Genomic DNA, 57,410 nt, shown 5'->3' on the forward strand with positions numbered 1-57,410 from the left:
ATCGAGTCTGGTGAAGCCGAAAAAATGAGCAAAAAAGAAGCGTTGTTGTTCAAACGTGAACTCGAAAAACTACAAAAATCCATCGGCGGTATCAAAGACATGAACGGCGTGCCAGACGCAATTTTCGTCGTTGACATCGGCTACCACAAAGGTGCTTTGCTCGAAGCGAAAAACCTCGGTATTCCAGTGATCTCTGTGGTTGACACGAACCACGATCCGAAAGGTGTTGACTTCGTGATTCCAGGTAACGATGACTCGGCTCGCGCTGTTCGTTTGTACGCTCGTGGTATGGCTGATGCGGTTCTCGAAGGCCGTGCGAATGCGGTGCAAGAAGTCGTTGCAGCGGTTCAAGAAGCCAAAGAAGCGGACGAATTCGTTGAAGTGGAAGACGAGACAAAAGACGCTTAATCACTTAATTTAAGTGCCGGTTCATGATTGATTCATTAATCAATCATAGAGTCACCAAACAGGGGCGTTGCAAAATGCCCCTTTTTAAAGATTAAAGGAATAAATATGACAACGATTACTGCAGCAATGGTATCTGAACTGCGCGGCAAAACTGACGCGCCAATGATGGAATGCAAAAAAGCCTTGACCGAAGCCGCTGGCGACATGGCCAAAGCCGAAGAAATTTTACGCGTTAAACTCGGTAGCAAAGCAGGCAAAGCTGCTTCACGTATTGCTGCCGAAGGTGTGGTTGCTGTGTACATCAGTGGCACCAAAGGCGCGTTGATTGAAGTGAACTCTGAAACTGACTTCGTTGCGAAAAACGATGACTTCCTCGCTTTGGCGAATGGTTCAGCGAAATTGGTCGCAGAACAAAACCCTGCTGACGTGGCCGCTTTGGGCGCGTTGGATTTGAACGGCAAATCCGTTGAACAAACCCGTGCTGACCTCATCGGTAAAATCGGTGAAAACATGAGCATCCGCCGTTTCAAACGTTTTGACTCTGACAACAGCCTCGTTCACTACTTGCACGGCGCGCGTATTGGCGTTGTGGTTGAGTACAAAGGCGACGAGCAAGCAGCCAAAGATGTCGCAATGCACATCGCTGCGATGAAGCCAGTGGCTTTGTCATCTGCCGAAGTGCCAGCAGAACTCATCGAAACTGAGCGTAACGTTGCTCGTGCAAAAGCCATCGAATCAGGCAAGCCTGCTGACATCGCTGAAAAAATGGTTGAAGGCTCTGTGCAAAAGTTCCTCAAAGAAGTGTCTTTGCTCAACCAATCATTTGTTAAAAATGACAAACAAACCGTTGAACAAATGCTCAAAGAGAAAAACACCACAGTTGCTGGTTTCACCATGTTTGTCGTTGGTGAAGGCATTGAGAAAAAAGTCGACGATTTTGCCGCAGAAGTCGCAGCCCAAGTCGCTGCAGCCACTCAAGCATAAACGTTTTCATAAAAGCGGGCATAGCCCGCTTTTATTTCGTCTATTTTTTAAAAATCACCTGATTTGGCCTTGTTTCAGTTAAGATAACCGCAAATGTTATTTTCTAACTGCTTGAAATGATTTGTTTTTTGCAGATATTTCTCAACTCAACCTGTGGCTTTGCTGAGTGATTTTTAAAAAGTAGATTATCCTCGTTTCATCACACATTCATTATAAGGAGTTGTCCATGCCCGCCTACAAACGTGTTTTACTCAAATTATCAGGTGAAGCCCTCATGGGCGACGACGCATTCGGCATCAATCGCGCCACCATCGAGCGCATGGTCGCCGAGATTAAAGAAGTTGCTGAGATGGGTGTCCAAATCGCCATCGTCATCGGCGGTGGTAATATTTTTCGCGGTATGGCAGGCGGCGCAGCTGGGATGGATCGCGCCACAGCCGACTATATGGGCATGATGGCCACCATCATGAACGCACTCGCACTGCAAGACGCCATGAAACACGCAGGCGTCGAAGCCCGTGTGCAATCCGCACTTCGTCTTGACCAAGTCGTCGAACCTTATATCCGCCCACGCGCCATGCGTCACCTTGACGAAGGCAAAATCGTCATATTCGCCGCAGGTACAGGCAATCCATTTTTCACCACCGACACTGCCGCTGCGCTGCGCGGTGTCGAAATCGGTGCGGAAATCGTCTTAAAAGCCACTAAAGTCGATGGTGTCTACAGCGCTGATCCGAAAAAAGACCCGAATGCCACCCGCTACAGCACCATCTCATTTGACGAAGCCATCAGCAAAAACCTCCAAGTTATGGACGCCACTGCATTCGCCCTGTGCCGTGACCAAAAAATGCCGATTAAAGTCTTCTCGATTGTCAAAGAAGGCTCGCTCAAACGCATGGTCATGGGTGAGGATGAGGGCACACTCGTTCATGTTTGAGCGACGAAAATGTTTTAAAGTGCTGCGAAAATACGGTGCATGATTTTAGTGTGCTTTAGGATAAATAACAAAAAGTGACTTTACGTAACCTTTTGTTTTTAAGGTTTAATTTTGTTTTTTTAAATAGGATATGCGGCGAAATGAAAACGGAATATCAGTGTGTTTTGCCGTATAACTTACGTTATGCGTCTCAATCGGAGCCCACGTGAGCGATATTTACGCAAATGCGGTTGACTCGCTTCGAATTGGAATCGAGCACTTCCTGAAGGAGCCAGGCTATTCCAGTCGGAAGCACGCAATTCTGACGCTCTTTCATGCAATCGAACTATTCCTGAAAGAGCAGTTGTATCGAACGAACCCGATTCTTATCTATCGGAACATCGACGCGAAGATCACCGATGATTCAATGACGGTCGGGATTAAAGAGGCGCTCACGCGCCTAGAAAATCTTGGATTGGGTCTGCCGAAGCAACCGCAAGAAGTCATTGAACGGATTCAAAAGCGACGGAACCGCATTGAGCACCATCGCTACGATCATAAAGAAGAAGACGAAACCATTATCTCGGAGTCGCTCGCCTTCATTTTGTTCTTCGCAGATGGTGTGCTGAAGGCCAAACTTGAAAACGACGTATCACCTGAAACACTGCGCGAGATTAAAAGCTTGGTCTATGACCACCAAGACCGACACTGGATAGCAATGCATCGGCTTGAACAATGGATGTACGAAACTTGGCCAGATTGGAACAACGAGGAGTCAAACACTCCAGATGAGTTCGGTGGAACGCTTGACTGCCCAATTTGTCGCAAGTCCTACTTGGTAATTGGGTATCACGACAAACCATTCTGTTTTCACTGCAATACCTCTATTGACGCTGTCGAGTGCAACGACTGCGGCCGTACTTATCTCGCCGGCGAAGGCTGTTGCTCGTGAGTCAGACGCATAACCGTGCGCAGCGCCGGTGACCTCCACGTTATGCTTTATCTGAATGAAATAGGTTGGTGGTTTTAATATTTCAATCCATGGGATTTAAAGCTTGACTGTTTTACTCAATTTTAATACAACCCACTCCATTCTTTGGGAATGTAGCTCCTTCATCGCACTGTCGTCATTACGAAGTTATTGATTATTTCCGGCATGCAAGGCGTTCACGGTTGTGAATGCAAGCAAGACCTTAGAACTTGTTGACCATCGGTGTGGTGGAGCGGTTCTGGGTCTTTTTTATGCCATTTTGCTTAAGGCAGAGGAGCATCTGCCTATTATTTCTGCTGCTCAAGGGCGAGGAATGCCAGTGGTTGCTGTCTTTTTTGATAAGCCACTGTCGGTTTGTTTGGCTCGTAATGCGAAAAGGCCTGAAGACGAAGTGGTTTCGGAGCAAGCCCTAAAAATGTGTTTTATAGCAACAGCTGGTGTAGCGGCCCCTATGGTTTATGAGTTACTGAGTAGATTTGCAGGTGAATGATTTAATTTCATTGTTTCCTTCGATGTAAACGATTGGGTTGTATATCACGGTGCAAGAGCTTGTGCCTGTCGGTAAAGATTTGGTCAGTATCACTCGGGTTCTTGAGTAATGGCATGCTACTTCTCGTGGCTGTGAACGTGATTTTTTGTCAAAATTCCAGCGTTGCAAATTCTTTTTTTGAACGTCAGGAATTAGGCTTGCCATGTCTTTTACCAAGCCGTCGTATACGCGGATTGATTGTAAGCGATGCGGACCATAATCGTCATTTGCTGGTTCATAACCTGATGGGGCGTTTAGTATTTCTTGAGTTGTTGTGATTTCTGCAGGGCATACCTCTGATGACCAAGTGGTTGACGAGATACCAACCAAAGTCAACATAAAAACACCATTAAATATCAATTTTTTTGTGGTCATGATTAATTTTTCCTTCTGCAAAAATAGCACGGTTTAGATTGGTCAAAAGTGTCGAAATATATTTGTTTGTTCAAACACGTATCGTCTGATTTTGTTATTATATAGATTGATTAAATTTTAAAAAGGATATTTTATATGAAAAAAGCGTCTCTTTTTTTATCGGGGTTTGTTTTGTTGCTGGCGACTGAATCGATAGCGTTTGCAGCTCCTACCAAAGCGACTGCATTAAAAGTTGTTTCTGGTAAAGAAGCTAATTATAAATGCAATAACGGCCAGTTTGCTACAGCAACTCATTATCGTTTATCCGATGGAAGCTTGGAGTTTATCAAGATCAAGTATAAAAATGAAAACTATACGTTACCTCGTTTGCTTTCAGCCAATGGTGAGCGTTATGGCGAACCGATGATGTTGATGAACAAAAAAATTGAATGGTGGGAGCATCATGGTGAGGTGATTTTGACTGAAGATGTTAATGATGAAAAAGGAAAATCATTAACGTGTAAAGAACTTAATTCATCACAGTGATACGAATAACTTTCTAGTCAGCTCGGTGTATTTTTTTATCCTGATGATTTGTTTTAATATGACCATATGAGATATAGGATTTATGGTCTGTTAATACTATTTTTTAACCTATTGATTTCAATAAGAAATATGGCGTTCTCCATCATAGGGACTTCATCCAATCTTTTATAAAACCATGTGGTTATAGGTTTGGTGTTAACACGCCTTAATCTATTTTAAAGCTTGACTGTTTTACTCAACTTTAATACAATCACTTCATTCTTTGGGGAGTAGCTCCTTCGTTGCACTGTCGTCATTACGAAATGATTCATCATTTCCGGCATGCAAGGCGTTCACGGCTGTGAATGCAAGCAAGACCTTAGAACTGTTGGCCATCGGTGTGGTGGAGCGGTTCTGGGTCTTTTTTTATACCTATTACCACACTTTTGGTTGTTTTTTGAGATGTATGAGTTGGATTTTAATTAACTGAAAAGGCTGAATAAAATGAGTGCTAAATTTTTGATTTCTGCGTTGGCGATGGTTTTCTTTACTAGTCAGGCATCCGCCAAAACGGTGGTTGTTAATCAAGTGATTTCTGAGCAAGAGGTTGTGGCTGCCCAAAACAACTGGTGCAAGGCGCTGTTGGACATTGGCGGTGCTTATGAAAAAAATGGGCATGCTGCTGCCAAAGAGCTGGCTGCCCAAGTAATTGATGGTGCGTATGGTTATCAATTAGGGGCTGTTTTGTTTAAGCCAACCTTAACCGTTAATCCTCAAACATTTAGAACCACGAGTGATGGTGCTTTGTCGTACTTTGTCGGTGGCGATTCTAACTTTCCGCAAGACACAGGATTTGCTTTAAAGGGGTGGAAAAAATGCGAAGTTGATAACGCCGCTATTTATTTGGAAGGTGACTCTGCTCTGACGATGGGTAAGGTGCACTTTGTAGGTAAAGACGGCAAAAAAACCACCGTTGATAAAACGTGGGGGTACGTCAAAGATGCTCAGGGTTCTTTGAGAATAGTACTTCATCATTCCTCGCTTGAATATGCTGGCAAATAATTGGTTTGATGATTTCAAGCTAAACGGTGATGGCGGATGTCAAAGCTATCACCACATTTGAAAGCCCTATATACAAAGGAGAGTCGATATGGAAACGATTGGAACATGGTGGATGTGGACGGGATTTGCGGTCTTTGTCGTCGTCGCCATTGCGGTGGATTTATTGGTCATGGAAAAACAGGGGGCACATAAAGTCACGATGAAAGAGGCGGCGTGGTGGAGTCTGCTTTGGTTTTCGCTCTCATTTGTCTTCGTCGCATTGCTGTGGTGGTATTTAGACGGTAGTCAAGGACGTGAGGTGGCCAATACAGTGTCGATGCAGTTCATTACGGGTTATCTGGTGGAGAAAAGCCTGTCGGTGGACAATATTTTTGTCTTTTTGATGATTTTCACGTATTTCGCTGTGCCTGCAGAGTCGCAGAAACGTGCGTTAATTATCGGGATTATCGGTGCGATTGTCCTGCGGGCGATTTTGATTTTGGCTGGTGCGTGGTTGTTGGCTAAGTTTCACTGGCTGTTGTATGTATTTGGTGCGTTTTTGGTCATCACGGGTGCCAAAATGTGGTTCGCAGCAGGTAAAGACCCTGACATCGAGATGAATCCTGTGCTGAGGCTTTTGAAAAAACGCATCAATATCACCACACAGTTTCACGGTGAGAAACTCAGCACGATGATTAATGGGGTGAAATACTACACACCGCTGTTTGTCGTCTTGATTTTGATTGGCACGACCGATGTGATTTTTGCTGTGGACAGTATTCCTGCCATCTTTGCGATCACCAGTGACCCATTTATTGTGCTGACGGCGAATATCTTTGCGATTTTGGGCTTGCGTGCTTTGTATTTCTTATTGGCTGATTTGGCTGATCGTTTTCACTTGCTGCCTTATGGTTTGGCGTTGGTGTTGGTCTTTATCGGCGCAAAAATGCTCATGATTGATTTTTATAAAATCCCCATCGGTATTGCATTGACGGTGACAGCCTCTTTGATTGCCAGCTCTATGCTGATATCGGTGTGGAGTACGCGCAAAAAAGCCGATGAGCCTTCGCTGTGGCAAGAGCAAGTAGAAGACGAGAGCAAAGACAAAAACGCATAGGAGTCTCATGAATATCCGACGTTGGTTTCGAAGCTTAGAGCCGAAAGCTATGACGTTGTTGAACGGGCCTTTGGGGGCTAAAATTCGCCCATGGGTTGATCAGCATGATGTGCTTAGTTTTAGCAGGCATCCGCTGGCCAAAGGGCTTGCTTTTGGTCTATTGTGCGGCCTTTTGCCACTTGGCCCCATTCAAATGGCGGCGACAGTTCTCATGTGCATCAAGTGGCGGGGCAATGCCTTGGTCGGCGTCATCGCGACTTTATACAGCAATGCCTTGACGATTGTGCCTTTGTACATGTTGGCTTTTCAAATGGGGCGTTGGGTGGTGCCTGGCGACCATCCCATGCCCGATATGAGTGCGTTGACACAGTCACAAGGCTGGCTCAGTGGTGTTTGGGACTGGCTGATGGCTTTGGGTTGGCCATTGTTGGTTGGTATTCCCGTTTTGGGTATTTTTCTCGCGGTGCTCGGTTATGTGCTGGTTCAGGTGGTTTGGCTGTTGCCTGTTTATCTTCGAGCTCGGCGCATGCAAAAGCCATAAGCAGACACGTCAGTTCGAGTTGGGACAGTTTCTTAAATCATCTGATTCAATGATTTTTGGTTTTGTGTCTCGGCTCTCTCCCAATTGCTCTTTTTATCGCGAGCGCAATAACCAATGCGACGCAACACAAAAACCAGTAAAATAGCGGTCAATCGTTTGACCGCTATTTTTATACAGGTTTTATGCAGGCAAAACATCGTCCCCGTTTAATTCATCAAGGAGTTTCATATGCCTTTGGCAGAGATTAAGACCAATGTTCAGCAAAAAATGACCGCTTCAATTGACGCGCTCAAAAATAATTTGACCAAAATCCGCACAGGTCGTGCGCATCCGAGTTTGCTTGACCATGTTCACGTGGATTACTATGGCACGGCAACACAACTGTCACAAGTGGCGAATTTGACCTTGATTGACGCGCGTACCATCGGTGTTCAGCCATGGGAAAAAAATATGATTGCGGTGGTCGAGAAAGCCATTCGTGAAGCCGATTTGGGTCTCAACCCAGCCACTCAAGGCGATATGGTTCGCGTGCCAATGCCCGCACTGACAGAGGAGCGCCGCAAAGAAATGGTCAAATTGACCAAAGTTGAGGGCGAAGCGGCCAAAGTGGCGATTCGCAACCACCGTCGTGATGCCAATGAACAGTTGAAAAAACTACTCAAGGACAAAGAAATCACCGAGGATGATGACCGTCGCACCCAAGACGAAGTGCAAAAAACCACGGATAAATTCATTGCTGATATTGATAAACTATTGGCACAAAAAGAAGAAGAAATTTTAAAAGTTTAAGCGCGTTCTACACAGTGACTTCACGTGTGAAACACACAAAGCCATTACGATGTGCCAACGAAGCGGGTCAAAGCTGTCTGACCTGCTTTTTTTCTAACGTCGTGTAGAGGTATAAACCATGAGTGAGACCATCAGCAGTACCCAAGCCATTCCTGTTGTCAGTACAGTGCCTAAGCACATTGCCATCATCATGGATGGCAATGGTCGTTGGGCGACCAATCGTGGTCTGCCACGTGTGTGGGGGCACAAAAAAGGCGTGCAATCGGTGCGCGATGTTGTGCGTGCTTGCGTGGAAATTGGTGTCGAAAACCTGACGCTATTTGCATTTAGCTCCGAGAATTGGCGCCGCCCTCCGACGGAGGTGTCGTTTTTGATGAAGCTGTTTATGCGCAGTTTGCGTCGTGAGATTAAGTCTTTGGCCGAAAATGGCATTCGCTTGCGGGTTATTGGTGCGCTGGAGGCATTTGATCCCACCATTCAAGGCTTGATTGCTGAGGCGCACGAAAAAACACGGGATGGTCGTGTGTTGACTTTGACCATTTCGGCGAATTATGGTGGGCGTTGGGATATTCTGAATGCCATGAATGATTTGTTGACTGCGCGGGCGGCCGCTGGTGTACCTCAGAATACGCCTGTTTCAGAAGATGACTTGAAAACATATTTGCAGCTGTCTGATTTACCTGAGCCAGATTTATTCATTCGCACGGGTGGTGAGGCGCGGGTCTCGAATTTCTTGCTGTGGCAGTTGGCTTATACTGAACTGTTTTTCACACCGACGTACTGGCCTGATTTTAATAAAGAAGCGTTTTTGGAGGCGATTTCGTCTTATCAAACGCGTGAACGGCGTTTTGGTCGTACCAGCGCTCAGTTGGTTGAACAAAAAAATGCCTCATAAAAAAGGATTTCCCCATGGTTAAAACGCGTGTCATCACAGCACTGATGATGCTGTCGGTGGTTGCTGGCTTGGTTTTTTTTGCCAATTTTTATGTTTGGTTGGCAGCGGCCAGTGTCATGCTGGCTTGGGCTGCGGTTGAGTGGGCCAATTTAGCAAAATTCTCAAAATTGGCAAAGGCTGCTTATGCGTTTTTGCTCCCCGCTTCGTTGGGTGGTGGTTATGCACTGTTTCTGCACAATACACCAGAGTTGATGGGGTTCTGGGTGCTTGCGGCAGTGGGGTTTTGGTTGTTGATTGTACCGCTGTGGTTGTATTACGGTTGGCGGGTCACATCGAAGCCTGTTTTGGCGGTGGTGGGCGCATTGATTTTGTTGGCCACAGGTTGGTCCTTGTTGTTGGTTCGCCCTACGGCTGAGCAAGCTTGGGTGTTGCTTGGTTTGCTCATGGTGATTTGGGTGGCTGATTCGGTGGCCTTTTTTGCAGGGCGCGCATTTGGTAAACACAAGCTCGCACCATCCATTAGCCCTGGTAAAACCATTGAAGGTGCGGTAGGGGCATGGCTTGGTGTGGCGGTGTATTTGGGTTTTGTGACATTTGGGTTGACTTGGCTGAGTCAGTCATTTGCCTTTTTTGAAAACTGGCATGGCTTGCCGATTGCATTGTCGATACCGAAGTTATTGCTATTGGCCTTTATTCTGACTTATGTCAGTATTTTGGGCGATTTGTTTGAGTCGTGGTTGAAGCGTTGTGCGGGCGTCAAAGACAGTGGCCATGCGTTGCCGGGTCATGGTGGGATTTTGGATCGGATTGATGCGATTTTATCAACACTCCCCGTACAGTTGGTTTTGTTTAGATTGATGGCTGGTTTTTGATGCAAACGTTGACAATTTTGGGGGCGACGGGGTCAATTGGTCGCAGTACGTTGGATGTGGTGGCGCGCCATCCTGAGCGTTTTCGGGTATTTGCTTTGAGTGGTGGTGCACAGTTTGAGTTGTTGGCGCAGCAGTGTGCTGTTTTTGTCCCTGAGTATGCTGTGGTGCTTGATGAGTCAGTGGCTGTCCAGTTACGGGCTCTCTTAACCTCAATTCACTGTGCGACACAGGTGCTGGTCGGTGTGCAGGCGCTGTGCGACGTTGCCAGTGATTCGTCGGTGACTACGGTGATGTCGGCGATTGTCGGTGCGGCGGGATTGCTGCCGACGATGGCGGCGGCAAAAGCAGGTAAGCGGGTATTGTTGGCCAATAAAGAGTCTTTGGTCATGGCTGGTGCTTTGATGACTGCTGCTGTGCGTGAGGGCGGGGCGACGCTTTTACCGATTGACAGTGAGCACAATGCCTTATTTCAGTGCATGCCTGAGCCGCATGATTCTAAAAGTATTGCCAGTTTGACCTTGACCGCATCGGGTGGGCCCTTTTTGCACACCCCTGTTGCAGAATTAAAAAATATCACGCCCGATGAGGCTTGTGCGCATCCACGCTGGAGCATGGGACGCAAGATTTCGGTGGACTCGGCGACGATGATGAATAAAGGGCTGGAGGTCATCGAGGCGTTCTGGTTGTTCGGTATTTCAGCCGCTCAAATCAATGTGGTCATTCATCCACAATCCATCATACATTCATTGGTAAACTACGTTGATGGCAGCAGTCTCGCGCAGTTGGGACATGCGGATATGCGTGTGCCGATTGCGCATGCATTGGCCTATCCTGAACGGATTCATTCTGGCGTGGGTTTGCTGGACTTGGCAACACAAGGCAAATTAGAGTTTTTTGCCCCTGATTTGGAAAAATTCGTTTGCTTGCGGTTAGCGTTTGATGCTTTGAATGCGGGGGGCGCAGCACCGATAGTGCTCAATGCGGCCAATGAATGCAGCGTGGCGGCTTTCCTTGATGGATGCATTGGCTTTTTGGATATTGATAGAATCAACGAATTGGCACTCAACACCGTTCATCCTGCGATACCTGTGAATTTGGACGATGTTTTGGCGGTTGATGCACAGACTCGTCGCTGGGCGAGTCAAATAATAATGGACATGGCATGACAAACGTATGGGCTTTTTTGGTGGCGATTTTGGTTTTGGTCACCATCCACGAATGGGGACACTATTGGGTGGCCAAACGGTGCGGGGTTGAGATTGAGAAATTCTCAATCGGCTTTGGCAAACCCTTGTTTTCTTGGACGAACAAAGTAGGTACTGTTTTTTGCATCGCCGCTATACCACTGGGCGGTTATGTCAAAATGAAAGGCGAGTACGCTATCGCCACTGACGAAAATCAAATGTCACAAGGCAAGGGCAGCTTTGCCTCAAAAACTGTGTGGCAGCGTATGGCGATTGTTGCAGCGGGACCTGTGATTAATTTGTTGTTTGCTTTGTTGATTTTTATGGGTTTGGGTTACGGCGACACGTACGTCACCCCGACCCAAGTTCAAGCGCCTGCAGCTCAAACGTTGGCAGCAGGACTGGGTTTGCAGACAGGTGATACGATTATTCGCGTGAATGGTAGAGAGGCGAACGATTGGTCTGTGGTTAATCGAGGTGTTCTTGATGCGGTGTTTGAGCGTGAAAATTTGGTATTGCATTGGCGTAATGCTGCTGGTGTTGAGCACAGCGCGGAGCTACCAACAGCGAGCTTAAATATAGAAGAGAAAGGCTGGAATGATAAAATTGGTCTCACGCCAAAAGTTGTGCCGCTGAATGTAGGTAGGGTTGTTGACTCTTCAGGGGCGGCGGCTCAAGCAGGACTGCAGCAGCACGATGTCATCGTTTCGGTTAATGGGCAAAGCATTGATGGGAGAGAGGCTTTCATTAAAATCATACAGGCGAGTGCAGGGCAATCCCTAAATGTCAGTGTGATTCGTGATCAACAGACGTTGAGTTTAAATCTCACTCCTGTCTTAAAAGGGCGCCCCATTGTCGAAAATGGCGAAGTGGTAACCAAAGTCGTTGGCACGATTGGCGCGGAGCTGCTCACTACACAGGTCAAAGTTGTTCATGTCGGTATTTTAGAAGCTATTCCACGTGGCTTCAATATGACCTATGATGCGATTGCTCTCACAGTTAAAGGGTTATATAAAATCGCCACAGGTCAACTCAGCCTCAAAAATATTGGCGGCCCAGTCAGCATTGCTCAAGTGATGGGTGAGGGGGCTAAGTCAAGTGTGACTGACTTTGTGAGCAGACTCGCTTGGCTATCCATCAGTCTCGGAGTATTAAATTTATTGCCCATCCCCATGTTGGACGGTGGGCATTTGATGTACTATGTTGTCGAGTTGATCAAAGGCAGTCCTGTGTCAGAACGTGCGTTGGCGCTTGGTCAAACTGTTGGAATGGCCTTTTTGATGATGTTTATGGGAATTGCTTTTTATAATGACTTCATGCGCTTATTCGGTTAGAATTGCGCGATAATTCGTGAGTCGAACCAGTTGAAGACTTAAAAAACCTTATAAGACAATGGGTTATGGTTGTTAAGTCTGAGTCTGTAAGTGCTTTTTTAGAGAAATAGGAAAACTATGTCGGTACAATTTGCCCCGCGTTGCACAGCCTTAATCGTCGCCAGTCTTTTTGCAACAGCACCTATGGCGGTGCATGCGCAATCAAATTCAGCGACGACGCAAGCTGCAACAACTAAAAAAGCTGCCACGACCTCTGAGTCATCGGGCGTCGTGCTGTCAGATATTCAAGTCAATGGGTTGCAGCGTAGTGACCCAGCTTCTGTGTTTAATGCCATTCCTGTGAAAGTGGGACAACGATTTAACTCAGATAAAGGTCAAGAAATTATCAAGGTGTTGTTTGCGACGGGTTTGTATGAGGATGTTAATTTGGACTTAAATGGCAATGTGCTTGTGATTACTTTGGCCGAGCGTCCAGTCATTTCGGATCTATCCATTACGGGTATGAAGCAGTTTGAGCGCAAACAAATTTTGAGCACGCTTAAAGCTAATGGGTTCGCTCAAGGTTATGCTTATGATCCAGCGTTACTCGAACGCGTTAAGAATGAATTACAAGCGACGTATGCTGAAGCAGGTTTGGTCAATGCTAAAATTGATGCTGATGTTAAGCCAGAGGGCAATAAACAGGTGTCCGTTGCGATTAAAATCGAAGAGGGTAAATTCACTAAAGTTAAACGCATCAATATCAACGGCAACGAGAAAGTATCAGATCGTGCCATACGCTCAGCGATGGAAACCGACAAAAACGGTATTTTTTCTTGGTATACCAAGGATAGTCGTTTTACCCCTGAGAAGCTGAGTGCGGATTTGGAGAACGTTCGCGGGTTGTATTATGACCGTGGTTACATGGACTTTAATTTTACTAGAGTCGAAACTCCACCCTCTGCTGATGGTAAAGGCATTGATATCAATATAGATGTCACAGAAGGTGTTCAGTATCGGGTCAGTAGTATTAGTTTCTCGGGTAATCTCAAAGAGATTCCAAGCAAAGATATCGAAAAAATCGTCAAATACCCCAAAAATGCTCTGTACTCACGAACGAAAATCAGCGAAATCGTGAATAAAGTGACTCGACGTTTCTCTCAGGAGGGCTATGCCCTTGCCAAAGTCGAAGTGCAACCTGTACCCAATGCCAGCGCAAACACTATCGATGTAACCATTGCTATTGACCCACAAGAACGTGTTTACGTTCGTCGTATCAATGTGGTTGGCAACTCACGTACTAAGGATGAGGTGATTCGCCGTGAAGTGAGACAAATGGAAACGGCAATTTACAATGACTCCAATGTCCAACTTTCACGTGACCGCATTGATCGTCTAGGTTTTTTTAGTGAGGTGGCGGTTGATGTGACGCCTGTCGATGGGGTAAATAGCCAAGTCGATGTGACTTATAGAGTCGTAGAGATTCCCACCGGGACTCTAAAATTGGGTTTGGGATATAGTTCGACAGATAAGCTAGGTATAACTGGTTCTATATCTGAGAATAATATTCTAGGAACTGGGAATTCATTAGGTGTTGATATTGACACGAGTAAGTCTAATCGTAATTTAACAATTTCTACTTCTAATCCCTATTTTACTAAAGATGGGGTTAGTCAAAATGCTTCTTTATATTATAGAACTTACGATGCCTCAAATATTGACCTGTCAGATGTTAAATACACGACTTATGGTTTTGATTTGGTTCATGGTATTCCTGTTTCTGAAAAGCATCGAATTTATTTTGGTTTGAATCCAGAGAGAAATAAAACCGAATTGGATCGTAAAACAAGTCCACCATCGTATGTTGCCTACATAGACAAATACAATACTAACAGCTTTACGACAGTCGGCTTAACTACTGGTTGGAGCTACGATACTAGGGATTCAACATTTGCACCCACCAGAGGCATTTATCAGCGTCTGAATTTTGAATTAGCGCCCGTCGGTACTTTGAAGTATTACAAAGCATCGTATCAATATCAGCAATTCATTCCACTGTCTAAGCATTTGACATTTGCATTCAATACGCAATTTGATTATGGTGCTGGGTTTGGTGGCTCCAAAGGTGACTACCCATTTTTTAAGAATATGTACTTAGGTGGGTTGGGCTCTGTGCGGGGGTACGAATCTGGTTCATTGGGGCCTGTTGACGAGAAAGGGAATCACGTCGGTGGTTCTAAGCGTATTCTTCTGAATACAGAGTTTCAGTTTCCATTTCCAGGAATGTCTAAAAATCGAGGCGTTCGCTTATTTACTTTTGCGGACGCAGCAGGTTTGTGGTCGGATAGTTTTAAGACGAATGCTTGTGATTTTAGCAAAATATCTCTGTCTGGCTGCGGTGGGTTACGCTACTCATATGGTGTCGGTTTGAGTTGGAACTCACCCATTGGTCCATTGAAATTCAGCTACGCGTTACCAATCAATAAAAAAGATGGTGACAAAATTGAGCGATTCCAATTCCAGATTGGCACGTCGTTTTAATCAATATGATTTTAGAAGTTTTTAAGGAAAAATACAGAATGAAAAAAGCATCATTGGTCTTGGCTGGTTTGTGTGCTGGTTTGGCATTTAGCAGTGGCGTGTGCGCACAAACCTTTAAGGTGGGTGTGGTGAATGTGGATCGTTTGCTGGCAGAGTCAGGGCAAGCCAAAGCTGCGCGTGCTAAGTTGGAAAGCGCCTTTAAAACCCGCGACGCTGATTTGGCAAAAAAAGCAGCCAGCATTCGCAGCAAAAATGAACAGTATGAGAAAGACTATCCAACCTTGACTGATGCACAGCGTGCGACACGAGAAAAAGTACTCAAACAAGAAGTGAATCAGTTTGAGTCTGAACGAGCCAAGTTTGAACAAGATTATGCCAATGAGCAAAACGCCATGATGCAGTCATTGCTCAGCAAGGCCGATGGTTTAATTAAGGGCATTGCACAAAAAGAGGGTTATGATTTGGTTGTGACCGAAGCTGTTTTTGTGAAAGCAGAGTTTGACTTGACCCAAAAGTTGATTGATGGTTTGAAATAATAAAGTGATACGAGTTGGCTCATCAGCGATGTGGTTGATGAATCGTTTTGATTTTGCTTATGTAATTGAGATTGCTTGATAATGACGAATACGGCGTTTTTTAAGCCAGCGCTTGTGGCAACACAGTCGCTGGCTGATTTGTTTAAGGATTTGCATGCTTCTGTTTCTGTTTTGGGTGATGCGAACCAAACTCTGGTGAGTCATGTTGCGCCACTCGATGTCGCGGCAGCTGGTGCTTTCTCGTTTTTAAGCAATGCGCATTTGCGTGATCAGCTTCTGAGTAGTCAAGCGAGTGTGATTGTGCTGTCTGAAGCTGACCTTGTTTGGTTGAAAGAGCAGGGGAAAACCCATGAGTCAAGCGTGTATGTCGTAGCTGAACAGCCTTATGGGGTCTATGCGCATGTAGCGCAACGCCTGTATTTACAGCGTCACATTGAGGCAGGGGTTCATCAAACGGCGGTCATTGATAAGACTGCCGTTTTGGCCGCAAGTAGCCAAATAGATGCGCGTGTGGTTGTGGGGGCGCGTGCGCAGATTGGTGAGCGAGTTCGCTTGATGGCAGGCGTTGTGATTGGTGACGAGGCTGTGATTGGTGATGATTCCACAGTTTACCCAAATGTGACGATTTATCATGGTTGCCAGATTGGTGCACGTGCGATTATTCATGCGGGTGCCGTGATTGGTGCGGATGGTTTTGGCTTTGCACCAACCAAGTCGGGCTGGCAAAAAATTCCACAAGTAGGACGTGTTGCGGTGGGCGATGATGTTGAAATTGGTGCGAATACATGCATTGACCGAGGCGCGCTGTCTGATACCGTTATTCATGATGGTGTGAAACTCGACAATCAGATTCAAATTGCGCATAATTGCGTGATCGGTGAGCATACGGCGGTGGCGTCGTGTGTGGGTATTGCGGGCAGTGCTGTGATTGGGGCGCGTTGCATGATTGGTGGTGCGGCGATGATTGGCGGGCATCTGACGATTGCAGATGGTACGGTGGTCTCAGCTGCGACGGCTGTACCTAGCTCATTGACTGTGGCTGGACAGTACTCAGGTGTTTTTCCTCCGATGTTGCATCGTGATTGGGAACGTAATGCTTCATTGATTCGTCATTTGTCAGATTTACGTAAACGTATTCGTACGCTGGAAAAAACGTCAGGTCAGTGACCTGTTTATTTTGAATTAAAACCACGATCAAAAAGTAGAGTCTAAGGAGCGAGTATGAGAAAAATTACCGAGAACACGAATCCCATCGAAGCGGGTTATGACATCAAATCCATCATGGAGCGCATTCCTCATCGCTATCCATTTTTGTTGGTGGATCGGGTTTTGGAGTGGCGATTGAATGACTATTTGATTGCGACGAAAAATGTGTCGATGAATGAGCCTTTTTTTGGTGGTCATTTTCCGCGCAACCCAGTGATGCCTGGTGTTTTGATTATGGAGGCTCTAGCGCAAGCATCAGCTTTATTGTGGGTGCAAGAGTCTCATCCTGATGCGCTGTTTTATTTCGTTGGTATGGAGAACGTGCGTTTTAAACGCCCTGTTGTGCCAGGTGATCAGCTACGCTTAGAAACACGTTTGACGCGTGTGATTCGCGGTTTTGCCAAATTTGACGTCAAAGCCGTGGTGGTTGGGGTTGAGGAAGTCGCTGCCGAAGCTGAACTCATGTGTGCGTATCGCGCAAACAATGGTTAAAATCTTTAGAATAACTGGTACTTTTAGGAATCATCAAACATGGCAGTACAGATTCATCCCACCGCGCTGATTGAAGCGGGCGCGCAAATTGGCACCGATGTAACCATTGGGCCATTCACCATTGTTGGTGCGAATGTCGTGATTGGCGATCGTACCCACATCGGTGCGCACAATGTCATTGAAGGCCACACGACGATTGGTGCGGACAACCAGATTGGCCACCATATCACGCTCGGTGGCGCACCTCAGGACAAAAAATACGCAGGTGAGCCGACACTGCTTGAAATTGGCGAGCGCAATGTCATTCGCGAGTTCTGCAGTTTTCACTTAGGCACAGCTCAGGATGAGGGAATCACACGTGTTGGCGATGACAACTGGATTATGGGGTATGTGCATTTAGCGCATGATTGCCGTATCGCCAATCATACGATATTGGCGAGTAATGTTCAATTAGCTGGGCACGTCGAGGTGCATGACTACGCGATTTTGGGTGGCATGGCGGGGGCACATCAGTATGTTAAAATTGGTGCTCATGCCATGATTGGTGGTGGTTCTGTTTTGGTTAAAGATGTGCCGCCATTCGTCATGGCCCGTGGCAACTTTGCAGTGCCGTTTGGCATTAACTCAGAAGGACTTAAGCGCCGAGGTTACTCACCATCACACATCATGGCAATCAAACGTGCTTACAAAGCGATTTATCGTCAAGACTTAACGGTTGAACAAGCCATTGATAACATCACAAACGCCGCGCAAGCTGATATCGAAAGCGCGGTATCGCTGCAGCTCATGAGCGAATTCCTCACCAAAGCAACACGCGGCATTGTTCGCTGATGCGCAGCAGGTGGAGCGCTTCGTGTCCGCACATAATTTAAACTTGGCACTCATCGCAGGCGAGTCTTCTGGTGACCAGCTCGCCGCTGAGCTTGTCAAAGGCACGCGTGCGTCGTACCAAAATGTACACGCCTACGGCATCGCTGGCGAGGCCATGATGCGCGAAGGGGTTGATGCGTGGTGGCCGTCGCAATCATTGGCATTGCGTGGTTACTTTGAGCCGATTCGTCATTTACCGCGTTTGTTGGCGATGCGCAGTGACCTTATTCGGCGGTTAGAAATATCACCACCCGATGTCTTTGTTGGTGTGGATGCCCCTGATTTCAATCTCGGTGTCGAAACACGACTGCGAGTGCGCGGCATTAAAACCATGCATTATGTTAGCCCGTCAATTTGGGCATGGCGACCCAAACGGATTGAAAAAATCCGAGCAGCGGCAGAGCATGTGCTGCTAATTTTCCCTTTTGAAGAGCAGATTTATCGTGACGCGGGTATTCCTGCGACGTATGTGGGGCATCCATTTGCGCCACACATTCCAATGCTGGCGAATGTTTCTGCTGCACGACAAGCCTTGCAGTTGGGTGATGAGCAAACAGTGATTGCTCTGTTACCTGGCTCTCGTGCGTCTGAGATTGAATACAATGCCCCCAATTTTTTTAAAGCAGCTGTCCTACTGTCGCAGCAATTAGGGCAGGTGCGGTTTGTGTTGCCCATTGCGCATGATGCATTGCGTGAACAAATTATGCAATTGCGTCAGTTATATGCCCCTAATATTCATTTGAGGCTGCTCGACGGGCAAGCGCGCAGCGCGATAGAGGCAGCTGACGCGGTGCTGGTTGCTAGTGGCACGGCGAGTTTGGAAGTGGCGCTGTACAAAAAGCCCATGGTGATTTCCTATAAAACCTCGCGTTTGTCGGTGTTTATCTATAAAAAAGTGGCGTTGCAACCACGGATTGGTTTGCCCAATATCTTACTGAATGAATCGTTCATTCCTGAGGTGTTGCAAAATGATGCCACACCAGAGAGCTTAGCTAAATCTTTGCTCAATGAAATGAGCCGTTATGCGAAAGACGGCACGGTCGTTGAACGTTTAACGACGTTGCACCAGTCCTTGTTGCGAGATACACCACGTTTGTGCGCTCAGGCAATTGGGCAAGTGGTTGGTCGTTAAGCGACCCAATCCAGCACCAAACATTTTTTGCAGTCCTAAATTGCGGCAATCTTCCTTACTTTTATCTGACCCAACTCTCATGCACGATTTATTCTCCATTTCATTATCTGATGCCAAGCTCATCTGTGGCACAGATGAAGCAGGGCGCGGCCCGCTCGCTGGTGAGGTGTATGCTGCGGCGGTGATTCTCGATGTGGCACAGCCTATTGCCGGCTTGAACGACTCAAAAAAGCTCTCAGCAAAAAAACGTGAGCAGCTGTTTGACGAAATTCAGCAAAAATCTATCGCATGGTCTATCGCCACGGCCAGTGTGGGCGAAATCGACGAGCTGAATATTTTACAGGCCTCTATGCTTGCTATGACGCGAGCCGTGCAGGGCTTGAGTCTCAAGCCAGACTGGGTTTGGGTCGATGGGAACCATTTTCCTAAAGGTTTATTGACGTTGGGCTATACTGGGCAGGCTTTGGTACAAGGCGATGCGCTAGAGGCTTGTATTTCTGCAGCGTCGATTTTGGCAAAGGTCGCTCGTGATGCGTCGTTGATGCAATTGCATGAGGCGTATCCGCATTATGGTTTTGCTCAGCACAAAGGTTATCCGACTGCGCAGCATTTGCAAGCTTTGAAAACTTATGGTGTCACGCCGCATCATCGAACCAGTTTCGCCCCTGTTCGAGATATTATTGCAGCGAGTGCCTCATGACCATCATCACATCCAAAGACAACACAGCGGTTAAATCACTCAAACGTCAATTGGATAAACCCAAACGAAGTGATGAGACGATGGTGCTCGAAGGCATTCATTTGGCGCAGTCACTGATTGAGTCTGGCGGTCAAGCACAGCGAGGCTGGGTGGCGCAGACTGCGATGGCTCATCCAGAAATTGTGGCCATATTGGCGCAATTATCCTGCCCTGTCATGGTGTTGAGTGATGTGCTGTTTCGCAGTCTGAGCACGTTGGTGCAAGGTGAAAGCATTTTGTTGGAAGTGAAAAAACCACTTGCTCAGGTAACTGAGGAAAGAGTCAATGCTTTGCTGCTCGATGGTGTACAGGATGCGGGCAATCTTGGCTCGATTTTACGCAGTGCCGCGGCGGCGGGTGTGCGTACCGTGTACTTGAACGATGCCTGTGTTAATCCTTATTCGCCGAAAGTTTTGCGTGCAGGGGTTGGAGCGCATTTTTCCCTACAAATTGCTGATGGTGTCCATCTACTCGACATCATGCACACACTGCGAGCCAATGGCGTTGCAGTGCTTGCCACCAGTTTGACAGCATCGACAAGCATTGATGAGATAGATTTGACGTCACCTGTGGCTTGGTTGTTTGGCTCAGAAGGCAGTGGTGTGTCGGTAGAGTTAATCGAGGCCGCGAGCCAGACGGTCATCATTCCTATGGCTGCAGGCGAATCGCTCAATGTGGCTGCAGCTGCAGCGGTCTGCGTGTTTGAAACGGCACGGCAACAGCGAACGCGCAGTCAATGACCAAGTGACATCCTTTTATTTTAATTAGAATCAGAACCGCGAAAAGCATATTGCTTTTCGCATCACCAGAAAGAAATTCATGGCTTTATTCACCATCACTGACGCACAGCTGGCTTATGGTCACGTCGCTTTGCTTGACCACACAGACTTTTCGTTGGAGGAGGGCGAGCGTGTTGGACTCATCGGGCGCAATGGCACCGGCAAGTCGTCTTTGTTAAAAATCATTGCGGGTACACAATCGGCTGATGATGGCGTGATTTCGCGTCAAAATGGTTTGCGGTGTGCGTATGTCGAGCAAGAGCCTTTGTTCAACAGCGATGATACCGTTTTACATGCAGTCGCTCAGGGCGCAGGCGCAGCGGCTGAGTTGCTCGAAGAATACGACGCACTCACCGAAGCGCTCGGCGATGCCGACGAAGCGACCATGACCGAGATTTTAGACAAAATGCAACACGTCCAGCATGAGTTAGAGACGCACGATGGCTGGACGCTACATGCGCGGGTACAAACCACGTTGAGTCAACTCGCGCTCGATCCACACGCGCTGTGCGGTACGTTGTCTGGTGGTGTACAAAAACGCGTTGCCTTAGCTCGAGCACTGGTGCAAAACCCTGATGTGTTGCTGCTGGATGAACCGACCAATCACTTGGACATGCGCTCGATTGGTTGGTTGGAAGAACTGCTAAAAAACTTCAATGGTGCGGTATTGTTCATCACCCATGATCGTGCATTTCTCGATAATATTGCTACGCGGATTGTGGAGCTTGATCGTGGTCAATTGCGCTCGTATCCTGGGAATTTCTCAGCCTATCAAACCACCAAAGCCCAGCAGTTGGCCGATGAGTCTGTCGAAAATGCCAAGTTTGACAAACTATTGGCTCAAGAAGAGGTTTGGATTCGTAAAGGCGTGGAAGCTCGTCGTACCAAAAGTACTGCGCGCATCAACGCATTGGTTGAAATGCGTGAGCAACGGGTCAACCGTCGCGAGCAAGTCGGCAATGCCAAAATGGACGTCGCCCAAGCCGATCGTTCAGGTAAGGTCATCGCTGAAATGGTTGAGGTCAGCAAATCGTTTGGCACTCGCCCCATTGTGCGTGACTTTACGGCCAGTATTATGCGTGGCGACAAAATTGGCCTGCTTGCGGGCAATGGTATGGGCAAAACCACACTGCTCAAACTCATCCTCGGCGAGTTAGAGGCCGACAGTGGCACGATTAAAAATGGCACGAATCTGCAAATCGCTTACTTTGACCAAATGCGCGCAGGCTTAGACCTCGAAGCCACGCTTGCCGATACGATTAGTCCTGGCTCGGAGTGGGTGGAGATCAATGGCGTGAAAAAACACGTGATTGGCTACCTCACTGACTTTTTGTTTGCACCACAGCGTGCGCATTCACCTGTTAAATCACTCTCAGGTGGTGAGCGAAACCGCTTGTTTCTCGCGCGACTGTTTGCCAAACCTGCGAATGTTTTGGTACTTGATGAACCAACCAACGATTTAGACATCGAAACGCTGGAGCTGCTTGAGGAGTTACTCCAAGACTACAATGGCACGGTGTTTCTTGTCTCTCATGACCGACAGTTTCTCGACAACGTTGTCACCAGCGTCATCGCCGCAGAGCCACAAGCAGGCTACTGGCGCGAGTATGTCGGTGGTTTCTATGATTGGCGTCGCCAAAGTGGTTTGACCGTTCCCGTTGGTATGGATGAGCAGACTAGCAGCAAAACCGAAGCCGCGCTTGTGAAAACAGAGTCTCCTACAGTATCTGAGACACCAAATACAGCCGCCAAAGTCAAACGCAGTTATAAGGAGCAGCGTGAATTAGACAGCTTACCTGCACGCATCAATGAACTTGAAGCCGAGCAAAAAAGCATTGAAGCCGATCTTGCTGACGGTAGTGTGTTCACCAATAATCCTACTCATGGCGTTGCACTCACCACCCGACTCGGTCAGATTGAGGAGGAGATGTTGGCTTGTATGGAGCGTTGGGAGTATCTGGAGAATCAACTGGGCTGAGCATGGTGTATCAAAGACTCTGAGCATAGGTGATCATAAAAACGGCAGTTTTAAAACTGTCGTTTTGCTATTTTTATAGCAAGAATCAAAAGAAGTTAATACGCTCGTACGCTTAATTAATTGCTGCGCTGCACCTAATAAAGTCTTTGCATCGTGCTAAAAAAGGCGGCTTGGCTATTGACCTTTAAACTTTGATAGCCCACAATGCAAAGGAACAAGGGCTTCAAAATGACAAGTCCAATAAACGGAGACAGGAGCAACAATGGCGACTAAGGCGATCACAAAAACAGCACTAACACGCACAGCCACGACAGTCAAAAAAACAGTCAAAACCTCGGAAAAGAAAGTTGCCGTCACCAAGCCCGCAGCAAAAAGCACTGTGGCCAAAGCAGGAAATATTCCTAAAGTAACAGCTAAGGTTAAAACGCCATCTGCGGTACCTGCTGCAAAAAAAATAGCACCCAAAAAAGCAACATCGAGCAAACCAACTCTCAAACCAGCAACCAAATCTAAACCTGTACCAAAGGCCAAGCAATTGACATCATTGCCAGTCGATGTACAAACACAGATGACGGCCTTTGTCGAAAACCTGCAAACGCAAGCTGATCAGGTGAATCAAGCCGCCGAAGAGTTGCTCAGAAATACCCAAGGGCAAGCAGAGAAAGCCAAAGCGGCGATGGATTCTGAGGCAAATAATGCATCAGAATCCCCTTTTGGTCAGTGGCAACAACTTTTTAATAGCGTTGGTGGAGGGCAAACCAACATGCCGAACATCATGGGTGCGTGGCAGCAGTTCGGTGACACCCTCAAACAAATGAGTAGTGGCCAAAATCCGCTCGCAGGTCAAAGCATGATGGCGCATGAAAGTTTATCGGATGTCGCAAAAATGGTTGATGCTGCTGATTTACAAAGGTTACAGCAAGAGTACCTTAAAGAAATGGCTGCGCTTTGGCAAAGTTACTCAAGCCAGCAAAGTTTTGATATCACAGACCGACGTTTTGTCTCGCCAGCATGGCGTGCGAATGCGTGGGCGAATTACCTTGCACAAAGTTATTTGATTAATGCGCGCTTGATGCTGGAGATGGCTGATTGTGTTAAAGCTGATGCCAAAACCAAAACCCGTGTGCGCTTCGCTGTGATGCAGTGGGTGGATTCGCTCGCGCCAAGTAATTTTTTCTTAACCAATCCTGATGCGCAACAAAAGCTACTTGATACCAAAGGTGAGTCACTCAAACTTGGCATTCAAAATTTTTTAACTGATTTGCAAAAAGGTCGTATTTCGCAGACTGACGAAACTGCCTTTGAGGTCGGTGTGAACGTTGCGCGTTCGGATGGCGCAGTGGTGTTTGAGAACGAGTATTTTCAGCTATTGCAATATACGCCATTGACGACTAAAGTCGGTGAGCGACCATTGCTTATCGTGCCTCCGTGCATTAATAAATTCTACATTCTTGATTTACAACCTGATAATTCGCTTGTGCGTCATGCGGTTGAGAATGGCAATACTGTGTATCTTGTGAGCTGGCGCAATGCCGATGAGACACTCGCACACACAACATGGGACGATTATATTGAGCATGTGTTGATTAAAGCGATTCACGTGGTTCAGGAAGCGTCGGCTCAGGACAAAATCAACGTGCTCGGTTTTTGCGTTGGCGGGACATTACTGTCAACCGCGCTCGCTGTACTTGCAGCGCGTGGTAAGGATGCTGTGGCCAGCTTGACCTTGCTCACCGCATTGCTTGACTTTTCGGACAATGGCGTTCTTGATGCTTATGTAGACGAAAAGCATGTTGTCATGCGCGAGCAAGCATTCGCCAAAGGCGGCGTCATGCTTGGCAAAGATCTGTCTAATGCGTTCGCCACACTGCGACCAAATGACTTGGTCTGGAACTACGTCGTGAGTAACTACCTCAAAGGTGAGCAACCTGCCGCGTTTGATTTGTTGTATTGGAATTCTGACTCGACCAATTTACCTGGGCCGATGTTCTGCTGGTATTTACGCAATACGTATCTTGAAAACAAACTCAAGGATAAAGGGGCGGCAGTGGTGTGTGGAGAGAAAGTTGACCTCAAAAAAGTCAACGTGCCGACTTACGTGTTGTCTTGTCGTGAAGACCACATTGTCCCGTGGACAGCCGCCTATCGCTCGCAAGCCACACTTGCTGGTGATAAAAAATTCGTGCTTGCTGCCTCAGGCCATATTGCTGGCGTTGTTAACTCAGCGAAGAAAAACAAGCGTAGCTACTGGACGAACGACTCGGTCAACCTCGATAAATCCACATCAGAACAATGGCTTAACGGCGCAGACGAGCACGCAGGCAGCTGGTGGACAGATTGGACAAACTGGCTACACGCGCATTCAGGCAAACAAGTCGCTGCACCTAATAAACTCGGTACAGCGAAATATAAACCGATTGAGGCTGCGCCAGGTCGGTATGTCAAAGTACGAGCCGCCTAAATATAGATGCCTCTCACGTGCAAGTGAGAAATGGTTGGAGGCAAATCAAGCCTTTATCTGAACACAAAATTTTTAACTAAAATCAAAAAACAGCATGTCGTATTTTTTGAAATAACTTTGGAGATGATATGAAAGAAGTCGTAATTGTTGCGGCGGCACGCACCGCGATTGGTAAGTTTGGTGGTTCATTGGCAAAGGTGTCAGCACCAGACTTAGGGGCTACCGTTATTAAAGCTTTGTTAGAAAAAACAGGTGTATCTGGTGATGCCATCAGTGAGGTCATTCTCGGTCAAGTCCTCACCGCAGGCAGTGGCCAAAATCCCGCACGCCAGTCTGTCATCAAGGCAGGCTTGCCGCAGGGTGTACCTGCGTGCACGCTCAATAAAGTGTGCGGCTCAGGCCTGAAAGCCGTCATGCTCGCAGCCCAAGCCATTGCCTGCGGCGACGCCGAAATCATCATCGCGGGTGGTCAGGAGAACATGAGCGCGTCACCGCACGTTTTGCCGAATTCACGAGATGGTTTCCGTATGGGCAACACGCAACTCGTGGACACTATGATTACCGACGGCTTGTGGGATGTATACAACCAATACCATATGGGTATTACGGCCGAAAACGTCGCGAAACAATACGAGATCAGCCGTGAAACACAAGACGAATTTGCCCTCGCGTCACAGACCAAAGCCCTCGCCGCCATTGATGCTGGTAGATTCAAAGACGAAATCGTCCCTGTGGTCATCCCACAGCGTAAAGGCGACCCAGTCGTATTTGACACCGACGAATTCCCGAATCGTAAAACCAATGCCGAAGGCCTCGCAGGTTTGCGCCCAGCGTTTGATAAAGCAGGCAGCGTCACGGCAGGTAATGCTTCAGGCATCAACGACGGAGCCGCAGCCGTCATGGTCATGTCTGCTGATAAAGCGAAAGAACTTGGCCTGACGCCACTTGTCACCATCAAAGCTTTCGCCAGCAGCGGTCTTGACCCAGCGATTATGGGCATGGGTCCTGTACCTGCCTCACGTCGTACATTAGAGAAAGCGGGTTGGACACCTGCCGATTTAGATCTCATGGAAATCAACGAAGCCTTTGCTGCGCAAGCCTGCGCTGTGAACAAAGAAATGGGCTGGGATACCAGCAAAATCAACGTCAACGGCGGTGCTATTGCACTGGGTCACCCCATTGGCGCATCGGGTTGCCGCGTGCTCGTCTCATTGATTCATGAAATGGTCAAGCGAGATGCGAAAAAAGGCCTGACATCGCTGTGTATCGGTGGTGGTATGGGTGTTGCGTTGGCGGTTGAGCGATAGGCGTTCTCATGTCCGAAAAAACACTGTTTTGACGACCCAAATATGCCCGATGAGATGCAGGTGACGGTGGAGTTTCGACCTGTTTTGTGCGGCACTGGGCTAAGCATTGTTCAAACTGGGATTCCTGAGGCGATTCCTCTGGAGTTTTGTTATCGTGGTTGGCAGGAATCATTGATATTGTTGGCGCAGTTAGTAGAGCCAGAAATTTTGGATGAGCACAGTAACCTATTTTTTAAAAAAGAGTCAATGTGCAACTGTGGGCAATAGCTTACTCTGCATAAAATTGATAACCATTATTGGAGATGAAAATGAGTCAAAAAGTAGCATACGTCACAGGCGGCATGGGCGGCATCGGAACATCGATTTGCCAACGCTTACATAAGGATGGGTTTAAAGTCATCGCAGGCTGCGGCCCGACTCGTGACGCACAAAAATGGCTGGATGAGCAAGCTGCACTCGGTTATACATTCTATGCCTCAGTGGGCAATGTTGGTGATTGGGACTCCACCGTCGAAGCCTTTGATAAAGTCAAAGCCGAACATGGCACCATCAGTGTATTGGTCAACAACGCAGGCATCACGCGTGACGGCCAATTCCGTAAAATGGACTTCAAACAATGGGACGAAGTTATCCGTACCAACTTATACTCAATGTTCAACGTCACCAAACAAGTGATCGATGGCATGGTTGACCAAGGCTTTGGCCGCATCATCAACATATCGTCGGTGAATGGTCAAAAGGGTCAATTTGGCCAGACCAATTACTCCACCGCAAAAGCGGGTTTACACGGTTTCACCATGGCACTTGCCCAAGAAGTCGCGGCCAAAGGCGTGACCGTTAATACCGTCTCACCAGGTTATGTTGCTACGGATATGGTGACGGCTATTCGTGAAGACGTGCTCGAGAAAATTGTCTCAGGCATCCCCGTCAAACGCCTCGGTAAACCCGAAGAAATCGCCTCGATGATTGCATGGCTTGCTTCAGATGAGGGTGGATTCTCAACAGGTGCTGATTTTTCGGTCAATGGTGGGTTACATATGGGGTAAATAGGTTGATCTTCAATCGATTGGAAAATAAGAGCCCATCAAATGATGAGCTCTTTCTCGTTAGGTTTGTCGACCATCTGAATGCCCACGTTCAGATAGCGGATGATTTGTCTAAAACCAAGGTCGTATTGGTAAAAGTCACTGCTAATTTATAATGATGACTGTGTTGGTAGCGTGTTAGTCGTACTATAACGGTGTTGTTATAAAAGCTTTGTGAGAACGCATGAGTTACAGCGATTGATGAACTGCGTATAGCTCACCACAAAGTCGGTTAAGTAGGATTGGCCGCTGTATCGTCTGCTTGATATATAATGTCAACCCATGCGAGCATACGCCGCTCATCGTTTGGTGAGCGGCTTTTTAATTGAGTGATTTATGAGTTCATCGTTTACCAAGTCCCAGCGCCAAACAGCTTTTGTTTGGGCGATTTTTGGTGCACTATTTTTCTCAACGAAGGCTATTTTAGCCAAGCTCATGTATCGCGAAGGTGCCGATGCAATTGATGTGTTGACGCTGCGGATGATTTTTTCATTGCCGTTTTTTGTGCTGATTGGTTTGTGGGCACGGCGCACGCAGCCCTACGCGATGACGCGTTCTGATTATGGGCAGGTGTTTGTGGTGGGGTTGTTTGGCTATTATTTGGCGAGTTTGTTTGATTTCATGGGGTTGGAGTACATCTCTGTGGGATTGGAGCGATTGATTTTATTCTTAACGCCATCGTTGGTGCTCATCATGTCGAAGTTTGTATTGAAAAAAAACATTGATGTGAAACAGTGGTTAGCGATGTTGTTGGCGTATGTGGGCATTGTGCTGGTGTTTGTCCATGAGGTGTCGTTTAGTGGTAGTAATGTGCCGTTGGGTTCTGCCTTGGTATTTGCCAGTGCGGCGTCGTATGCGACGTATTTGTTGATGACGGGCGAGCTGGTGAAACGCTTGGGCGCGATGCGATTGGTCGCCTATGCGATGGCGGTTTCGACGGTGTTGTGTGTGTTGAATTATGTAGTGGTGCGCCTTCCGCATGAATTGGTTGAGCAAAATATGACGGTGTATGGATACTCGCTACTCAATGCTGTTTTGTGCACGGTCGCGCCAGTGGTTTTGACCATGATGGCGGTGGCTCGGCTCGGTTCATCCATTGTTTCACAAATTTCAATGGTCGGGCCTTTGGCGACGGTGGGTTTGGGCTATGTGTTTTTGGGTGAGCCGATTACGCCGACACAGTTAGCTGGTACGTCGTTGGTTATGGTGGGGATTTTTTTGGTGGGTCGCGTGGCGACCAAGTAACCTTGTTTGGTTTTTATTTTGGTTTTATCTAAGTTTTGTGTGGATTTCCTGCTCAAAACTTCTGTTCCCCGAAAACATAGTTTCAGCGAAACTTAAAAATAGGGGTTCACTTTTTTCGGAATAGATTATGAGTATTCAATGGTTCCCAGGGCACATGCACAAAGCCCGTAAGGAGATTGCCGATCGGCTGAAAATGGTTGACGTCATTGTCGAGGTCGTCGACGCGCGTTTGCCGTATTCGAGTGAAAATCCATTGCTCGCGCCGATGGGTAGCTTTCGCAATCGGCCTTGTTTGAAAGTATTGAACAAATCAGACTTAGCCGACCCCGCGAAGACCCAAGAGTGGCTCGCCTACTACCAAAGCCAGCCGAACGTCACTGCCATGGTATTTGTCGGCAACAACCGCCCCGATGTGAAACGCCTCATGAAAACCATTCAGTCGCTCGCTCCACACCGCGATGGTGCAGAAAAGCCGTTACGGATCATGGCGGCAGGCATTCCGAATGTGGGCAAATCTACTCTAATCAATGCACTTGCAGGACGAAAAATCGCGAAAGTTGGTGACGAGCCAGCCGTGACCAAACAGCAGCAATACATCGAGCTGCCCAACGGCACACAGCTGTATGACACGCCCGGGTTTCTTTGGCCAAAAATCGCTGACCCAGCCAGTGGCTATCGCCTCGCCATGAGTGGTGCGATTGGCAAAAACGTCATCGACTTCGAAGACATCGCGATTTATGCGGCAGAATATCTTAGCGTTGCATACCCAGAACAACTCAAAACACGCTATAAATTAACGGAATTACCCGAAAAGCCTGAAGACATCCTACTCGCCATTGCCAAAAAACGTGGCTATGTCAAAACTGGCGGCGTGGTTGATATGCAAAAAACCTCCGAGCTACTCATCGTCGAAATGCGTAGTGGCATGCTGGGGCGGGTGAGTTTTGAGACACCGAAAGACATTGTAGTGGTTGTTCCTGATGATGAACAATTATTGGACGAAGGCGATGCGGTGATAAAATAACACATTGCATCACGAAGAATACTCACATCATTTTAGAGAGCACCATGACAGACATCATTACCTTAAATTCACCCAATACACCCAAAGTCGGCTTCGTTTCCCTTGGTTGTCCGAAAGCTTTGGTTGATTCCGAAGACATCTTGACCAAGCTGCGCACGGAAGGGTACGAAATTTCGCCGTCGTATGAAGACGCTGATTTGGTGGTGGTCAATACCTGTGGTTTCATTGACAGCGCTGTGCAGGAGTCGCTGGACGCGATTGGGGAAGCGTTGCATGAAAATGGCAAAGTCGTGGTGACTGGCTGCTTGGGTGCACGCACGGATTCAAATGGCGACAACATGGTTCGTGCGATGCATCCGAAAGTCTTGGCGGTGACAGGCCCGCACGCAACTAATGAGGTTCTTGATGCGGTGCATATCCATTTACCGAAGCCACACGATCCATTCATCGACCTCGTCCCGCCACAGGGCATTAAGTTGACGCCGAAGCACTATGCGTATTTAAAGATTTCTGAGGGCTGTAATCACCGCTGTACGTTTTGTATCATTCCATCTTTGCGTGGTGACTTGGTGTCGCGCCCCATCGGTGATGTGGTGCGTGAAGCAGAGAAACTGGTTCAATCAGGCGTGAAGGAATTGCTCGTGGTCTCGCAGGACACCAGCGCGTATGGCGTCGATGTGAAATTTCGCACGGGTTTTGTCAATGGCCGTCCTGTGAAAACGCACATGCAAGAGCTCGTACAAGAGCTAGCTCAGCTGGGTGCATGGGTTCGATTACACTACGTCTATCCGTACCCGCATGTGGACGATGTGATTGAACTCATGGCGCAAGCCGCTGTGAATGGCCAAGGGCGCGTTTTGCCTTATTTGGATGTGCCATTTCAACACGCCCACCCGCGTGTGCTTAAAGCCATGAAGCGTCCCGCAAATGGCGAAAAAACCTTAGAGCGCATTCAAGCATGGCGTGCGGCATGCCCTGATTTGACCATTCGCTCGACCTTTATCGCAGGTTTCCCATCGGAGACCGAAGAAGAGTTTGAATATCTGCTCGACTTCCTTGACGAAGCACAGCTTGACCGAGTCGGTTGCTTTGCTTATTCACCTGTCGATGGTGCGGTGGCGAATCGAATCGAAGGCGCGTTGCCTGACGAAGTGCGTGAAGAGCGTACCGCACGTTTTATGGAAAAGCAACAAGCCATCAGCACCGCACGATTGGCAAAAAAAGTCGGTTCGGTGAAAACAGTGCTGATTGATGAAGTGGATGAAGATGGTGCGATTGCTCGCTCAATGGCCGATGCGCCGGAGATTGATGGGGCGGTTTATATTGATTACACCGAAACACCGCTCGAAGTTGGGCAGTTTGTCGATGTGAAAATTCACGCGAGTGATGAATATGATTTGTGGGGCACTTTGGTGGATGAGGCATAAAAAAACGAGCCAATTGGCTCGTTTTTTTATGCCATAACTGTTCAGGCCTGAGCTTGTGTCATGAGTCCGTTGACAACGGCTGATGTATTGATTCATGGTGTCATCCTTACTCGTCCCCGCCAATGCTTCCCACGCATCGAATTTCGCTCGCGCGACGAACTCGCTCATTTGAGGAGGCTCACCTGTTGCATTTCCTTCGGTTGCTTGCTTGTATACGACACATAAAGTTTGAGTAATGTGGCGTTGTCGGGACGCTCTGTGAGCGTTTTGACCGCTTGTTGGGCTTGTTCAAATTTGCTGTTGTAAATCGTCATGCCGTACTCCTTTAATGAGTGCATGATTTAACTATAGCACAGAATATTTACTGGTAATCCATAAGATAAAACGAGCATTCTATTTTTTGGACAAAATAAAAGCCCTTGATGAAATCACCAAGGGCTGTTTGATTGATACTATTTGAATCAATGCACGGTGCCGTGGTCATCATCATGCTCGTGGTGGTGACCGTCGTCACCGTGAACATGCTCGTGCTCGATTTCGTCGTCGGTGGCAGCACGAACTTCAGTGACTTTAACGGCGCAGCGCAGCGCCATACCAGCGAGCGGGTGGTTGCCGTCGAGTACGACTTTATCGCCTTCGATGTCGGTGATGGTAAAAAACTCTACGTCGTCCTCAGAGCCGCCTTCGGGAATACCCTCAAACATCATGCCCGCTTCGATATCGGCTGGGAACAATGAGCGTGCTTCTACGCGAACGAGTTCAGCATCGTATTCGCCAAATGCGTCATCTGGTTCGAGCTGAATAGTGGTTTCAAAACCAACGTCTTGGCCTTCAAGCGCTTCTTCAATTTTTGGGAAAAAATCATCATAGCCACCGTGGAGATAGGTGAAGCCTTCGCCCGATGTCTGCTCGATGAAGTTATTTTGGGCATCGGTGACATTCATGCTTAAGGTCACGACGGTGTTTTTTGCGATTTTCATGTGTTTTCCTTCGGTTAAAAATTCAATACGACATTATACGGAAAATACGTCTTACAATGGCGGCTTTGATACTAATGAAGCGAGTACTATGAAAGCGACTGATTTTAAGGCTCAGCCTTTGTGGCAGACACTCGGGCAGTTTCCTGTGAACTGGCCATTATTCAATGGCAAACCAGTGCCGCTTGGGGGCATGACGGTGCAAAAGTTTTTTAAAGACTATTGGCACAAAAAACCATTGTTGATTCGCAATGCCATTCCAGAGTTTCAAGCGTTCTTCATGCCTGATGATGCCTTTGATGCTTTGCGCGACGAAAATATTGAAACCCGTGTGATTCAGTATGATGAGACAGGCTGGCAACTCTCACACGGCCCGTTTAAAAAGGCTCAGCTTCCTAAACGCAAGCAGTCTGCATGGACGGCACTGGTGCAGGGCGTTGATTTAATCAATGCTCAAGGTCACGCGTTGCTTAATTTGTTTCGTTTTATCCCAGATGCGCGGTTAGATGATTTGATGGTGAGTTTTGCAACCGATGGTGGTGGGGTGGGGCCGCACTATGACTCGTACGATGTGTTTTTGCTACAAGCTTATGGTCAAAGGCATTGGGCAATAGGGCAAGAAAAAGATTTGTCTATTGTGCCCGACGTACCCGTCAAAATTTTACAGAACTTCACACCAGACGAAGAGTTTGTTCTCAATCCAGGGGATATGCTGTATTTACCGCCTCACTATGCCCATGACGGCGTGGCTGTTGGTGAGTGTATGACGTACTCGATTGGTTTTCGTGCGCCGACTTACAAAGAACTTGGTATCGCTTTACTCAATTTTGTCGAAGACAACATTGAATTAGAAGGGCGATATACAGATGCCACTTTAAAATACCAAACCACACCAGCACACTTACCAGATGCCATGGTGAATGATGTATACCAAAAACTACAAGAGCTGAAGTGGGACAGAAGCTGGGTGGCAGAATGTTTGGGGTGTTATTTGACCGAACCAAAACCGTCAGTTTGGTTTGATCCGCCTCAGATGATGAATTTCGCGCAGTTCAAAAAGCAGGCTGCCAAGCATGGAGTATCTTTGGTCTCAGGCACACGGATGCTGTATCACGCGCCGTGGGTGTTTATTAATGGTGAGCATTTGGTCGCTGATGGAGATGATGCGCAGTTCCTCATACAATTGGCCAATGAGCGAATATCAAACTTAAAACAGATGAATGAGAGCCGTTGGCGGTTGCTGCATGATTGGTATGGTCATGGTTGGTTGAGTCTGAATCTCTAAGTCGGAATGTGGAATGTTGCATAAATGAAACACGCAGTGCCTTACGTGAGAAAGGCTCTTGACTTAAAAAGGATAAAATTTGACACAGCGCACAAATAAAATGTATATAATGCCGCCGTGATGTGAATCATCTGCGTGGTTGCTGGTGGTGCATCGCATGTTTATAATCTATATAGGTAACAACATGAAAAAATTATCATTGGTATCTTTGTTGGTAGCTGCTGGTATCTTGGCTGCTTGCTCTAAAGCTGAAGAAAAAAAACCTGCTGACGTAGCTCCTGCTGCTGCAACTCCAGCCGCTACTGCTCCTGCTGCAACGACTACTCCTGCTGCTGGTGCTGCAGTAGAAGCAACTAAAGATGCAGCGGCTAAAACAGCTGACGCAGTAACTGCCACTGCTGCTGCTACTAAAGAAACAGCGACTAAAGCTGTTGAAGCGGCTAAAGCTGGCGCGACTGCTGCTAAAGAAGAAATGAAGAAGTAATTCTTCGTGATTCTTTGTTTGTTAAGCAACAAGAAAAAAAGCCCGCCATTTGGTGGGTTTTTTATTATTTAAGACTTATTTCGCTGTACCTACAAAGTCAAAAGAGTCAATTAATTGGTTCGAGCCTGCCATAGCGATTCGTTGCGACTATTCTAAAAAAATCATTAGTGGTTCACAGCGTAAGTCGTTTTTTAAAAGCACTGACTTAATCAAATCAAAGAGCCAAGCCATTGAACTTGATGGATTTCGGATTTACCTCAGTTTTTTTGTTTAACAATTATTGGGCATTTTTGTGATAATTCGACTCTTGTTGATTGATAGTGTGGTTGTCTGAACCTGAGCTTTTAACGAAGCAAAGTCATCATTTCGAACATGATAATTTTACTAATCCACGCAATCGAAATGCCACCACTCGTTGGGGGTTGTCATAAAGGGTCAAATCAACAGAGCAGCCCCTGCTGTGCCGTGAGCCGAGGTTTGGGTTGGCCAAGTAAAGATGAGCATTGGGGAAATGAGTCTAAAAATAAGCGGTCACATACCATGGGCGATAAGCGTCAAATACGCGCAATCCATAACCGTATTTAGCTAAGCAATTCGCTACACGCATCAAAGCAATGGCCGCATCTAAGATCATAAACGCGTATAGTGCATCGTAAATGATCTGTCTCGTGAAACTGTTGGTACTCGCATAGCGAATGTCGAACGTGACAGGGGATTTGGCGTGGATGCTTAGAGTTGTTAAGTCAACCAACGGTGCTTTTTACAAATGCGACTTTCTGGAGAAAATGTATGGGTTCATGGCCGTATTTTAGAATTAAACACAAAAGGCGTGCGAAGGCTGCTGAAAAACTGTGACTTCAATGGCATAAAGGCTTGAATTTTTCTGCTGCATCATGTATTTTTATGGATTCGTTCTAAACCTCCAAATTAGGGGAATTCAAGTGGCTTTAGTGGTACATAAATACGGTGGCACATCGATGGGCTCAGTTGAGCGCATTCAAAATGTCGCTCAGCGCGTGGCAAAATGGGTCAAAGCAGGGCATCAAGTCGTGGTTGTGCCATCGGCCATGTCGGGCGAAACCAATCGCTTACTCGGTTTGGCCAAAGACATCAACAAAGATGCTGCGGACATGAGCCCGCGAGAAATGGACATGATTGCCTCAACGGGCGAGCAAGTTTCAGTTGGTTTGCTGGCGATTGCTTTGCAAGCCATCGGCACTGACGCTGTGAGTTACGCTGGTTGGCAAGTACCAGTGAAAACCAACAACGCTTATATGAAAGCGCGTATTGAGTCGATTGACGACAAGCGTATTCGTGCAGATCTTGATGCAGGTCGTGTGGTCATCGTCACGGGTTTTCAAGGTGTGGATGCGCAAGGCAACATCACCACGCTGGGGCGTGGTGGCTCTGATACATCGGCTGTTGCGATTGCTGCAGCGATTAAGGCAGACGAATGCTTGATTTACACCGATGTTGACGGTGTGTACACCACAGACCCCCGCGTGGTTGAAAATGCACGCCGTCTTGAAAAAGTCACATTCGAAGAAATGCTCGAAATGGCGAGCTTGGGCTCAAAAATACTGCAAATCCGCTCGGTTGAATTCGCAGGCAAGTACCGCGTCAAAACGCGCGTACTATCGAGTTTGACAGACCCAATGATGGACATCAATACTGAGGCAAACTCAGGCACGTTAATCACATTTGAAGATGAGGAAACACAATCCATGGAACAAGCCGTTATTTCAGGCATCGCGTTTAATCGCGACGAAGCAAAAATCACCTTGATGCAAGTGCCAGACACGCCAGGTGTGGCCTTTAAAATCTTGGGTCCTGTGGCCAAAGCCAATATTGACGTGGACATGATTATCCAAAATCAGAGCACAAACGGCACCACAGACTTCTCATTCACCGTTCATCGCAATGAGTACAAGAAAGCCATGGAAGTCTTAGAAACTGAAATCAAAGGCGCCGTTGGTGCTAAAGAAGTCATCGGTGACGACAAGGTGTGTAAAGTCTCCGCCGTTGGCATTGGCATGCGCTCGCACGTCGGTGTGGCCAGCTTGATGTTTGAGACTTTGTCTAAAGCCGGTGTGAATATTCAAATGATTTCCACTTCTGAAATCAAAATTTCTGTGGTCATCGAAGACAAATACATGGAGTTGGCAGTGCGCGAACTGCACAAAGCCTTTGATTTGGATCAGGCAGCTCAAATCGAATCGGTTTGATTGTCCCGTACCCAAAAAATGGCTTGATTCGTATCGGTTCTGACTAAAAACACCTGCGGCTTATAACAGGTGTTTTTTATTGGCTTTTTGTTCTGTATCGTTAAATGAAGTGCAAAAATCACCTCACAATACGAAAAGCGGGCTAAATTGTTGACGGCGCGAGAAAACTTGCTTACAATGGTGGTCTTTCGTTGTCCAAATAATCGGCAACAGGAAACGGAGACGTGGCCGAGTGGTCGAAGGCACATCCCTGCTAAGGATGCATACGGCTTATACCTGTATCGAGGGTTCGAATCCCTCCGTCTCCGCCAGTATTCGGCATAAGCGGTTATTGGATTTTTTCAATAACCGTTTTTGCTTTTTTCTTGCCGCATTCGCACAGACGCGCGCAGCGGCTTTATCCACAAGGAGTCCACATGCGTCATTACGAAATCGTATTGATCGTACACCCTGACCAAAGCGAGCAAGTGCCTGCGATGGTTGAGCGTTACAAATCACAAATCGAAACAGCTGGCGGTAAAATCCACCGTCAAGAAGACTGGGGTCGTCGCCAATTGGCTTACCCAATCCAGAAACTCGTGAAAGCACACTACCTGTGCTGGAACATCGAAATCGACCAAGCCACTTTGGACGAACTCGAGCACAACTTCCGTTACAACGACGCTATTTTGCGTCACTTGACGGTTAAGATGAATAAAGCAGAAGTAGCACCTTCTATCATGCTCAAAGCAGCAGAAAAAGAAGACGCGAAAAAATCGGCTGTTGCCGCTGCTGAATAAGTTATTTCATTAATTGAGTCTACACAGTAACTTCGCTAATCGCTGTACCTTTGATGTTTGCTTGGTTGAAAAAACCAGTTTGCGGCATACTCTAGCAGGTGTACCCGTGGTGGAAGCGGTGGTGGCATTTGATGCACCACAAGTTGAAAATCACCAACCACGACAAGCTGCTTTCGAATTGAGTGTGATTGCCATCGGTGAGATGGCGCAGGTTTTGAATCAAGCGAACAGTGGTCAGTTTTATCGTGTTCAGGGTTTTTTGAATCGAAAAAGCCTCAAGAGTGTGAAATTGAGACTGCATCTGACTCACTTAAGTCCCTTATCTGTTGATGATTCATTAAATTAGTCATCACAACATTTGTTAAAAAGGAAACTGCAATGCCAGCTCCACGTAATAAAAATGGTCGCCCAGAGCGCCGCCCAGCACAAAATCCATTGTTCAAACGCAAACGCGTTTGCCGTTTCACCATTGGTAAAGTTGATCAAATCGACTACAAAGATGTGGACACGTTAAAAGACTTCATCCAAGAAAACGGCAAGATCATTCCAGCCCGTTTGACTGGTACTCGTGCAATCTACCAACGTCAATTGAACACAGCCATCAAACGTGCGCGTTTCTTGGCGTTCTTGCCTTACTCTGACAACCACTAATCAGTTTTCTCAAGCTTCACATTCACTTGTGATTGAGTTGATTGAATAGAAAAGGATACAAAATGCAAATCATTTTATTAGAAAAAGTTTTGAACGTTGGCCAGCTTGGTGACGTTGTTAAAGTCAAAGACGGTTACGCACGTAACTTTTTGATTCCACAAGGTAAAGCACGCCGCGCAACTGCTGCTGCTAAGGCTGAGTTTGAAGCACGTCGTGCTGAGCTCGAAAAAGCTCAAGCTGCGAAATTGGCTGCTGCACAAACCGTTGCTGAAAAACTCACTGGTACACAATTGACCATCGCTTCTAAAGCGGGTGTTGATGGCCGTTTGTTCGGTTCTGTGACCAACGCTGATGTGGCAGAAGTTTTGAAAACACAAGGTTTTGACGTGAGCAAATCACAAGTCAAGATCGCTGAAGCCATCAAAACCATCGGTGAATACGCGGTACAAGTGTCATTGTTCACTGATGTGACTTCTGACATCACTGTCGTGGTGACACCAGCTGCTTAATCGTTGTCTTCACATCGATTCAAAGAAAAGCCAAGGCGTATTGCCTTGGCTTTTTTGTGGCAAAACCAGTAAAATGGTTGGTCTATTAGTTTCTTTTTATTACTTTCCCAGTTAGGTTTTTCATGTCTGACATCAATCTTGATGTGTCCGCTTTACGCACCCCACCACATTCGATAGAGGCCGAGCAATCCGTACTTGGAGGTCTGATGCTTGACAACATGGCATGGGACAAAATCTCGGATGTGGTTCGCGAGGATGAGTTCTATCGGTTTGATCATCGTTTGATTTTTAAGACGATTGCAGAATTGATTGAAAAAGGCCATCCTGCTGACGTGGTGACGGTTTTTGAGTCTTTACAGAGCCAAGGTCGGCTTGATGATGTCGGTGGTATGGCATATCTCAATGCCTTGGTCACCAGTGTATCGTCAGCAGCGCACATCCGCCGCTATGCCGAAATTGTGCATGACCGTGGTTTGTTGCGTAAGCTCGTGAGTGCTTCTGACAATATTGCTGAATCTGCATTCAATACGCAAGGGCGCGAGACAAAAACCATTTTGGATGAGGCAGAACAAGCCATTTTGAGCGTGGCGGAAGCAGGACGCAATGGTGGTGGTACCGAGTTTCAAGAGTTACCAATCGTATTGACTGCTGTTGTCGATCAAATCAATGATTTATACCATCGCGATCAAAAAGACGAAGTGACTGGTGTTTCTACGGGATTTTATGACCTTGACCGAATGACAGCAGGTCTGCAAAAAGGTGATCTCATCATCGTGGCGGGTCGTCCGTCAATGGGTAAAACCTCATTTTCAATGAACATTGCCGAACATGTAGCCATCAATGAGGGTTTGCCCGTCGCTGTCTTCTCAATGGAGATGGGGGCACAGCAGCTTGGGATGCGTATCTTGGGTTCTGTGGGTAAATTAAACCAAACCCGTTTGCGCACAGGTCAACTCAACGATGAAGATTGGGAACGCTTAACCGTCGCCATCGAAAAAATGCACGATACGCAGCTTTATATTGATGAGACGCCCGCTTTGAACCCACTGGACTTGCGTGCTCGTGCACGACGCTTGGCACGTACTTGTGGGGGGTTGGGTTTAATCGTGGTCGATTACTTGCAGTTGATGAGTTCGGCTCGTTCGGGTGACAATCGTGCTGCTGAGATTTCAGAGATTTCTCGCTCGCTCAAAGCACTCGCTCGAGAGTTAGAGTGTCCGCTGATTGCCTTATCACAGCTCAATCGTAGCGTCGAGCAGCGACCAGACAAACGTCCCATGATGTCGGACTTGCGTGAGTCGGGTGCGATTGAGCAGGATGCCGACATTATTATGTTTGTGTACCGTGAAGAAGTGTATAACAAGGAAGACCCGAGTCTCAAAGGTAAAGCTGAGATTGGCATTGGCAAGCAGCGTAATGGTCCGATTGGAACGGTGCATCTAAAATTTGTTGGTGAATTTACGAAGTTTGATAACGCTGATTTTGCTGATGAATATGTTCCAGAGTATTGATGTGGGGCTGCTGGTCATGCGGGCATTCGTGCCCGTTATTCGTTTGTGGCGATTAAATTAAAAGATCTGTTGGTTTGTGTGGTTCTATTGTTCTGTTTTTGCTGGTTAGGGCTTTATAAATCAAGTCTCTACAGTTTGGGCCATTATTGTTTACTTGGGCGTGACAAGGTTTCCTGTTTGATTGCTTTCAAATTAAAAACTTTAGCTATAGTCTTTTCAGAAAGGCCTTGTGTGGCGAATTCTTCTTTTTCTTTGCTTAAAACTCTGCGGTTTTTGCCGTTTTTCTTAACTCAACTGTCGGGTGCGTTTAATGATGCGCTGTTTAAATCAGCGTTTACGCTGCTGGTGACGTTTTATGCGGCCAAATTTGGTGGTTTATCGGCGGCGATGGCGAGTAACTTGATTGCTGGGTTGTTTATTTTGCCGTTTTTGTTGTTTTCGGCGACTTCAGGACAGCTATCAGATAAATTCGATAAAACGCGGTTGATGCGAGCGGTGAAGGTCTTTGAAATCGTAATTGTATCGGTCGCGGCTTATGGCTTTTTGTTTGAAGCTGCTTGGGTGCTTTATGTGTGTGTTTTTTTGATGGGGGTACATTCGACAATTTTTGGACCAGCGAAGTATGCGTATCTGCCGCAGCATTTATCAAACAATGAGGTGGTTGGTGGTAACGGCTTGGTAGAGATGGCGACGTTTGTGGCGATTTTGGTCGGCTCAATCGTGGCGGGAGAGTTGGTACATCAAGGTGCTTCAGGAGTTTGGGCGATTGCGCTGCTGTGTGTCACTGTGGCTGTATTTGGCTGGGCTGCGAGTCAGATGATGCCAGTATCTCAGCCGATGGCGTCGTTGAAAAATGTTCAGATGAACTGGAATCCTTTGTCTGAGACCTTGCATAATTTGCGCATTGCGCGACAGGATATGGCGGTTTTTTATGCCATGATTGGTATCTCGTGGTTGTGGTTTTTCGGGGCGATTTTTCTCACACATTTTGCGCCGTTGGCCAAAGAGATGTTGGCGAGCAATGAGCGTGTGGTGACGCTCATGTTAGCGACTTTCTCGATTGGGATTGGCGTGGGTTCTGTGTTGTGCGAAAAGCTATCCCGACACCAGTTGGAAATCGGTTTGGTACCCTTTGGCGCGATGGGCATGACGGTGTTTGGGGTGGATTTGTATTTTGCGATTGGCTCGTTTGTGCAGGCGGGTTTGCCTGTCGGTGAAATGGGGGCGATGGATTTTCTCGCGCATGCGGGCAGCGTGCGTTTGTTAACTGATTTGTTTTTACTGTCTTTGTTTTCGGGGCTTTACAGCGTGCCGTTGTATACGATGATTCAGACGTACGCGCAGCCAACGCACCGCGCACGGATTATTGCGGCGAATAATATATTAAACGCGTTGTTTATGATTGTGGCGAGTTTGTTGGCGTTGGGCTTGACGGCTATGGGGGCGAATGTGGCGCAGATTTTGGGCGCGGCGGCGGTGTTGAATGCTTTGGTGGCGATTTATATTTTTCGACTGGTACCAACATTTTTCTTGCGGTTTTTTGCGTGGGTGGTCAGTGGCTTGCTCTATCGCGTGCGGTATGTGAATCGTGATGTGATTCCACGTCAGGGCGCAGCGATTTTGGTGGCCAACCACGTCTCGTTCGTCGATGCGCTGCTGTTGATGGCGGCAAGTCCACGGCCGATTCGGTTTGTGATGGATGCGCAGATTTTTAAGATGCCTGTGTTGTCGTGGGTGTTTCGTAAGCTCAATGCCATTCCGATTACGAGTGCGAAAGATGATGCATTTCTTATGGAGCAGGCTTTTTTGAAAGTGGCGAAAGAGCTTGAAGATGGGCAACTGGTGTGCATTTTTCCTGAGGGACGATTGACGCCTGATGGCAAGATTGGTCAGTTTCGTCAAGGGATTTCAAAAATCCTTGCGCTACACGCCGCGCCTGTTGTGCCGTGTGCGTTGCAGGGATTGTGGGGTTCATTTTTTTCACGTAAATATGGCGCGGCGATGACGCGGCCATTTGTGCGTGGATTCTTTTCAAAAGTACAAGTGGTGGTGGGGCAAAGTATTCTACCTGAACAGGCCACGCCCAGCAGATTAGAGGCGGCTGTGCGTGATTTACGTGGAGATTGGGCATGAGGCGTTTGGTATTGGCATCGAATAATGCGGGCAAGCTGGCGGAGTTTTCGCGACTGCTCGCGGATTTGGATATTGAGGTGGTGTCGCAGGGCAGTTTGAGTGTGCCTGAGTGTGATGAGCCGTTTAATACGTTTGTTGAAAACGCACTGCGTAAAGCGCGTCATGCGTCGGGTATAACGGGACTCCCTGCACTGGCTGATGACTCGGGAATATGCGTGCCGGCGCTGAATGGTGCACCTGGGGTGCTGTCTGCGCGGTATGCCGATGTGCCTGATGTCGATGACGGTTTGAGTAAAGATGCACGCAATAACCAAAAATTAGTGAATGATTTAAGAAACATCGCAGACAAACGAGCGTATTTCTACTGTGTGCTGGTTTTGGTTCGTCATGCGAACGATCCACAGCCGCTGATTGTCGATGGGTTGTGGTGGGGCGAAGTGAAGGGTGAACCGCGCGGTGAGGGCGGCTTTGGTTATGATCCGCATTTTTATGTGGCGAGCCTTGGGCGATGCGCGGCGGAATTAGATAAAACCGAAAAAAACCGCATTAGTCACCGAGGGCAAGCTGTGGTAAGACTGCTCGAACGGTTGCGAGAAGAAAAATAACGATGCGTGTCCAAAAAAAACAGATAAAAATTTGGGCTTTTTTGTTGGTCATACAGCAACCGTTTATTTTACGCCTGTGCTACCAAAGCCACCTTCACCACGGTCTGATTGACCAAAGTCATCAACCAAGTTAAATGTGGCTTGCACGACGGGGACGATGACGAGCTGCGCGATGCGCTCAAATGGTTCGATGGTAAAGGTTGTTTGGCCACGATTCCATGTGGATATCATGAGCTCACCTTGGTAGTCAGAGTCAATCAGACCAACGAGGTTGCCGAGCACGATGCCGTGTTTGTGGCCGAGGCCGCTGCGGGGCAATATGAGTGCGGCGTAGTTCGCATCGTCGAGGTGTATCGCTAAACCTGTGGGGATAAGGTTGGTTTGACCTGGTTCGAGGGTGATGGGCGCGTCGATGGCGGCGCGAAGGTCAAGCCCTGCGCTGCCTGTTGTGGCGTAGGCGGGGAGTCGGTCTTTGATGATGGGGTTGAGGATTTTGATGTCAATGTTCATGATTGGGATTGGTTGTGAGTAAAAAGAGGATTGGTTAGAAAATGTATGGTATTTAAAAACCACCGTCATACCCGAATGATTTCAGCGGGAATGACGGTGGTTTTTTTGTTTTTATTTAGTAGTAAGCCGCTTGGCGATTTCGGCAATGAGTCGATGAGCCAGTTGCGCTTTGTCCTGTCGAGGCAACGGGTGTTCGCCCGCATTGTCCAGTAGCACGACTTCGTTGTCATCTGCGCCAAATGTGGCTGGGCCGTTGTTTGCAATCAAAAGGGGAATGCCTTTTTTGAGGCGTTTGGCTTGACCGTATTCGAGTACATTTTCGGTTTCAGCGGCGAAACCGACGCAGTAGGGGGCGTTCGGCTGCTGGGCGACGGTGTGCAGGATGTCGGGGTTTTGGGTGAACGAGAGGTGGGGGACGTCGTCGGCGTGTTGCTTTTTGATTTTTTGTGTGGCGGGGCTATCGACGCGCCAGTCGGCGACAGCAGCGACGGCGATGAATGCGTCTGTTTCGGCGACGTGGGGTAGGCAGGCGTTGAGCATGTCGGCTGCGGATTCTACATTGATGCGATGCACGCCGAGAGGTGTATCTAAAGCGGTGGGGCCTGAGATAAGGAGGACTTCTGCGCCTGCACAGGCAGCGGCGTGGGCGAGGGCGTAGCCCATTTTGCCGCTTGAGCGGTTAGTGATGCCGCGCACGGGGTCAATGGCTTCAAAGGTTGGACCTGCGGTGATGAGTATCTTTTTGCCTTTGAGGATTTGCGGGACAAACAAACTCTCGATGGCCTGCACGAGCTCGTGTGGTTCGAGCATACGGCCATTGCCAATTTCGCCACAGGCCTGCTCGCCTGCAGCGGGGCCGAAAACAAATATGCCGTCGTTTCGTAGTTGTTCGATGTTTCGTTGCGTGGCAGGATTTCCCCACATCTGCACGTTCATCGCGGGGGCGATGGCGAGCGGGCAGGTGAGCGGGTCACGTGCGAGGGCGAGGTTTGTCAGTAAATCATCGGCGAGGCCGTTGGCGATCTTGGCTGCGACGTTGGCGGTGCAGGGCGCGATGATGAATGCGTCGGCTTCGCGGGATAGGTTAATGTGCGCGATGGATGAGCTGGCTGCTGCGCGGCTGCTCCATAAGTCGTCATAAACAGGTTGGTTGGTCAGTGCAGAGAATGTCAGCGGCGTGATGAACTCCTTCGCACCATCTGTCATGACGACGGTGACGGTGGCGCCGCGCTTGATAAGCCGACGTGCGACTTCAGCGCTTTTGTAAGCGGCAACGCCGCCTGTGATACCGAGGAGGATGTGTTTGTGTTTGAGCATGGTTGACCTGTGTGTGACGGCGGTGCTGCCAAAATTTTGGCTTATTATAACAGTCTGACACATTGTTACCATCGATGTGATGGCGAACAATGGCGCAGACCCTGCCTCAATTGATTTTTTGCGCGGTGTATTGAATGGGCGTGCGGATATGGAAGTGCGCTGGACACGGGGCTAATTAAAAAGCTGACCAAAAAGGTCAGCTTTTTTATGCCAGTGAAGGCTATTTGATTCATTTGATTGAGTTTGATGGTGTGTATCAGTTGTGATTGGTTGTTTTTTTCTTGGTGAATTCATCAATCAGCAAAATCGCCACACCGATAAGGATTGCTGAATCGGCTATGTTGAATGCAGGCCAATGGTGGGTTTGATAATAAAAATCTAAAAAATCCACTACTTTACCAATGCGGACACGGTCAATTAAATTGCCGACTGCACCTGCCAAAATAAATGCCAAACCAAGACAAAAACGCGGTTCATCGCGGTGCTTGCGCATCAGATAAAGGATGAATACGGAAGCAGCAGTGGATAGGGCGGTGAAAAACCAGCGTTGCCAACCATCGTGATTGGCCAAAAAGCTAAATGCTGCGCCAGGGTTATAGACCAAACCGAGATTGAAAAATGAAGTGACTGGGCGGAACTCATGTTCAGCAAAGTTGGCTTCGATGGCGAATTTGGTGAATTGGTCGATGACGATGAGTGTGAGCGTGAGCAGTAGATAAGATGAGAGAGAGCGTTGTTTTTTCATGATGGCTTTTTAGATCAAGAATAGAGTTTCGAATGTGATGGGGTAGTGATACTACCCCATCAAAGAATCAAAACGATGTAGATAAAAGAAAAAGTGAAATTTTCCTGTTTCTAATTTTCTTTAAGCGTAGTGACGCTTTTCACCATCACCGAATAAGTTGGTCACACAGCGTGCACACAATGTTGGGTGCTCAGTGTCAGAGCCGACATCGACGGTGACGTGCCAGCAGCGTTCACATTTTGTGCCTTCTGCTTTGGTAACATCAACCCCCACGTTTGGCAGATTTTTGTTAGAAAAGTGAGAAAGTTCAAAGAAACAGCTACTGGTGTTAAGAGAGTTTCTGATTTCGACATTTGAGGTTAACATAACAAATTTTAATTCGTTAGTCATTTCAATTAACGTGTCGCGTACAGCTTCTGATTGAATGCTGATGCTTACTTTTGCATCTAAATTTCCCCCAATTTTGCCATTCTGCCGAGCTTGTTCTAATGCACCATTTACAGCATCTCGAATGTGCAGTATATGTGTCCATTTCTTGATTAGTTCGTCAGCGTTAGTAGGTTCAGGCAATTTGTGATAGAGCTGAGTAAAAATCGTATCCTCTTTGCTGGAACCCGTCAAAACAGGCCACGCTTCTTCTGCCGTGAAACTTAAAATCGGTGCCATCACACGAACCAAGCTGTGCGCGATATGCCACAGAGCGGTTTGTGCGGCGCGGCGTGCAGGTGAGTTTGGTGCGCTGGTGTATAAACGATCTTTCAGAATGTCGAGATAAAAACCGCCTAAGTCCTCAGAGCAGAAAATCTGCAATTTGGCCACGAGTGGGTGAAACTCGTACTTCTCCGCGTGCGCGAGCAAATCGGCTTGCCAGTTTGCGGTGAGTGCTAAGGCGTATTGGTCGATTTCGAGCAGTTCGTTAACGTCAAGCAAATCAGTTGCAGCGTTAAAGTCAGACAAATTCGCCAGCAAAAAGCGCAGTGTGTTTCGGATGCGGCGGTAGCCTTCGGAAACCCGTTTGAGGATTTCATCAGAAATGGACAGCTCACCTGAGTAGTCAGTTGAGGCGACCCAAAGGCGGATGATTTCTGCGCCCATTTTGTTCGCAACGTCTTGCGGTGAAACAATATTACCAACGGATTTACTCATCTTTCGGCCTTCGCCATCGACGGCGAAACCGTGTGTGAGCAGGGCTTTATATGGTGCGCGACCATCGAGCATGCAACCTGTGAGTAGGGATGAGTGAAACCAGCCTCGGTGCTGATCTGAGCCTTCGAGATACAGGTCTGCGGGCCAAGCTAGCTCGTCCGCGTGCGAGCCGCGCAGGACGTGGTAGTGCGTCGTACCTGAGTCGAACCAGACGTCGAGGGTGTCTTTGTTTTTCTCGTATTCTGCGGCGTCGTTACCGAGGAATTCGTTGATGTCTAATGTCTGCCATGCTTCGATGCCGTTTGCTTCCACGAGTTTGGCGATTTTTTCGAGCAGTGTAGGCGTGTCTGGGTGCAATTTGCCTGTGGCTTTGTTTAGGAAAAACGGCATTGGCACGCCCCACTGACGTTGGCGTGACAGCGTCCAGTCAGGGCGGTTGGCAATCATTGAATGCAAACGCGCTTGCCCCCACGCTGGGAAAAATTGAGTGGCCTCAACGCCTGCCAATGCACGCTCGCGTAAGCTCGCGCCGTCCACTTGGTTATCCATTGAGGCGAACCACTGTGTGGTGGCACGGTAGATGAGCGGTGTTTTGTGACGCCAGCAGTGCATGTAGCTGTGGTTGTATTTCACGACTTTAAACAGTGCGCCGACTTCTGTGAGTTTCTCGACGATTTTTGGATTCGCGTCCCAGATTTTCAGTCCACCGAAGTCAGGTAGATCCGTCGCATAAACACCATTGCCCATCACAGGTGTGAGGATGTCGTCGTTGGTTACGCCGTTGGCTTTGCACGAGGCGAAATCCTCCAGACCGTAAGCAGGCGCGGAGTGGACGATACCCGTCCCCGCGTCAGTGGTGACGTAGTCGCCCACATAGACGGGCGATAAACGCTCGTACAGTGGGTGTTTGAATGCGATGTGCTCAAGCGCGATGCCTGCGCAAGTGGCGATGATTTTGCCCGTTAACGCATAACGTTCCAATGTCGCAGCGACCAAATCTTGCGCGAGGATGAGTTGGTTATCATTGTCCAACTGTACCAGTGCATAGATGACTTCAGGGTGGACGTTCAACGCCTGATTCGCAGGAATCGTCCATGGTGTCGTGGTCCAGATGACAATGTGGCCAACGGGTGCAATCGTTGTTTTGAATGCTTGTGCGAGTTTATCGTGCTCGGTAAAAGCGAAACCGACGTCAATGGCCAAGTCCATTTTGTCTTGGTATTCAACCTCGGCTTCGGCAAGTGCAGATTCGCAGTCAAAGCACCAATTTACAGGTTTTAGGCCACGGTAAACATGACCGTTTTCTAAAATTTTACCTAACGCGCGAATTTCATCAGCTTCGTTTGAAAAATTCATGGTTTTATAGGGGTTGTCCCAGTCACCCAAAACCCCGAGGCGCATGAAGTCAATTTTTTGTTTCTCGATTTGTGTGGCGGCGTAGGTTCGGGATTTTTCTTGGACTTCGCGTGTGGGTAGATTGCGACCGAAGAGTTCCTCGATTTTGTTCTCAATCGGCATGCCGTGACAATCCCAGCCAGGTACGTAAGGCGCATCAAAGCCTGCCATTGTGCGAGACTTTACGATGATGTCCTTGAGGATTTTATTGACAGCATGGCCGATGTGGATGTCGCCGTTCGCATACGGCGGGCCGTCGTGCAGGATGAATTTTGGGCGACCTTTAACGGCGGCACGGATTTTTTTATAGCGGTTCTGTGCTTGCCATTCATTAACCCACACGGGTTCGCGTTTGGCCAAATCGCCACGCATGGGAAATGGCGTGTCGAGTAGATTGACGGGATAGTTGTTCTTTGGAGACTTGTTGTCGCTCATGTTGTGTACCGTTGGGGTTGTGCTGCGCGAAAATCTCACGCTCGCTGAATGTGACAAAACCCGCATTTTACCTTATTTTTAAAGGTCTTAGCGCGGGTTTGTCTGCGTGTTATCTTATTTGAGCTGGCGGTATAATCAAAAATATGACTCGAAAATAACCACCTGTGCTGTATGGGATTTAATGGAGTAAGCTGGGTAAAACGTCTGTGAGTTTGTTGTTGTCCAGCGCGACGGTGGCGTGATAAACCGACATGCGCCAGCCTTGCTCAGATTTGAGATACACCTGAGTGGTGTGCAGATTAAAGGCTTGTGTCTCGCCGCTGCGTGTGGTGAGTTGAATGTGTACGAGCAAAGTGTGCACCGCTGTAAGCAAATTGTCAAACGTGTGTGTGGCGAGAATATGGGCTTTGAATTGACCGATGTTGAATAAATTTTCCCACAAATCATGCACGGCAATGTGACCTTGGGCATAGGGTAAGTTTGGCAAAATGCAGATGATTTCTTCATCGTCTGACCATACCTTCATCATGGCTTCAATATCGCCTTGTGACAGCGCAGCGTAAAAAGCGGCTTCAAGCTCTGATGCGCTGCCAAATAATGATTTTGGTGCTTTGAGGCGGCGGCTCATCAGTGACCTTTGACGACTTCGCCAGCTTTTAGACGGTACGTCGTGCCGCAGTAAGGGCAAGATGCCTCGCCGTGGCTGACGTCAATAAACACGCGCGGATGGCTGCTCCAGCTTTGCATGTTTTGATTTGGGCAGTGCGCGGGCAAATCGGCTGCGAGAAGTTCAATCACGGGGTGTGTGGTGTTGGTTTGGCTCATGGTTTTCTCATTGAGATTGGTTCAAAAACAGTCGTGATTATATCGTGTGTTACTGTAAAGTCGATAATGAATTTTTTGAGTTAGGCACTATGGCCACGTTTGAATAAAAACTGCGCGACAGTTTGACCATGATCTGATGTTTGGGGTTGGCGCGTATGCAGGTGATCGTTGAGTGAGTAAACATCGCGCACGAGGGCGATTTGGTGTCGTGATTCTGAGTGAAACTCTTCAGAAACAAATACGTGGTCGAGAACCTCCAGTGAACCATCGTGAATGTAGGTATAGGCCACATAGCGTTGTGGGTCATTTTTGGTCTGAATCCGCATGGCATCAAATAACTGAAAATCATAAAAACTTTTACCAAACCGTCCCGTGCCGGCAATCAACTGTGTGGATACGGCGTAAGCATGGTCATTAAAGTCGCCTGCAACGATGCATGGTTCATGGTTTCTTTGTAATAAACCATTGAGGTAATGACGAATCGCAATGGCATCTGCTCCGCGACGCATCAAAGAGCGATAAGTGGCCAATGCCAAATCATCTGGATTAGATTCGTCTTCTGAAGCTAAGTAGTCAGGGCGTTTCGATTTGAGGTGTAAGCCAAGGACATGAAGCTTTGTGTCATTGGGTAGGGTCACCGTCACATGCGGGACAGCTCTGGTGATTTGGGTAATGGGCTCATTATAGCCGGGAGGCGTAATGGAGACTTTTTCCGAGTATTGGCAGACCCAAATGGGTTCTTGTGCTAAGGGTAAGCGTGTGACGATTGCGACTTGTGGCACCAGTGTATTTTTTGACGACATGCGCACGGCGTCACGGGCAATGATTTTTGCATGACGCATGGTGCGGCTGGCACGCACAGCTTCTTCTAATGCTTGCACATGAAAAACCTCTTGAAACACAATCACATCAGCGTTCATTCGGTCAATCTGGTCTGCAGTCCAGTCTCGTTTTGCTTCGTACTCAGCCACCGTGTAAACATCATGATTGTCATAAAACTGAAAGTTGGGCATTGCGAAGTTGCGTAGATTAAATGTGCCTACACGAATACCAATGTCAAAAGCATCTGGATTGGGCATGAATTTTTCCATGGAAGAACCTTTTTTAATTTGGGATTGGCCACTTTATAAGTGGTCTATAAGACCTGATGATTTATACCACTAATACTTTTTGTATCAATGCAATCACCAGTCAATCACCAGTGATTGTACGCCGATTCGTTTGAGGGCTGCTGTACAATGCCAAACAATCATATTGCCCATCAATATAGCAAAACAGCAAAGGAATAATCAATATGCTCACTCTCGTTTGGATGCTCACTGCTTATATCGCAGGTTCTGTGTCTTTCGCCATCGTGTTGGCAAAGATATTTGGTATGGCCGATCCACGCACCTACGGCTCAAACAATCCCGGTGCAACCAACATGCTTCGCTCGGGTAAAAAAGGCCTGGCGTTATTGACGTTGCTCGGCGATGGTTTTAAAGGATTCATGCCTGTTTATGCGGCATCACACTGGGGCGTGCTGGATGTTTTTGGACTGTCTTTGGTGGCGCTGGCTGCATTCGTTGGTCACCTCTACCCTGTTTTTTTTAAATTCGTTGGTGGTAAAGGTGTGGCGACATTCCTTGGCGCTGTGTTGGGCTTGAGCTCAACCATCGGCTGGTTAACATTGTTGGTGTGGCTCGCGGTTGCCATCATGACCCGCTACTCATCACTCTCATCTTTGGTGTGCAGTTTGTTTGCATTGTTTGGTTTGGTTTATTTGTGGGATGTCGGGTTGTGGACCATGGTGTTTTTGGTGATGGTTGGTCTGATGTTCATACGACATCGCGCCAACATCCAAAAATTATTGGCAGGACAGGAGAGTCAATTGTTCGCCAAAAAAGCCATTTCCACCAATTCTCCAAGCTAAAATTTTTGCGTATGACACATTCCGAAATTAATTGGCAGGGCTACATCGAAGCGAGTCCAATAGAGCCCCACCGAACTGCAAAAATAGCGGCGCGTTTACTCGCAGAGCGAGCTACCACTGTGCAATGCTTGGATATCGGTTCTGGAAATGGGCGAGATGCTCGGTTTTTAGCGGCATGTGGTTTTGATGTGGTGGCTGTTGATTCATCGCCTGCTGCGGTGGTGGCGAATCAAGCAGGGCTTTCATTGGTTGAGTGTGATGTTGTTGACTATCCACTATCTCTTTATGACATTATCAACGCCAGCTTGGTTCTGCCTTTTTTACCCAAGACAAGATTTCTTGAACTATGGCCAAAATTACTCACGTCGCTCAAAGTAGATGGTGTCATCGCAGGACATTTTTTTGGGCATCGAGACTGGAAAGTAAATGGCAGTCATGCATGGGGTTGTGATGAAAGTGATGTTCGTCAATGGTTAGAGCCGCTGCAAATTGAATGGTTTTTATCTAGTGAAGGCGCAGATTTGAACCATCTGGGTATTGAAGTGATGAAACAGACGATTGCTTTTGTGGCGAGAAAAAAGGCTTAAGGAAATGACGAACCACTTATGCGAAAAAATTTATTTGCAAACACAGAGATTTTTGGATGCAATTAATTTGCATGATTCTAAGGTGTTGCTTATGCTTGCGGATCAATAAAAAACGCTTCGTATTAAAAACGCTTCGTATTAAGGGGGTATTGCGGCGGCTGAAATTAGTTCACCACAGACTGATAAGTTAATCGCACATAAATCGGTGCATACGGCTCGGCTTGGGTCAGTTCAAGCAGTGATTCTCGTGATAGTTCAAGCATAGCGATGAAGTTGACAACGAGGACTGAGCGGGGTTGCTCGTTGGTGATAAGGTCTTCAAATAATTCAGAAAACTCCATGAATTGCTTGTGCTGTAGCTGGCGCAGAATGCTGGTCATGAATTCGCGCACGGATAAAACTTCGCGAGTGATGCGGTGGTGTGCGTTAAGTTTAGCGCGTTTGAGGATGTCGAGCCACGCTTGTTTAAGGTCGTTTGCATTGACCGACGGTAGTGGTTTTTCGACTTCAGTGTTGATGTCGGCGAGGGCGTGGAAAAAGTCTCGACCCGCGACGGGTAGTTCGTTGAGTGATTGTGCGGCGAGTTTGATTTGCTCATACTCAAGCAGACGACGTACGAGTTCGGCGCGCGGATCATCGACTTCTTCGCCTGTGTCTGATTTTTTGACGGGTAAGAGCATGCGTGATTTGATTTCAATCAGCATGGCGGCCATGAGCAGGTACTCTGAGGCCAGCTCTAAATTGTGCTTGCGGATTTGTTCAACATAGACGAGGTACTGCGTGGTGACCTGCGCCATCGGGATGTCGAGCACGTTGAAGTTCTGCTTGCGGATGAGATAGAGTAATAAGTCCAGCGGGCCTTCAAATGTTTCTAAAAACACTTCCAAGGCATTTGGCGGGATGTAGAGATCTTGCGGTAGGTTAAATAGCGGTTCACCGTAAAGTCGTGCGTAGGCCATACCGTCCACCACGTTTGGTGTGCTGTCTAATGCTGTGTTGTTGAGCACGGCTTCGACTGTTTCTTTCTCTATCACCGAAGGAGGCGTCGGTAGACCTGTTTGGCTCATACGTTAGTTGTAAACATAGGGTTTTTGGGCGATGGCAGCATCATCAAACTCACGTTGTTCACGCAGGTTCTGGGCTTTGTCCCAAAGACGGGCGCGACCTTCGCGTTGGCTTTGTTCAAGCTCTGGTTTGTCTTTCTTGAGTTCTTTAATAAATAAAGTGATGTCTGATTCGTAGCGTGCCATTTTTATTACTCCAAATGCGAATTAAATCCATATAATTGTTTACAATGAGGCCTGTGCTTGAAAAGTATCTGGCACTACCTTTGCTCGTATTTTACTTGAAAAATGGGCAAAAAACAGTGCTTGTGTTGGTCTTTGGGAGTTTTATGCATTTTTATTGTCGTTGGGGTCGATTTTTGTGCAAGGCACGTCCATTGCTGGTCGTGTGTGCTGTGTCGATGACTGCATATTCCAGCTCTGCGCGGGCAGATAATTATAAAATCACCATTGACGCGCCAAAAGAGGTGACAGCACTCTTAGAAACCTATTTGGACATTGTTCGTTATAAAACACGTGAAGATATTCGTGATGAGTACCTTGATTTTTTGGTTGATCAAGTGCCTGAGCAGGTGGCAAGTCTGCTGGCCACTCAGGGATACTTTGACCCGAAGACAGAAGTTTTTGAGGGTGGGAAGCCGCTGGACTTGAGCAATACGACAATGCTGAATGATAAACCAGATTTGCGTGTCAAAGTGACTTTGGGTGAACGCACGGTTGTACAAAGTGCCGTGTTGAATGTGGAAGGTATGATTGCAGAGCAAGACCCTAAACGTGTCAAAGCTTTAGAGTTTGACTGGTCACTGCAAGAAGATGAGCCATTCACGCAAAATGAGTGGAGTTTATCAAAAACCTTGTTGCTGCGAAAAATTCAAGCGGATGCTTATGCGGCTGCAAAATTTTCTACCACACAAGCGAGTATTGAACCTGAGAAAAAAGCTGCTCATTTGACGGCAACGCTAAACTCTGGACCTTATTTTACACTGGGTGAGCCAGAGGTTAAGGGGTTGAATCGTTATCCCGCGAGTGTCGTGACGAATGCCAATGTGATTCAGGTTGGTGAAGCGTACAACCGAACGAAATTGCTGGATTATCAAAAACGTTTACAAGATTTGCCTTATTTCTCGAGTGTTTTGGTGGATGTGGGCAGCGATCCGAATGATGCGCAACTCGCACCGATTCGTGTGCAAGTGGTGGAACTGCCAACACAGAATTTTAAAGGGTTGGTGGGTTATGGTACGGACTTAGGCGGGCGTGCGAATGTTCAGTACAATCATTTCAATGTATTTAAACGCGGTTGGGTCTTTGATTCTAAATACGACTGGCAGCAAAAATACCGAGAAGGCCGTGTTTCTTTGGCAACACCACAAAATAAAAAGCACTATCAGTGGAGTGTGGTGGGCAAAGTCACGCAAGACCGCGTAGAAGATTATCAGAGTGATAATTTGATTTTTGGTGTGCATCGCACCCGAAAATTGGAGCACTCATCGATTTCTTATGACTTGGATTACTATCACAATAAATGGGGCAATACAGGCAACTTTGAGCGTCGAAACGCTCTGTTTGCTGGCGTGACATGGGCAAAAAACAAAGTGGATAATCCATCATCTCCGCGAAAAGGTTACGCCATCGAAGCATCTTTTGGTGGCGCGGCGCGCGGCACGGCGTCTACTGCCAGTTTTGTGCGTGCATATGGTCGTTTCCGCTATTTTATCCCATTCAAAAAGGAGGACTCTTTGGTACTGCGTGTTGAGGGAGGGGCTGTTTTTACGAAAAATTCGCCTTTAGATATCCCTGATCCTTTGTTGTTTTTTGCTGGTGGTAGTAGCTCCGTGCGCGGGTATCCTTATCAGTCGATTGGTGACACAGAGACCATTGATGAGGACAATATTTTGCCGACGAAATACCTCATGACTGCTTCGGCAGAATATACGCATTGGCTTAATAAATCATGGGGTGCTGCAGTGTTCTATGATGTGGGAACGGCAACCAATGCACTGAGTAATGTGACCACTCATCATGGTGTCGGTGCAGGTGTGCGCTGGCGTAGCCCTGTTGGGCCGATTCATTTTGATTTGGCCTATGGTTATCCGAGAAAAAAATTATCGCCACACATTTCTATTGGGGTGTTGTTTTGATGACCGTGATTCGTGGTTGGGGCAAACGTTTAAAACAACGCTGGCAAGCGTTGCGCGTTTCAACGGTTGTCACTGAGGAAGAAACTCAGATAAAGGATTCAATCAACGAAGAGAAACCCACGCCTATCAAAAAAAAGAGTCGTTGGTTGCGTCGCTTATTACTGACGCTGTGTATTTTGCCCATCATATTGATTGGTACCGTATTGATTTTGGCCCAGTCAGAGCAGGGGACACGAGTTTTATTTCGATTAACCCATGTATTGAGTGCGGGCAGTATTGATGCGCAGTGGCGTAGCGGTAGTTTGGCTCATGGTGGCGCTGTTGAGCGTTTATTGGTGGATTTGCCCAATACCAAGATTAATATCTCGAATTTATCAGGCGAGTGGTCTTGGAATTATGTACCTTTGAACTGGCATGTCAGCAATATCAGTGCTGATGAGGTGTCTTTGACCACGATTCCGACAACACAGGATAAACCTGTTGAGAGCGTGCTTATGCCTTTCGCATTTGAGGTAGATCGCATCCAGATTAATGCGCTTCATATCACCAGTGGTACATCAACCACGACCATGACAGCGATTGATGGTGCGGTGAAAACTGATAAACGGCAGCATCAAATCAACTTGGCGAATTTAACTCAGGGCAGTGCGAGTTTTAATGGTCAAGCCAGTATTGATGGTGAGCGACCATTTAGAATGGTTGTGGATGTTCGCGCCATTTCACAATACGAGTCGAATGACTACAAACTCAGTTTGTCTGCTCGAGGTGATTTACAGCGATTAACTCTCAAGCTCGATGCCGAAGGCGGTGCTGCTGATTTGCCCATGTCAGGCGCTGGCGATTTGAGCATACAGTTGTTAGAACGTTACTATATCCATCAAGGTCAACTTGAGTTGAAGCATTTCAACCCCTACGCATTTTGGAATAAACTGCTCAAGGCTGATTTGGATGTCACCCTTGATGCCATACCCCAGAATACGGAGTCTAACGATGCCGACGAGACGCAACCTGTGGCAGGTCAATGGCGCATTGTTAATCATGCCCCAGCACCTTTGTCAAACTTGTCCTTGCCTGTGACGCAAAGCTCAGGCAGTTTTAAGCTTAGTGAAACCAAGCAAACGCTAAATGACATGGTGTTTGATTTACCTAATGGTGGCCAAATTATGGGCACAGGTATTTGGCAAAGCAAAGAAGGTGCTTTTGAGTTTGCCATTAACGGGTTTGATCTCAAAACAGTTCACCCAAAGCTGATTGCCACAAAGCTAAATGGTCCGTTGAGTTTGACTGTCGCTGGGACGGAGCAAAGCATTACCACCACCTTGGCACAAAGTAATCTGCAGTTATTTGCTGATGTCAACGTCAACAACGAACGCGTTAAAGTCAATCAAGCGCGTATCAACAGCCATCTTGCTGATACACCAGATGCCAAAATTGAAGTTCAAGGTGAGTTGGCCTACACAGAAGGTTTGCCGTTCGTATTCAAAGCACAATTGTTGCAATTTAACCTTGCCACGCTTGGGGATTTCCCCAGCAGCAAGTTACAAGGCGAGTTTAACATCAAAGGTATTTCAGTCCCTGAAGTGAAATTGGATGTGAAAGGTGCATTAAACAGCAGCACATGGGCGGGAGTACCTGCCACTGGCAAGGTGGATGTGAGTTTTGCTGCACCAGACACACTGACAGCAAGAGAACTGAATGTGAGCATTGGTGTGAATCGCTTTTTTGCAAAAGGTGGTTTGGGCGTGTCGTCTGATGTGGGACAACGTTTAGCGATTGATGTGAATGCACCTAATTTAGCACAACTGCAATTTGGATTGGCAGGTGGTTTCACCGCAAAAGGCGATCTGACGGGGAGTTTGACTCGCCCACGTGGCAAACTCAATGCCATAGCCAATCAGCTTGTTATCGGTGAGCAACGCATTAATCAAGCCATGCTGGATGCGACTTGGGAGCATGGTGACAGTGGGGCGATGAATGGCAAACTCAAAATCACAGGTTACCGCAATGGTCCGAAAATTGATTTTTCAGATGTTGATTTAAGTGTCAGTGGCACACAAGCGGTTCATCAGTTCAGCGGCATCATGAAAGGTCGCGTCGAAATCTTTGAGCCGCAGACGGCTAAGCCAGCTGTTGCTTGGATGCTTGACGGCGATTTTAGTGGTTCTGGGAAAGTCACCGATGCGGGATGGCAAGGTCAAATAAAACAGCTCGTCAATCAAGGCCAACCAGACATCACTTTACAGCGCCCGATGAGTTTGGCCTATGAAAGCGGTGAAATAAAAATGAGCAACATCGCAGCCAATGTCGCAGATGCTCAATTGACATTGGATACCTTAAATATCAAAGGTTTGCGCATCAATAGTCGAGGTCGCATTAGTAACCTTGTTGTTCCACAGTGGCTCACATGGCTTAAGTTAGAGTTACCTTTTTATACCACTGATTTAGTGGTTCAAGGTCAATGGGACATGACCATGGGTGATGCACCATCGGGTGGCTTTATCTTTGAGCGTGAGAGAGGCGATATCTCATTTGATCGCCGCCAGCGCAATCCGATTGACTTACAAGCGATGATGCTTAATGGTAAGTTATCTAGACGTAGTTTGACCGTTGATGGTCGATTGGAGAGCCAAAAATTTGGCAAAGTTAATGTTGACGGACAGATTGGTTTGGTTGGCAGCAGTGATGGTTTGGTGTTGTCAGGTTTGTCTCCACTGAATTTAAAGGCTGTGGCTCAACTTAGTGAACTTAAACAGTTCAATAGTCTGTTGGGTGTCAATATGCGTATCAATGGCCAAATGCAAGGTGATTTAGCGATTAAAGGGGTGGTGGGTAACCCAATTGTGTCAGGTTTACTCTCAGGGCAAAATCTCGATTTGTTGCATGTTGAGGAGGGTAT

57 protein-coding genes, 1 tRNA gene and 1 pseudogene (2 of these 59 cut by a window edge) are annotated in these 57,410 nt (G+C 47.4%); 45 read left to right on the forward strand and 14 right to left on the reverse strand.

Translation table 11 applies throughout. The annotated features are described in order from the left end of the window. The 5 genes from rpsB to IE082_RS00280 form a co-directional block, all read left to right on the forward strand. Positions 1-408, forward strand: partial view of a 30S ribosomal protein S2 gene (rpsB, locus tag IE082_RS00260; RefSeq protein ID WP_189490153.1) — the 3' portion only. The gene continues 357 nt to the left of window position 1, outside the view; the window shows 408 of its 765 coding nt (coding positions 358-765); its start codon lies beyond the left edge, outside the window; its stop codon occupies positions 406-408. A 105-nt stretch (positions 409-513) separates the two neighbouring features. Beyond that, complete coding sequence (gene tsf, locus IE082_RS00265; protein WP_189490155.1) at positions 514-1,392, forward strand: translation elongation factor Ts; 879 nt, start codon at positions 514-516, stop codon at positions 1,390-1,392. A 226-nt stretch (positions 1,393-1,618) separates the two neighbouring features. Continuing rightward, a complete protein-coding gene (pyrH, locus tag IE082_RS00270) occupies positions 1,619-2,329 on the forward strand; it encodes a UMP kinase (RefSeq protein ID WP_189490157.1) in 711 nt (236 codons plus the stop codon). Between the two features lie 205 nt (positions 2,330-2,534). Next, positions 2,535-3,260, forward strand: coding sequence for a hypothetical protein (locus IE082_RS00275; protein WP_189490159.1), 726 nt, complete (start codon positions 2,535-2,537; stop codon positions 3,258-3,260). Positions 3,261-3,483: 223 nt separating this feature from the next. After that, complete coding sequence (locus tag IE082_RS00280) at positions 3,484-3,789, forward strand: ATP-binding protein (RefSeq protein WP_189490161.1); 306 nt, start codon at positions 3,484-3,486, stop codon at positions 3,787-3,789. Here the strand turns inward: IE082_RS00280 and IE082_RS00285 are convergent. Then, a complete protein-coding gene (locus IE082_RS00285) occupies positions 3,763-4,203 on the reverse strand; it encodes an STY0301 family protein (RefSeq protein WP_189490163.1) in 441 nt (146 codons plus the stop codon). The genes IE082_RS00280 and IE082_RS00285 overlap by 27 nt on opposite strands. Positions 4,204-4,338: 135 nt before the next feature. Here IE082_RS00285 and IE082_RS00290 point away from each other — a divergent pair, with 135 nt between their 5' ends. The 18 genes from IE082_RS00290 to IE082_RS00375 all read left to right on the forward strand — a co-directional run bounded on the left by IE082_RS00290 (position 4,339) and on the right by IE082_RS00375 (position 22,732). Continuing rightward, positions 4,339-4,728, forward strand: a complete 390-nt coding sequence (locus IE082_RS00290; protein WP_189490165.1) for an MliC family protein — start codon at positions 4,339-4,341, stop codon at positions 4,726-4,728. Between the two features lie 483 nt (positions 4,729-5,211). After that, entirely contained in the window at positions 5,212-5,769 is a 558-nt protein-coding gene (locus IE082_RS00295; RefSeq protein ID WP_189490167.1) for a metal-independent carbonic anhydrase family protein, read from the forward strand. 88 nt (positions 5,770-5,857) lie between these two features. Continuing rightward, complete coding sequence (locus IE082_RS00300) at positions 5,858-6,865, forward strand: TerC family protein (RefSeq protein ID WP_189490169.1); 1,008 nt, start codon at positions 5,858-5,860, stop codon at positions 6,863-6,865. Positions 6,866-6,872: 7 nt separating this feature from the next. Continuing rightward, a complete protein-coding gene (locus IE082_RS00305) occupies positions 6,873-7,406 on the forward strand; it encodes a DUF2062 domain-containing protein (protein ID WP_189490171.1) in 534 nt (177 codons plus the stop codon). Positions 7,407-7,634: 228 nt separating this feature from the next. Then, positions 7,635-8,195, forward strand: a complete 561-nt coding sequence (frr, locus tag IE082_RS00310) for a ribosome recycling factor (RefSeq protein WP_189490173.1) — start codon at positions 7,635-7,637, stop codon at positions 8,193-8,195. 118 nt (positions 8,196-8,313) lie between these two features. Then, the gene (gene uppS, locus IE082_RS00315; protein ID WP_189490175.1) at positions 8,314-9,090 is read left to right on the forward strand and encodes a polyprenyl diphosphate synthase; all 777 of its coding nucleotides are present in this window, start codon (positions 8,314-8,316) and stop codon (positions 9,088-9,090) included. A 14-nt stretch (positions 9,091-9,104) separates the two neighbouring features. Continuing rightward, complete coding sequence (locus tag IE082_RS00320) at positions 9,105-9,962, forward strand: phosphatidate cytidylyltransferase (protein ID WP_189490177.1); 858 nt, start codon at positions 9,105-9,107, stop codon at positions 9,960-9,962. Next, a complete protein-coding gene (gene ispC / locus IE082_RS00325; protein WP_189490180.1) occupies positions 9,962-11,128 on the forward strand; it encodes a 1-deoxy-D-xylulose-5-phosphate reductoisomerase in 1,167 nt (388 codons plus the stop codon). Before IE082_RS00320 ends, ispC begins: the two co-directional genes overlap by 1 nt. Beyond that, the gene (gene rseP, locus IE082_RS00330) at positions 11,125-12,480 is read left to right on the forward strand and encodes an RIP metalloprotease RseP (RefSeq protein ID WP_189490182.1); all 1,356 of its coding nucleotides are present in this window, start codon (positions 11,125-11,127) and stop codon (positions 12,478-12,480) included. The genes ispC and rseP overlap by 4 nt, the downstream gene beginning before the upstream one ends. 117 nt (positions 12,481-12,597) lie before the next feature. Beyond that, positions 12,598-15,000 (forward strand): outer membrane protein assembly factor BamA, encoded by a 2,403-nt coding sequence (gene bamA / locus IE082_RS00335; protein WP_189490185.1) that lies wholly within the window; start codon positions 12,598-12,600, stop codon positions 14,998-15,000. Between the two features lie 38 nt (positions 15,001-15,038). Then, positions 15,039-15,536, forward strand: a complete 498-nt coding sequence (locus tag IE082_RS00340) for an OmpH/Skp family outer membrane protein (RefSeq protein ID WP_189490186.1) — start codon at positions 15,039-15,041, stop codon at positions 15,534-15,536. A 114-nt stretch (positions 15,537-15,650) separates the two neighbouring features. After that, a complete protein-coding gene (lpxD, locus tag IE082_RS00345; protein WP_229809651.1) occupies positions 15,651-16,703 on the forward strand; it encodes a UDP-3-O-(3-hydroxymyristoyl)glucosamine N-acyltransferase in 1,053 nt (350 codons plus the stop codon). A gap of 54 nt (positions 16,704-16,757) precedes the next feature. Further along, a complete protein-coding gene (gene fabZ / locus IE082_RS00350; RefSeq protein WP_189490188.1) occupies positions 16,758-17,234 on the forward strand; it encodes a 3-hydroxyacyl-ACP dehydratase FabZ in 477 nt (158 codons plus the stop codon). 39 nt (positions 17,235-17,273) lie between these two features. Then, on the forward strand, positions 17,274-18,065 hold the full coding sequence (gene lpxA, locus IE082_RS00355) for an acyl-ACP--UDP-N-acetylglucosamine O-acyltransferase (protein WP_189490192.1): 792 nt from the start codon (positions 17,274-17,276) through the stop codon (positions 18,063-18,065). 22 nt (positions 18,066-18,087) lie between these two features. After that, entirely contained in the window at positions 18,088-19,236 is a 1,149-nt protein-coding gene (lpxB, locus tag IE082_RS00360; RefSeq protein ID WP_189490196.1) for a lipid-A-disaccharide synthase, read from the forward strand. A 79-nt stretch (positions 19,237-19,315) separates the two neighbouring features. Further along, complete coding sequence (gene rnhB, locus IE082_RS00365; RefSeq protein ID WP_189490198.1) at positions 19,316-19,936, forward strand: ribonuclease HII; 621 nt, start codon at positions 19,316-19,318, stop codon at positions 19,934-19,936. Next, positions 19,933-20,715 carry a TrmH family RNA methyltransferase gene (locus tag IE082_RS00370; protein WP_189490200.1) on the forward strand — a complete coding sequence of 261 codons (783 nt, stop codon included), beginning with the start codon at positions 19,933-19,935 and terminating at the stop codon, positions 20,713-20,715. Before rnhB ends, IE082_RS00370 begins: the two co-directional genes overlap by 4 nt. 79 nt (positions 20,716-20,794) lie before the next feature. After that, entirely contained in the window at positions 20,795-22,732 is a 1,938-nt protein-coding gene (locus IE082_RS00375; RefSeq protein ID WP_189490201.1) for an ATP-binding cassette domain-containing protein, read from the forward strand. Positions 22,733-22,906: 174 nt separating this feature from the next. Here IE082_RS00375 and IE082_RS00380 read toward each other — a convergent pair whose 3' ends face one another. Next, complete coding sequence (locus IE082_RS00380; protein WP_189490202.1) at positions 22,907-23,263, reverse strand: hypothetical protein; 357 nt, start codon at positions 23,261-23,263, stop codon at positions 22,907-22,909. Positions 23,264-23,408: 145 nt separating this feature from the next. Between IE082_RS00380 and phaC the strand changes: the two genes are divergently transcribed. The 7 genes and pseudogenes from phaC to rimO all read left to right on the forward strand — a co-directional run bounded on the left by phaC (position 23,409) and on the right by rimO (position 31,281). Continuing rightward, complete coding sequence (phaC, locus tag IE082_RS00385) at positions 23,409-25,193, forward strand: class I poly(R)-hydroxyalkanoic acid synthase (RefSeq protein ID WP_373295033.1); 1,785 nt, start codon at positions 23,409-23,411, stop codon at positions 25,191-25,193. A gap of 128 nt (positions 25,194-25,321) precedes the next feature. Then, positions 25,322-26,500 (forward strand): acetyl-CoA C-acetyltransferase, encoded by a 1,179-nt coding sequence (locus tag IE082_RS00390; protein WP_189490204.1) that lies wholly within the window; start codon positions 25,322-25,324, stop codon positions 26,498-26,500. Between the two features lie 39 nt (positions 26,501-26,539). Then, positions 26,540-26,767, forward strand: a pseudogene (locus IE082_RS00395) (SRPBCC domain-containing protein); the annotation flags it as partial. A 41-nt stretch (positions 26,768-26,808) separates the two neighbouring features. Further along, on the forward strand, positions 26,809-27,546 hold the full coding sequence (gene phbB, locus IE082_RS00400; protein WP_189490208.1) for an acetoacetyl-CoA reductase: 738 nt from the start codon (positions 26,809-26,811) through the stop codon (positions 27,544-27,546). Positions 27,547-27,921: 375 nt separating this feature from the next. Then, a complete protein-coding gene (locus tag IE082_RS00405) occupies positions 27,922-28,830 on the forward strand; it encodes a DMT family transporter (protein ID WP_189490210.1) in 909 nt (302 codons plus the stop codon). Between the two features lie 127 nt (positions 28,831-28,957). After that, positions 28,958-29,854, forward strand: a complete 897-nt coding sequence (gene ylqF / locus IE082_RS00410) for a ribosome biogenesis GTPase YlqF (RefSeq protein WP_189490212.1) — start codon at positions 28,958-28,960, stop codon at positions 29,852-29,854. 44 nt (positions 29,855-29,898) lie between these two features. Then, positions 29,899-31,281, forward strand: coding sequence for a 30S ribosomal protein S12 methylthiotransferase RimO (gene rimO, locus IE082_RS00415; RefSeq protein WP_189490214.1), 1,383 nt, complete (start codon positions 29,899-29,901; stop codon positions 31,279-31,281). A 164-nt stretch (positions 31,282-31,445) separates the two neighbouring features. Here the strand turns inward: rimO and IE082_RS11400 are convergent, their stop codons facing one another. Both IE082_RS11400 and IE082_RS00425 read right to left on the reverse strand, forming a co-directional pair. Continuing rightward, positions 31,446-31,619: an acyl-CoA-binding protein gene (locus IE082_RS11400; protein ID WP_373295029.1), complete on the reverse strand. Its 174-nt coding sequence runs from the start codon at positions 31,617-31,619 to the stop codon at positions 31,446-31,448. Between the two features lie 123 nt (positions 31,620-31,742). Next, on the reverse strand, positions 31,743-32,261 hold the full coding sequence (locus IE082_RS00425; protein WP_189490216.1) for an FKBP-type peptidyl-prolyl cis-trans isomerase: 519 nt from the start codon (positions 32,259-32,261) through the stop codon (positions 31,743-31,745). A gap of 88 nt (positions 32,262-32,349) precedes the next feature. On the opposite strand from IE082_RS00425, the gene IE082_RS00430 reads away from it, so the two are divergent. Both IE082_RS00430 and IE082_RS00435 read left to right on the forward strand, forming a co-directional pair. Further along, on the forward strand, positions 32,350-33,543 hold the full coding sequence (locus tag IE082_RS00430; protein WP_189490218.1) for a cupin domain-containing protein: 1,194 nt from the start codon (positions 32,350-32,352) through the stop codon (positions 33,541-33,543). Positions 33,544-33,727: 184 nt separating this feature from the next. Further along, positions 33,728-34,027, forward strand: a complete 300-nt coding sequence (locus IE082_RS00435) for a hypothetical protein (RefSeq protein ID WP_189490220.1) — start codon at positions 33,728-33,730, stop codon at positions 34,025-34,027. A gap of 517 nt (positions 34,028-34,544) precedes the next feature. Here the strand turns inward: IE082_RS00435 and IE082_RS00440 are convergent. Further along, positions 34,545-34,778 (reverse strand): M15 family metallopeptidase domain-containing protein, encoded by a 234-nt coding sequence (locus tag IE082_RS00440; RefSeq protein ID WP_189490222.1) that lies wholly within the window; start codon positions 34,776-34,778, stop codon positions 34,545-34,547. A gap of 190 nt (positions 34,779-34,968) precedes the next feature. Between IE082_RS00440 and IE082_RS00445 the strand changes: the two genes are divergently transcribed. The 9 genes from IE082_RS00445 (at position 34,969) to rdgB (ending at position 42,440) form a co-directional block, all read left to right on the forward strand. Beyond that, positions 34,969-36,252: an aspartate kinase gene (locus IE082_RS00445; protein ID WP_189490223.1), complete on the forward strand. Its 1,284-nt coding sequence runs from the start codon at positions 34,969-34,971 to the stop codon at positions 36,250-36,252. 218 nt (positions 36,253-36,470) lie between these two features. Next, a tRNA-Ser gene (locus tag IE082_RS00450) sits at positions 36,471-36,563 on the forward strand. Between the two features lie 105 nt (positions 36,564-36,668). Further along, positions 36,669-37,031 carry a 30S ribosomal protein S6 gene (rpsF, locus tag IE082_RS00455; protein WP_189490225.1) on the forward strand — a complete coding sequence of 121 codons (363 nt, stop codon included), beginning with the start codon at positions 36,669-36,671 and terminating at the stop codon, positions 37,029-37,031. Between the two features lie 13 nt (positions 37,032-37,044). Beyond that, on the forward strand, positions 37,045-37,377 hold the full coding sequence (priB, locus tag IE082_RS00460; RefSeq protein ID WP_189490227.1) for a primosomal replication protein N: 333 nt from the start codon (positions 37,045-37,047) through the stop codon (positions 37,375-37,377). Between the two features lie 32 nt (positions 37,378-37,409). Next, positions 37,410-37,682, forward strand: a complete 273-nt coding sequence (gene rpsR / locus IE082_RS00465) for a 30S ribosomal protein S18 (protein WP_189490229.1) — start codon at positions 37,410-37,412, stop codon at positions 37,680-37,682. Between the two features lie 62 nt (positions 37,683-37,744). Continuing rightward, on the forward strand, positions 37,745-38,191 hold the full coding sequence (gene rplI, locus IE082_RS00470; protein ID WP_189490231.1) for a 50S ribosomal protein L9: 447 nt from the start codon (positions 37,745-37,747) through the stop codon (positions 38,189-38,191). Between the two features lie 122 nt (positions 38,192-38,313). Continuing rightward, positions 38,314-39,702, forward strand: coding sequence for a replicative DNA helicase (gene dnaB / locus IE082_RS00475; RefSeq protein WP_189490233.1), 1,389 nt, complete (start codon positions 38,314-38,316; stop codon positions 39,700-39,702). A gap of 231 nt (positions 39,703-39,933) precedes the next feature. Further along, positions 39,934-41,835, forward strand: a complete 1,902-nt coding sequence (locus tag IE082_RS00480; protein ID WP_189490235.1) for an MFS transporter — start codon at positions 39,934-39,936, stop codon at positions 41,833-41,835. Further along, positions 41,832-42,440, forward strand: coding sequence for an RdgB/HAM1 family non-canonical purine NTP pyrophosphatase (gene rdgB / locus IE082_RS00485; RefSeq protein WP_189490236.1), 609 nt, complete (start codon positions 41,832-41,834; stop codon positions 42,438-42,440). The genes IE082_RS00480 and rdgB overlap by 4 nt, the downstream gene beginning before the upstream one ends. A 63-nt stretch (positions 42,441-42,503) precedes the next feature. On the opposite strand, the gene dut is transcribed toward rdgB, so the two are convergent. The 7 genes from dut to IE082_RS00520 all read right to left on the reverse strand — a co-directional run bounded on the left by dut (position 42,504) and on the right by IE082_RS00520 (position 49,892). Continuing rightward, positions 42,504-42,950, reverse strand: a complete 447-nt coding sequence (gene dut, locus IE082_RS00490) for a dUTP diphosphatase (RefSeq protein WP_189490238.1) — start codon at positions 42,948-42,950, stop codon at positions 42,504-42,506. Between the two features lie 111 nt (positions 42,951-43,061). Next, entirely contained in the window at positions 43,062-44,267 is a 1,206-nt protein-coding gene (gene coaBC, locus IE082_RS00495; RefSeq protein WP_229809652.1) for a bifunctional phosphopantothenoylcysteine decarboxylase/phosphopantothenate--cysteine ligase CoaBC, read from the reverse strand. A gap of 256 nt (positions 44,268-44,523) precedes the next feature. After that, positions 44,524-45,012 (reverse strand): signal peptidase II, encoded by a 489-nt coding sequence (lspA, locus tag IE082_RS00500; protein WP_189490242.1) that lies wholly within the window; start codon positions 45,010-45,012, stop codon positions 44,524-44,526. A 120-nt stretch (positions 45,013-45,132) separates the two neighbouring features. Then, a complete protein-coding gene (gene ileS / locus IE082_RS00505; protein WP_189490244.1) occupies positions 45,133-47,988 on the reverse strand; it encodes an isoleucine--tRNA ligase in 2,856 nt (951 codons plus the stop codon). A gap of 178 nt (positions 47,989-48,166) precedes the next feature. Beyond that, positions 48,167-48,616, reverse strand: coding sequence for a YybH family protein (locus IE082_RS00510; RefSeq protein WP_189490246.1), 450 nt, complete (start codon positions 48,614-48,616; stop codon positions 48,167-48,169). Continuing rightward, positions 48,616-48,813: a zinc-finger domain-containing protein gene (locus IE082_RS00515; RefSeq protein ID WP_189490248.1), complete on the reverse strand. Its 198-nt coding sequence runs from the start codon at positions 48,811-48,813 to the stop codon at positions 48,616-48,618. Before IE082_RS00515 ends, IE082_RS00510 begins: the two co-directional genes overlap by 1 nt. An 80-nt stretch (positions 48,814-48,893) precedes the next feature. Beyond that, positions 48,894-49,892, reverse strand: coding sequence for an endonuclease/exonuclease/phosphatase family protein (locus IE082_RS00520; RefSeq protein ID WP_189490250.1), 999 nt, complete (start codon positions 49,890-49,892; stop codon positions 48,894-48,896). Positions 49,893-50,107: 215 nt separating this feature from the next. Here IE082_RS00520 and plsY point away from each other — a divergent pair, with 215 nt between their 5' ends. Together plsY and IE082_RS00530 are read left to right on the forward strand one after the other, a co-directional pair. Beyond that, positions 50,108-50,725: a glycerol-3-phosphate 1-O-acyltransferase PlsY gene (plsY, locus tag IE082_RS00525; protein ID WP_189490252.1), complete on the forward strand. Its 618-nt coding sequence runs from the start codon at positions 50,108-50,110 to the stop codon at positions 50,723-50,725. Positions 50,726-50,736: 11 nt separating this feature from the next. Then, entirely contained in the window at positions 50,737-51,312 is a 576-nt protein-coding gene (locus IE082_RS00530) for a class I SAM-dependent methyltransferase (protein ID WP_189490253.1), read from the forward strand. Between the two features lie 164 nt (positions 51,313-51,476). On the opposite strand, the gene IE082_RS00535 is transcribed toward IE082_RS00530, so the two are convergent. Together IE082_RS00535 and IE082_RS00540 are read right to left on the reverse strand one after the other, a co-directional pair. Further along, the gene (locus tag IE082_RS00535; protein WP_189490255.1) at positions 51,477-52,379 is read right to left on the reverse strand and encodes a segregation and condensation protein A; all 903 of its coding nucleotides are present in this window, start codon (positions 52,377-52,379) and stop codon (positions 51,477-51,479) included. A 3-nt stretch (positions 52,380-52,382) separates the two neighbouring features. Next, positions 52,383-52,562, reverse strand: a complete 180-nt coding sequence (locus tag IE082_RS00540) for a DUF3460 family protein (RefSeq protein ID WP_189490257.1) — start codon at positions 52,560-52,562, stop codon at positions 52,383-52,385. 215 nt (positions 52,563-52,777) lie between these two features. On the opposite strand from IE082_RS00540, the gene IE082_RS00545 reads away from it, so the two are divergent. Both IE082_RS00545 and IE082_RS00550 read left to right on the forward strand, forming a co-directional pair. Continuing rightward, positions 52,778-54,514 (forward strand): autotransporter assembly complex protein TamA, encoded by a 1,737-nt coding sequence (locus IE082_RS00545; protein ID WP_229809653.1) that lies wholly within the window; start codon positions 52,778-52,780, stop codon positions 54,512-54,514. Continuing rightward, positions 54,514-57,410, forward strand: partial view of a translocation/assembly module TamB domain-containing protein gene (locus IE082_RS00550; protein ID WP_189490261.1) — the 5' portion only. The gene runs 1,363 nt beyond the window's last position; 2,897 of the gene's 4,260 nt are visible here — the first part of the coding sequence; its start codon is at positions 54,514-54,516; its stop codon lies beyond the right edge, outside the window. Before IE082_RS00545 ends, IE082_RS00550 begins: the two co-directional genes overlap by 1 nt.

Origin of the sequence: Formosimonas limnophila (assembly GCF_014652675.1) — a bacterium.
Lineage (GTDB): Bacteria > Pseudomonadota > Gammaproteobacteria > Burkholderiales > Burkholderiaceae > Hydromonas > Hydromonas limnophila.

What these genes read in the sequence shown, in the direction of transcription:
- IE082_RS00405 (WP_189490210.1), top strand. Translation starts at nt 27,922, where the DNA reads ATGAGTTCATCGTTTACCAAGTCCCAGCGCCAAACAGCTTTTGTTTGG.
- IE082_RS00540 (WP_189490257.1), bottom strand. Translation starts at nt 52,562, where the DNA reads ATGGCACGCTACGAATCAGACATCACTTTATTTATTAAAGAACTCAAG.
- IE082_RS00435 (WP_189490220.1), top strand. Translation starts at nt 33,728, where the DNA reads ATGAAAAAATTATCATTGGTATCTTTGTTGGTAGCTGCTGGTATCTTG.
- uppS (WP_189490175.1), top strand. Translation starts at nt 8,314, where the DNA reads ATGAGTGAGACCATCAGCAGTACCCAAGCCATTCCTGTTGTCAGTACA.
- rdgB (WP_189490236.1), top strand. Translation starts at nt 41,832, where the DNA reads ATGAGGCGTTTGGTATTGGCATCGAATAATGCGGGCAAGCTGGCGGAG.
- lspA (WP_189490242.1), bottom strand. Translation starts at nt 45,012, where the DNA reads ATGAAAAAACAACGCTCTCTCTCATCTTATCTACTGCTCACGCTCACA.
- IE082_RS00300 (WP_189490169.1), top strand. Translation starts at nt 5,858, where the DNA reads ATGGAAACGATTGGAACATGGTGGATGTGGACGGGATTTGCGGTCTTT.
- IE082_RS00425 (WP_189490216.1), bottom strand. Translation starts at nt 32,261, where the DNA reads ATGAAAATCGCAAAAAACACCGTCGTGACCTTAAGCATGAATGTCACC.
- pyrH (WP_189490157.1), top strand. Translation starts at nt 1,619, where the DNA reads ATGCCCGCCTACAAACGTGTTTTACTCAAATTATCAGGTGAAGCCCTC.
- plsY (WP_189490252.1), top strand. Translation starts at nt 50,108, where the DNA reads ATGCTCACTCTCGTTTGGATGCTCACTGCTTATATCGCAGGTTCTGTG.
- rimO (WP_189490214.1), top strand. Translation starts at nt 29,899, where the DNA reads ATGACAGACATCATTACCTTAAATTCACCCAATACACCCAAAGTCGGC.
- IE082_RS00340 (WP_189490186.1), top strand. Translation starts at nt 15,039, where the DNA reads ATGAAAAAAGCATCATTGGTCTTGGCTGGTTTGTGTGCTGGTTTGGCA.
- ileS (WP_189490244.1), bottom strand. Translation starts at nt 47,988, where the DNA reads ATGAGCGACAACAAGTCTCCAAAGAACAACTATCCCGTCAATCTACTC.
- rplI (WP_189490231.1), top strand. Translation starts at nt 37,745, where the DNA reads ATGCAAATCATTTTATTAGAAAAAGTTTTGAACGTTGGCCAGCTTGGT.
- ylqF (WP_189490212.1), top strand. Translation starts at nt 28,958, where the DNA reads ATGAGTATTCAATGGTTCCCAGGGCACATGCACAAAGCCCGTAAGGAG.
- IE082_RS00305 (WP_189490171.1), top strand. Translation starts at nt 6,873, where the DNA reads ATGAATATCCGACGTTGGTTTCGAAGCTTAGAGCCGAAAGCTATGACG.
- coaBC (WP_229809652.1), bottom strand. Translation starts at nt 44,267, where the DNA reads ATGCTCAAACACAAACACATCCTCCTCGGTATCACAGGCGGCGTTGCC.
- phbB (WP_189490208.1), top strand. Translation starts at nt 26,809, where the DNA reads ATGAGTCAAAAAGTAGCATACGTCACAGGCGGCATGGGCGGCATCGGA.
- IE082_RS00290 (WP_189490165.1), top strand. Translation starts at nt 4,339, where the DNA reads ATGAAAAAAGCGTCTCTTTTTTTATCGGGGTTTGTTTTGTTGCTGGCG.
- IE082_RS00430 (WP_189490218.1), top strand. Translation starts at nt 32,350, where the DNA reads ATGAAAGCGACTGATTTTAAGGCTCAGCCTTTGTGGCAGACACTCGGG.
- rseP (WP_189490182.1), top strand. Translation starts at nt 11,125, where the DNA reads ATGACAAACGTATGGGCTTTTTTGGTGGCGATTTTGGTTTTGGTCACC.
- IE082_RS00370 (WP_189490200.1), top strand. Translation starts at nt 19,933, where the DNA reads ATGACCATCATCACATCCAAAGACAACACAGCGGTTAAATCACTCAAA.
- bamA (WP_189490185.1), top strand. Translation starts at nt 12,598, where the DNA reads ATGTCGGTACAATTTGCCCCGCGTTGCACAGCCTTAATCGTCGCCAGT.
- ispC (WP_189490180.1), top strand. Translation starts at nt 9,962, where the DNA reads ATGCAAACGTTGACAATTTTGGGGGCGACGGGGTCAATTGGTCGCAGT.
- IE082_RS00285 (WP_189490163.1), bottom strand. Translation starts at nt 4,203, where the DNA reads ATGACCACAAAAAAATTGATATTTAATGGTGTTTTTATGTTGACTTTG.
- IE082_RS00510 (WP_189490246.1), bottom strand. Translation starts at nt 48,616, where the DNA reads ATGAGCCGCCGCCTCAAAGCACCAAAATCATTATTTGGCAGCGCATCA.
- phaC (WP_373295033.1), top strand. Translation starts at nt 23,409, where the DNA reads ATGGATTCTGAGGCAAATAATGCATCAGAATCCCCTTTTGGTCAGTGG.
- dnaB (WP_189490233.1), top strand. Translation starts at nt 38,314, where the DNA reads ATGTCTGACATCAATCTTGATGTGTCCGCTTTACGCACCCCACCACAT.
- rpsR (WP_189490229.1), top strand. Translation starts at nt 37,410, where the DNA reads ATGCCAGCTCCACGTAATAAAAATGGTCGCCCAGAGCGCCGCCCAGCA.
- fabZ (WP_189490188.1), top strand. Translation starts at nt 16,758, where the DNA reads ATGAGAAAAATTACCGAGAACACGAATCCCATCGAAGCGGGTTATGAC.
- IE082_RS00545 (WP_229809653.1), top strand. Translation starts at nt 52,778, where the DNA reads ATGACTGCATATTCCAGCTCTGCGCGGGCAGATAATTATAAAATCACC.
- IE082_RS00295 (WP_189490167.1), top strand. Translation starts at nt 5,212, where the DNA reads ATGAGTGCTAAATTTTTGATTTCTGCGTTGGCGATGGTTTTCTTTACT.
- IE082_RS00515 (WP_189490248.1), bottom strand. Translation starts at nt 48,813, where the DNA reads ATGAGCCAAACCAACACCACACACCCCGTGATTGAACTTCTCGCAGCC.
- frr (WP_189490173.1), top strand. Translation starts at nt 7,635, where the DNA reads ATGCCTTTGGCAGAGATTAAGACCAATGTTCAGCAAAAAATGACCGCT.
- IE082_RS00520 (WP_189490250.1), bottom strand. Translation starts at nt 49,892, where the DNA reads ATGCCCAATCCAGATGCTTTTGACATTGGTATTCGTGTAGGCACATTT.
- IE082_RS00320 (WP_189490177.1), top strand. Translation starts at nt 9,105, where the DNA reads ATGGTTAAAACGCGTGTCATCACAGCACTGATGATGCTGTCGGTGGTT.
- dut (WP_189490238.1), bottom strand. Translation starts at nt 42,950, where the DNA reads ATGAACATTGACATCAAAATCCTCAACCCCATCATCAAAGACCGACTC.
- IE082_RS00390 (WP_189490204.1), top strand. Translation starts at nt 25,322, where the DNA reads ATGAAAGAAGTCGTAATTGTTGCGGCGGCACGCACCGCGATTGGTAAG.
- IE082_RS00375 (WP_189490201.1), top strand. Translation starts at nt 20,795, where the DNA reads ATGGCTTTATTCACCATCACTGACGCACAGCTGGCTTATGGTCACGTC.
- rpsF (WP_189490225.1), top strand. Translation starts at nt 36,669, where the DNA reads ATGCGTCATTACGAAATCGTATTGATCGTACACCCTGACCAAAGCGAG.
- lpxA (WP_189490192.1), top strand. Translation starts at nt 17,274, where the DNA reads ATGGCAGTACAGATTCATCCCACCGCGCTGATTGAAGCGGGCGCGCAA.
- tsf (WP_189490155.1), top strand. Translation starts at nt 514, where the DNA reads ATGACAACGATTACTGCAGCAATGGTATCTGAACTGCGCGGCAAAACT.
- IE082_RS00530 (WP_189490253.1), top strand. Translation starts at nt 50,737, where the DNA reads ATGACACATTCCGAAATTAATTGGCAGGGCTACATCGAAGCGAGTCCA.
- IE082_RS00535 (WP_189490255.1), bottom strand. Translation starts at nt 52,379, where the DNA reads ATGAGCCAAACAGGTCTACCGACGCCTCCTTCGGTGATAGAGAAAGAA.
- rnhB (WP_189490198.1), top strand. Translation starts at nt 19,316, where the DNA reads ATGCACGATTTATTCTCCATTTCATTATCTGATGCCAAGCTCATCTGT.
- IE082_RS11400 (WP_373295029.1), bottom strand. Translation starts at nt 31,619, where the DNA reads ATGCACTCATTAAAGGAGTACGGCATGACGATTTACAACAGCAAATTT.